Source organism: Streptomyces sp. NPDC043812, assembly GCF_056436245.1.
Map to the genome: position 1 here is coordinate 57672 of NZ_JBWKCY010000009.1, position 55751 is coordinate 113422.

Here is a 55751-nt window from a genome sequence, read left to right on the forward strand (position 1 = left end):
GGCCACGGCGACCAGAGCGGCGATCCGCCAGCGCAGTGCCATGTCAGCGCCGCAGTTTGTAGCCGAAGCCGCGGACCGTCTCGATCCGTTCGGCGCCTATCTTGGCTCGCAGCCGCTGCACATGGAGATCGACGACGCGGGTGTCGCCGTGCCATGCGTGGTCCCACACCCGGCTGAGCAGCGTACGGCGCTCCAGTACGACACCGGGACTGGCGGCGAATTCGAGCAGCATCCGCAGCTCGGTCGGTGTCAGCGCCAGCGTCCGCCCGTCGCGACGTACTTCCATTCCCCGGGTGTCGATCGTCAGGTCGCCGAAGGTCACCGTGGTGCCGTCGGCGTCCGAGGCCGCGCCGTCCCGTCCGGTGACCGAGTCCGGGGTGAAGGAGGCACGGCGCAGCAGTGAACGGATCCGGGCCACGAGGACGGCACTCTCGCACGGTTTGACGACGTAGTCGTCGGCACCCGCCTCCAGCCCGGACACCACGTCGAGGGTGTCGCCGCGCGCGGACATCATCAGGATCGGGGCGAGGCTGAACTCCCGGACCCGGCGGCACAGTCCGATGCCGTCCAGATCCGGCAGCATCACGTCGAGGAGGAGCAGATCCGGTTCGGTGTCACGGAAGATCTCCAGCCCGGTCAGTCCGTCGGCCGCGGTCGACACCGTGAACCCGTAGCGTTCGAGCAGCATACGGACGGTGTTGCGGATCACCTCGTCGTCCTCGACGAGCAGCAGTCGGGCCTCGGCCGGCGCGCCGGGCGCGGAGAACCGGTGGTGTGTCATCGGGGCGTCCTCGTCTGTGGTGCGGCACTGTGCCCTGCTGCGGGGCCGGCCGGATCGTCGTGCGGTGCGACGGCTGCCATGACCGTGCCGTTCCAGCGGTAGCGCGTGGTGAACCGGCCGTCCTGCCCGGTGGAGGTGATCACCAGATCGTGACCGAACGTCTCGCCGGTGATCCCGAGCTGGCCCCACGTGATCAGTATCGGGCGCACCGTGCCGCCCGACGCCCGGTAGACCTGAACCAGCGTCAACGAGGCGCTCGGCTCGTCGAACGCGACCACGAGCTCGTCCCGTCCGTCACCGGTCAGCTCGCGGTACACGGGATTGCGCAGTCCGCACTGCTCTCCGGGGCAGTCCGTCAGCGCGGCCTTGACCAGTTTCGGAACATTGGGGTCGTTGTCCAGCAGATCGGGCACGGCCACCCCGCGCAGACCGTCCGCCGGCACGGAGACGGAGGGCACGGCCTCGTACTGCCGGTACGCGGGACTGGCCTCACCCGCCGACGGCGGCACGGGCGGCTGGTACTGCGGCCACAGCGGCTCGGCACGCACCGGTGGAGACAGACTCGGCGCGGGGCCACCGTCCCGCACCCCCGCGTGCGACGTGCACGACACGAGCACCGCCGCGGCCGTGACGGCGGCCAGAGCAGGGGCCGCCGTGCGGCCGGTGCGGGGGAGGCCGGTGCGGGGGAAGCGGGGCATAGGCGCCTCAGCCTAACCGTGCGTTCTCTGCTCCCGAACGGTGGTTCGGGTGTGAGGCGCGCAATTCTCCGCTTCGGCCGCCGACTTGACCGGTGTCCGGCCGACGCCGGTGTGCGGGTGCTGCCGGACCGCCCGCCGAACACGCCCGTCACAGCGGGCTGGCAGGATCTGCGAGGAGAACGGTACGGCGACGGGGGCGGCATGGACGGTCGGGACCAACGGCGGGGGAAGTGGCCGCGCAGACTGCTGTGGGCGGCGATCGCGCTGCCTGTGCTCGCCTTCTCGGCAGTGGTCGTTCTGTTCGCCTGGACGGTGATCGCCATGGTGGTCAGCGACGATCCCCTCGGGGCACACGCGGAGATCAGCTGCGCCGAGGCAATGGAGTTCGCGCACGGCACCCTTCCCGAGGGAGCCACGGACGAGGACTGTTCGATGAGCCGGGGGCTGGATGACGCGGCGCACGGGACGTTCCGCATGCCACGCGCGGACGTGGCGGCATGGCTGAAGGACACCTACCCCGACGCGCCGCCGGAGGAGCACTGCGCCGAGGACATCTGCATCGACATCGACGGGGCCGGCTCCCCGGCGGAGCCGATGCCGTCCGTCGGCCCCACCGGCGCCGCGGGCGCTGCCGTCGTCCGGGTGAACGTGAGCTACGAGAACGACACCACCGCGCTCGTCACCCTCGAGGCATTCGATGTCTGAATCCGGCCGCGGGGCCGGTCTCCTCGCGCGTCTGCGGGCGGCGACCACCCCACGGCAGGATGCCGGCCGATGGCGACGCGGAGGTGTCACCACGGCCTGCGCCGCGGCCGTCGCGTTCCTGCTGGCCTTCCCCTCCGCCGTTCCCAACTCCGGTCGGCGGCTCGGGAGTCTGCTGGAGACGTTACTGCCGTGGCTCGGGCTCGCCGTACCCGTCCTGCTCACCGCCGCGCTCCTGCGCCGCTCGGCGACGGCGCTCGTCGTGCTGCTGATTCCCGTCGCCGTCTGGCTCGGCCGGTTCGGACCGCTGCTCGTACCGGCCGGTGACGTGGCGCACGACCTGGTGGCCGTGCAGCACAACGTCAGCGATGTGAACGCCCGTCCGGCGGACACGGCAAGGGCGCTGTCACGCGAGAAACCTCAGATCATCGCCCTGGAGGAGCTGACCCCCGCGGCTCTGCCGGTGTACGAGAAGGCCCTCGCGGCAGGTCATCCGCACCACGCGGTCGTGGGCAGCGTCGGCGTGTGGTCCGTGTACCCGCTGGCGGACGTCCGGCCCGTGGACATCAAACCGCGGGGCATCGGGCCCGGTTGGAACCGCGGGCTGCGCGCCACGATGAGGACGCCTGCGGGCGACGTCGCTGTGTACGTCGCCCATCTGCCGTCGATACGTGTCGGTGTGCCGGACGGTCTGCGGTCCGCATGGCGCGACGAGAGCGCGGCACTGCTGGGCAGGGCGATCGCGGCCGACGACGTGGACCGGCTGGTCCTGCTCGGCGACCTCAACGCCACGGTCGACGACCGCGGACTCGGCCCGGTCGCCGCGGAGGTCCGGGTGGCCGGCCGTGGGCTCGCGTTCAGCTGGCCGGCGGCCTTCCCTCTGGCGCGGATCGACCAGATCATGACCCGGTCCGCGACCGTGACGGACGTCCGCACACTGCCCGCGACGGGCAGCGACCACCTGCCGTTGGCCGCACGGATCAGATTCTGACCCCTACGCAGTCGCCGGCCGGCGCGGCACCCGGGCGTAGCGTGTGTTCGGTGTGCGGTCCGCTGTGTGGTCGGGGATATCGTGGCCGCTGGAGGTGATCCGCGTGCCCGAAGAGCAGGCAGAGCTGTTCGCAGCCGTTGACGCGCTGCTGGAACAGACCGCGGCCCAGGACCCGCTGCCCGAGCCCGTGGAACGCAAACGTCTGCGGGAGGCCGCGGGGGTCAGCCAGGAGCAGGTCGCGCGGGCGCTCCAGGTACGGCGCGAGACGGTGACGAGCTGGGAATCGGGCCGGACGGATCCCCGGCCGCCCAAGCGCGCGGCGTATGCGCGGCTGCTCGAAGGTCTGGCCGCCCAGCATCCCGCGCCGCCCACCCCGCCCGATCCGTCGCCCGCCACGCATGCCACGCCCGCGCCGCACACCACGCCCGCGCCCCCCGCCACGCCAGCGCCGCGCGCCACCCCCGTGCCGCATGCCACCCCGGTCGTCCCGGCTCCGGCTCCGGCGCCCGGACCTGCCTCCATGCCCTCAGCACCCGCCGCCCCCGACCCGGGGCACACGTCGGATGCCGCCGCGCAGGCCCGCCCCTCCGCCTCGCCGGGGCCCCGCCGCGCCGTGGCCGGGCGCCCTGCCTCCCGCGCCGACAGCCGGTCCGCGCCGGCCGCCGGGGCAGCCGCGTCCGACCCCCGGTTCGTCGACGGACCGCTCGCCGTCCTCGACGGCGACGGCCGTGCCCACTGCACCGGCGGCCTGATCCTCGACTGTCCCGCCGGTGACATCCCCGCCTTGCTCGACTGGGCCCTGACCGAGGCCCGCCTCGGCGCGCCACGGCTGAACCGCAACGGCAAGGACGCCGACCCGCTCGTCGTGCTCACCGAGGCGGCCGCACTCCGCCTCGGTCTCCCCGCGGAGCTCGAGGACCGCCGCGGCCTGCGGCTGCCCGACAACCACCCCGTCGTCCGCCGACTGGCCCGCGCCGGGTGGCAGCTCACCAAACGGGGATTCGGTCCCTGGCCGCGCATCTACCGCCCCGCAGAGTCCGGGCAGCGCCGGTGTGTCCAGCTCGCCGTCCTGCCCTGGGGCGCGCTCGATCCCCGGACATGGGGTGATGCCGCGGCACTGCCGCCCCCCGAACTCGCCCGTGTGCTGTGCACGTACGCCGCCAGGGTACTGACCCCGCGCGGCTCCGCCGCCGTCTCGGGGCTGGAGCTGATGACCGCACTGCGGCCGCCGACCCGGGCGGTCCAGGACGCCGACAGCGGCTCGTGGGTGTCCGGACCGGTGCCGGGGTCGCTCACCGAGGCCGTGGACCCCGCGCCTCCGGAGGCCCCCGACGAGCACCCCGTCGTCGCCGCCGTGCATCCGCGCGGCCACCGGCGCACCCCCGAAGAGGTCCTCGACGAGGAGGCCTTCGAGTGGACGCGGGACGCCCAACTGCTCACCGACGGCGAGTGCGTGCGGGCGTACGCGGTGGGCATCGACGTGAACACCGCGTTCCTCGCGGCAGCCAACCGGCTCGTCGTCGGGCTCGGCGAGCCCGTCCATGTGACGTCACCCGTCTTCGACAAGGCGGTCCCCGGCTGCTGGCTGATCGACCTGTCCGGTATCGAGATCGACCCGCGCCTGCCGAACCCGTTCACCCCCGGCGGCGTTCGCCCGCAAGGGCCGGCCTGGTACGCGACCCCGACAGTCGCCTACGCGCAGGAACTCGTCGACACCTACCGGCTGCCCGTCGCGCTCGCACCGGTCGAGGCCTGGATCCGCACCCGGAGCGGGCCGTACCTCGACCCCTGGTACAAGCAGCTCAGCGACGCGTACAAGGCGACGATGGCCGACCTCGGCGTGGAACCCGGCCTGAGCGGGACCGACTTCCTCGCCGCCATGGAACGCCACAAGGCGAACGACCCCGCTCTCGCCTCCGTCCTCGCGGCGATCAAGGCGACGGTGAAGGGCGGCATCGGCAAACTCCGTGAGCGGCCGCAGGGCACGTCGTACCGGCCGGGGGAGCCGTGGCCCGCGCTGGCCCGGCCCACCTGGCGGCCAGACATCCGCGCCGCCGTCATCGCGACCGCCCGCGTCAACATGCACCGCAAGCTGGTCAGAACGGCCCTCGCCACCCAGCACGCCCCCGCGCCGTCGGGGCATCTGCGTCTCGGCGAGGACGCGCTCTGCCCGGTCGCCCTGCTCTCCGACGGCGCCGTCTACCTGTCGGACGGTCCGAGTCCGCTCGACTTCCTGCCGTGCACCCCCGAAGGCCGCCCCGCTCCCGGAACGTTCCGGCTCGGGGTGAGTCCAGGGATGGTCAAGCACGAAGGGACGCAGTCGATGATGTGGGCGGTGCAACTGCTCGACCAGGGCCTCAACCCGGCCCGCCACATCAAGGGTTCGGACACCGCGGGCGACGGAGAGTAGGAGTACGCCATGGGCCACATCGGCGACAGCCTGGACCGCGCCGCGCAGAACACCTCCACCCGGCCGATCCCGGTGGGCGCGCAGGCGCGGGTGAGATTCCTCGTCAGGAGTGCCGGAGGCTCGACGCGTGCTGTCGCCGAACAACTCGGCGTCTCCCAGCGCACCGTCGAGCGCTATCTGAAGGGCGAGTTCAAGAAGCCCCGCAAGGAGCTCGCCGACCGGATGGCGGCAGAGGTGCGCCGCCTGTGGCAGCCCCGGGTGAAACAGCGCGCCCGCAGACAGGCCGCGACGGCGGGCGGCCTCGTCATCGAGACCCGCGCCCGCTTCGGTTTCACGGCGGCTCCCGGCAGCACCGACGACAGCCGCATCCGGCGCATCACCCAGCATCTGCCCCCGGACTACGCGGCTCGCCTGTTCGCCGCCCAGGACGCCGGTGCGAGCGAACAGCAACTCCAGCAGATCGCGGCCGAGGGCCTCCAAGAGATCTACTTCAAGGACCACGGACGGCGCGCGGACGGTCTGCATGTCGACTTCACGGACATCGACTACGTGGAGATCGACTACAGCTGACGACAGTCGCGGCCGGGCAGTTCGCGGCCGGTCGCGCGACTGACCTCTCCACCCGACGGCTGAGCACGTCCGCCCATGCGAGGCCCTCGACGGCGAAGGCCGGTGAACGCCGCGCCGTTCGCGGACGTACTTCCCGGCAGCCGCCGCTCCCCGAGGAGGTCCGCGCGATGAAAGACCGTCGCCGCCATGCACCGGCCGGTGCCGCCGCCGTACTGGCCGGTGCCGTACCGCTCGTGCTCATGACCCTGGCCGCCCCGAGCGCTCAGGCGCACGGAGCGCCGACCGACCCGGTCAGCAGGGTCGCCGCCTGCGGGCCCGAGGGCGCGGCGCTGCGCGCATCCGCCGCCTGCAGGGCGGCCGTTGCCGCGAACGGGGGAGCCGGCTTCCGGGCGTGGGACAACCTCCGGCTGCCCGGCGTGCAAGGCCGGGACCGGCAGGTGATCCCGGACGGAGAGTTGTGCAGTGCCGGGCTCGACGCCTACCGGGGGCTCGACACCGCCCGTGCCGACTGGCCGGCCACCCCCATGGAGGAGGGTGCGCCGTTCACCCTCACCTACCGGTCGACCATTCCGCACCGGGGCACGTTCGAGCTGTATCTCACCGAACAGGGGCATGATCCGGCAGGGCCGCTGCGCTGGTCCGATCTGGCTTCGGAGCCGTTCGCCACCGCCACCGACCCCCAACTCATCGACGGCGCCTACCGGATCAGCGGGCGCCTCCCCGACGGGCTGACCGGCCGTCATGTGCTGTACACGGTGTGGCGGAACACGGACACTCCCGACACCTACTACTCCTGCTCCGATCTCGTCCTCACCCCCTCTGGCGGTGAGGCGCAGCAGGGCGGCACCCACCCCGAGCAGTCGCCGGAGCCGCCCCCGGACCGGGCCGAGGACGCAGCGGCCGGCGGAACGGAGGCCGGCGCGCCCGAGCCGGAGGAGCCCGCCGACGCCGGGGACGCCGAGGGGCAGGCTGCCGCCACCCCGCCCCCCGTGGCTCCCCGCCCTGCTCCCGCTGCGGCGGACCGCGACACGGAGGGCAACCCGGGAATCCTCATCGGCGGCGCGGCAGCCGCCCTTGCCCTCGCCTCGCTCTGCGGCTCCGTGGTGCTCCGCCGCCGGCGGCTGTGATCCGTCGAGCCTGCGCCCCAGGGGGCGCGTACGCCGGAGCGCGACGCGCCGGAAACCGGCCACCTACGCACAACGAACCGGCTGCCGTCCCACCATGAAGGCAACCTCGGCGGGCCGCCGGCCATCTACTCCTAGTGCAAAGCGGGTCGCAACGCCGCGCAGCCCGCCCGCATCACAGTGCATGGAGTGAAATGACAACCGTCCATACCTCGGTCGTCGTGCCGTGCTTCAACGAGAGCGAGGTGATCGAGGCCTTCCACCGGGCCCTCGTCACCGCTCTGGAGGCGACCGGTGCCAGTTTCGAGATCTGCTACGTCGACGACGGCAGCGGCGACCCGACCCGCGTGCAGCTGAAGGAGATCGCCGCCGCGGACCCGCGCGTGCGGTACACCTCCTTCAGCCGGAACTTCGGTAAGGAAGCGGCAATGCTCGCCGGGCTGCGCATGTCGCGGGGAGACGTCGTCGTCCTCATGGACGCCGACCTGCAGCACCCGCCCGAACTGATCCCCCGCATGCTCGAACTGCACCGGCACGGCTACGACCAGGTCGTCGCCCAGCGCGACCGCACCGGCGAAGGCATGGTGCGCACCGTGCTCAGCCAGACGTACTACCGCATGGTGCGCCGCTTCATGGACGTCGAAGTCCTCGACGGCGCCGGTGACTTCCGGCTGCTGTCCCGGCGGGCGGTCGGCGCGATCCTGTCGATGCCGGAGTCCAACCGCTTCTCCAAGGGACTCTTCTCCTGGATCGGCTTCGACACCGTCAGCTTCACGTACACCAATGTGCAGCGAGCAGCCGGCCAGTCCAAGTGGGGCGGCCGGAGGCTGCTCAACTACGGCATCGACGGACTGCTCTCGTTCAACAGCCGCCCGCTGCGCCTGGCCATCCACACCGGGTTGTGGCTGCTGCTGTCGGCATTCGTCTATGCGCTGTGGATCATCGCCAACGCCGTTCTGTACGGCGTCGACACCCCCGGCTACGCGACACTGATCACCGCGATCGTCGGCCTCGGCGGGATACAGCTCGCCACGCTCGGCGTCATCGGCGAGTACGTGGGCCGCATCTACCACGAGGCGAAGCGCCGGCCCCACTATGTGGTCCGCGAGACCGACGAGACGGCCGTGGCACTCCAGCCGGAACAGCCCGAGCAGGCCGAGGGGCAGCCGGTCAGGGAAGCTGCTTTGACCAAGTGACCTTGTCCAGGTGGTAGTAGTCGGCGACACACTGCGCCGGCCACACCCGCTTCCCCTTGCGGCTGAACGGCTCCAGCATCTTCGCGACCGACACCGGCGTGTAGGGGAGCACCTCGGCGCCCTGCGCGGCGCCCTGGCGCAGATACCTGTCCTGACGGTCCCACCGCTCGGCACGTACCTGCATGTCGTGCCCCAGGGAGACGAGCGGGGGGACGAGCCCCACAACGGCCGCGGCACACAGCGCCGCGGCCGTAGCCGTCGCCGCCGTCCGCCCGGCGGCGTGCGGCAGCTGCCGGCGCACCGCCCTGCCGAGGAACGCACCCCCGGCCACCAGCAGCACCACGAACAGCAGCAGATAGTCGTTCCACGTCCGCTCCGTCGTCACCACCCGCGCCCCGAAGACCGGGTAGGTGATGACCGTGCACAGATAGCCGGAGACCAGGAACGCGACGCCACCGAGCGTCAGCAGCGGCACCGGCCGCAGCGGCAGCAGGTCCGCGGGCCGTCCCGGCCCCCGGCGCGCCACGAGCCCCACGAGCACGCCGGCCGCCACCGCACCCAGGTACTGCCACGTCGAGAGCACCGTCCCGAGAATGTCCACGAAGCCGCGCAGCGAACCGAGCAGCGAGTCGGGGGCGAGCATGGACGTGCTCTCGGCGCCGAAGCGTGCACGCCGGTTGCGAGATCCGGGCGATGTCATCAGGATCAGCGTGCCGACTGCGATCGCGGCCATTCCCGCGAGCGACCAGACACGGGCGAACCGCACGGCCCGCCCGGCGAACAGGCGGTGCGCGAACAGCACAACACCCGAGAGCACCACCAGGGCGACGACCGAGGCCTCCTCCGACAGCGTTCCCATGAACACGCCCGCACCCGCCACCGTCACGAGAGCGGCGACCCGCCGTCTGCGGCCTCCGGTGCGCAGCAACGGCAGGGCTGCCGCCAACGCCAGCACCGGCGCCACCGTGTGCGAGACGGACGCGGCCGGCCAGTAGAACGTCTTGTACGTGTTGGGTGTGGCGAACAGGAACACCGCCGAGACCATCGCGGCGACCAGCAGGGGCACACCACGCGGCACCCGCTGTCCGGTCCAGCGCAGCACGCGGGCGACCAGCGCCCACAGCAGCACCAGCATCAGCACCCCGCTGACCAGGCCGAACCACTGGTGCCCGGCGACGGGGAACTTGGCGTACAGTCCGACGAGCAGGCCGTTGCCCACCCGGCCGTTGTCGGTGAAGTAGAAGGTACCGACCAGGCCGGAGATCCCGCGGTCACGGACGATCGGCAGAAAGCACCATTCGTCGGCGCTCGGGCGCACATGCCGGCCGAGCCACGCCGCCATCGCCAGCAGCCCCAGCGGCAGCGCGGCCAGGGCGAAGGGCCACACGGCCCGCAACGACGTCACCAGGCGGCTGCTGCCGCTCCGTCGCTCCGGTGCGTCTGCTTCGCCCGGTCCTCGCGCGACGGTGACGCTCGATGCGTCGACGGCCATTTCACCACTGCCTTTCGGGGAGCTGTCTGTCCAGCGACGAAGATGTGAATCCTCGGCGCGCCGTTCCATTCTCCGTCGGACGGGATCATGTTCCCGACCGGCCCCGCCCGTGGTGTCGCCGCGCCCACTCCGACAGCCCGTCGGACCCGATCCGCCGCCCCGGCCTCCGTATACCTCCGCACGTGGCGGCCGGTGGCGTGCCGGAGCCCCGCCCGGAGCACATTCAAGAGGCGCGGCTGTTCGGGGCGTTATGTCGGGGAGTGCGGGCGTCAACTACCCGTGTGTCTTCAGTTCTTGAATCGTCGTCGGCGAACCGTGCCGGGAGCTCGGAAGCTTGTGCACAACCCTTGACGTGGACGTAACGCCGGAGAAGTATCCCTGTACCTGGGAGAGCGCTCTCTCACCTCCTCTGCCGAGCGCTTCCGCCCGCACGTCGCCGACCGAGGGTGCGCCCCACCCTTGCCCCGGCCGACGGTGCGCCCCTTCCCCCTTCCCGGCCGAGGGTGCGCCCCGCCGCTCGATCCCGGCCCTGCTCACCGGCAGGCGTACACGAACGACCCCGACGCCATGTGCCGCGAGGGCGACACGATCCGCAGCTCGGCCCGCGCCTGGTAGACCCCCTGCCCGCGCAAGGTCCACAACAGATGCAGCCGCGCCTGCTCCTGGCCCCGTGTCACCTTCTCCCGCAGGACCGGCGAGGAGGTGCCGTCGCTGCGCACCCAGCGGTAGGCGATCGTGCCGGGCCGCCCATCGGTCCGCACGACACCCACCACATCGGCGGTCCCGTCGCAGCCGGGCGATTCGGCCGGGGCTTCCACCCGCACGTCGCGCACCGAGACCTCCGGTCCGTAACGCTGCCAAGCGAGATACGCCAGCACGGCGAGCAGCACCGCACCGGCCAGGGCATAGCGTCGCGCACCGCGACGTCTGCGACGCGCCGGCGGACCGTCGCCCGAGGGCTGACCGGCGAGTGTGCCGTGCCACACGTCGACGGCCGTGGCGGCATTCCCGCGCTGCCTGACGATCTCCGTCACTCCCGGTCCGAACCGCAGGACCTCGCCCTCCACGCGGTCGGGGGCGGCACCCGCCGCGGGGGCGTGCACCGGGCCGTGCGCGCCCACCGCGTCCTGGGGCTCCGGATGTTCGAACCAGTGGCTGCCGAGTGCGGTGGCGCTGTAGTCGTCCGCGCCGAGGCCGTGCTGCTCGCCGCCGGCAGAAGGGAAGCGGGAATCGCTCACAGGACCGGGCACCCCCTTCTGGTGAGCAGCTGCTGCGTGGAACTGCCGTTCGCGGCACCGGGATCCGTGGATGCCTGGACACCCCAGTAGCAGCCCGTGCCCGCGAACGCGTGCGTCAGCGCAAGCGTGTACTGCGTCGCGCCGCTGCGCTGGAAGGTCTCCGAGCCGTCCGGCGCGCCGAGCGCTCCCTTCGCGTTGCCGGTGAACCAGGAGACGACGATCGTCACCGGGCCGGTGCCGTCCGTGGCGACAACGACGGACGCGGCCCCGGTCGCGCTGCCGGTCTGGCGGAAACTCGTGACCTCGACCGATTTCACCCGGAGCGGGGTGACGGTCGGCGCCGGGGTCGTGGGATCGGTCGACGGCTCACCGGTCGGCACCGTCGGAGCGGACACCGTGGGGGAGAGGACCGGTGACGGAACGGCGGTCGCGCTGCCGGAGGGTTCGGCGGAGGGAGCCGAGGACGACGGGGAGGGTGAACCGGTCGTCTCTCCGGGAGAGGGCGACGGGCTCGCGGAGCCGTCCGGGCCGGTGCCCGGCGTGTCGGCCCCGTCCGGCACGGCGCTCGTGGTGGCCACGGCCTCGGCAGTCGTCCGCCCGGTGCTCTCGCCGGCCTGCGCCGTGACCGCGACCGCTGCGGCCACCACCGCGGCCACCACACCCGCAACGATCCTGCGGAGCCCCGGAGTCAGCCACCCACCGGGTCCGTGGCCCGTGGCCAGCACGGTCGTTGCCGCGTCGGTCGTCCCCGCCGCCTTGCCCGCCGCGGACGGGAACAGCAACGGGAGCAGCGCGGCGAGCGCTGCCAGCCGGCGCTGACCGCGTTCCTCCCAGTCGGGGCCGTAGGCCGCGGCGGCGATCTCCTCCAGCTCGGCGACGAACGCCGCCGCGTCCGCCGGGCGGTCCTCGGGCGCTTTGGCGAGCCCGCGCCGGATCAGCGGCCGGACCGGCTCGGGCGTGTCTTCGTCGGGGACCGGCGCGCCGATGTGCTGGAGCGCGAGCTCCGCGAAGTTCTCGCCGGTGAACGGTTTGTGCCCGGTCAGGCACTCGTAGAAGGTCGCCGTCGCCGCGTACACATCGGCCGCGGGGGAGGCGGGCTCGCCGTTCCACTGCTCCGGGGCCATGTACGAGGGGGTGCCCGCCACCCCCGGAGTGCTGCCGTGTCGGGCCGCGATCCCGAAGTCCACCAGCTTGGACGAACCGTCGGCCGCGACCAGAACGTTCTCCGGCTTGTAGTCGCGGTGAACCACCCCCCGGCCGTGCGCGGCGGCGAGCCCGAGCAGTGAACCCTTCAGCACGGCGAGCGCCGCCTCGGGCCCGGTCGCCCCTTCCCGCAGGAGCAGGGCGCGCAGGGCGATCCCGTCGACCAGCTCCATCACGATCGCGGCGCCGTGCGGGGACTCGACGTATTCGTAGAGCCGCACGACGTGTGCCGATTCCAGTCCGCCGAGCAGCTGCGCCTCGGCTCGGAACTCCCGTACGAAGGCGGCGTCGCCCCGCAGCCTTTCGCCGAGGTACTTCACGGCCACCGGCACGCCGGTGGCGTCATGGACGGCCAGTACGACACGCCCACCCGCTCCGGATCCCAGCTCCCGGGATTCGGTGTACCCCGGCACCGACCACACGCTCATCACGTTCCCCCACACCAGGTCGCCGCCGCGCCATGGGCGACTCACGGGCTGTCCTCAGCAGGGACACATTTTCCTCACGACCGGTTCCCGCGGGGATCGGGGGGCGCACGCAATGGTGCGCTTGGCATGGACCTGCCTGGCGGCTTGGGATACGCTCCCGCCGGGCGCAACCTGAGAGCGCTCTCAGGTCGGCCTGTTCCATCCCCCACATTGCTGGAACAACCGAAAGGTCAACGCCTTGAGACCTACGACAGCAATACGCACCGGGTTGTCCGCGCTTCTCCTCGTCGGTGCCTTCATGTCCTCCGGTGCCGGCCCGGTGGCCGCCGCCGTGCCCGACCCCGCAGCCGCGCCGGCATCCGACGGCCTGCTCGCCGCGATGCAGAAGGACCTCGGGCTCACCGAACAGCAGGCGCGGGAGCGTCTGGTGGCCGAGAAGGAGGCCATCGGCATCGAGGCCGAGGCGCGGCGCGCCGCCGGGCCCGCTTTCGGAGGCGCCTGGTTCGACGCCGCCGTTGGCAAACTGACCGTGGCCGTGACCGACAAGCACGCGGCCGGAGCCGTGCGGGCCACAGGGGCGTCGGCCCGGATCGTGGAGCACAGCGCCCGGCGGCTCGACGCCGTCAAGCGAGCGGTCGACACCATGTCCGCACCGGCCGGTGTGAGCAGTTGGCACGTCGATCCGAAGGCGAATCGCCTCGTGGTGAACGTCGTCGCTGCCGAGCGTCACGACAACGATGTCGAGAACTTCCTCGACCGCGCCCGCGCAGCCGGACCGGTCCAGGTGCGGCAGACCGGTGCCGCACCCCGGACCTTCGCAGCCGGAACCGTCGGAGGCGACCCGTACTACACCGGCAACGTCCGCTGCTCCATCGGCTTCTCCGTGCACGGCGGCTTCGTCACCGCAGGCCACTGCGGCGGAGCGGGCGCGGCGGTGCGGGGCTGGGACGGCTCGCACATCGGCACCTTCCAGGGCTCCTCGTTCCCTGGCAACGACTACGCCTGGGTGAGCGTCGGCAGCGGCTGGTGGACGGTCCCGGTCGTCCTCGGCTGGGGAACGGTCCCCGACCAACTGGTCCGCGGCTCGGCCGAGGCACCCGTCGGGGCCTCGGTGTGCCGTTCGGGATCGACGACGCACTGGCACTGCGGCAACGTCCTGGCCAAGAACGAGACCGTCAACTACAGCCAGGGCGCAGTCCACCAGATGACCAAGACGAGCGTGTGCGCCGAACCGGGCGACTCGGGCGGCTCGTTCATCAGCGGTGACCAGGCGCAGGGCGTCACGTCCGGTGGGTGGGGCAACTGCAGCGGCGGCGGCGAGACCTGGCACCAGCCGATCAACGAGATCCTGGGCCGCTACGGCCTGACACTGCACACGGCCTGACGCCCGACGATTGTCGGCTGACGGCTGACGGCAGACGGTCAGGGCGGTCCGGCGGCACCGGCCCCGCCACGGGGCCGGTGCCGCATTCCCGGACGCCCCGGCCCCCCCGCCGGGGCGGCGCTCAACCGTCCGCGGCGACCGACGCCTCGAACGCGTCGAGGATGCGATGCATCACCGCCACCGGCAAGGCCGGATTGCACACCGCGTCCATCACCGTGTCGGCATCCCGCAGCAGCCGAACCAGCACCTTCCCGGGCAGACGCGGGTGGCGCGCCGCGAAGGCGCGCACACTGTTGTGCGGGTCGTCGAGCAGGCGCACGGCCGACGCGGCCGTCAGCCGCGGATCCTCCGCAGCATGCCGCCGCACCTCCTCATCCGCATCACGGCTGAACCGTTCGACCAGTTCCGGCGTGGACGCGGGATCGTCCAGGGCCAGCCTGCGCATCCGGGGACTGGTGTCGTCGGCGTACTTCAGCAATCCGTCGCGCGGGAAGTTCGGATGCGTACGCGGGCGTCCAGGACTGGAGAGGCTGCCCGTCCACCACTGCCACACCTCCAGCAGCATGTCCGCGGGCGCGTCGTCGCAGGACTCGGCGAGGAAGAGACGTACGACGCGGTCCTCGTCGTGTGCCAGACGTTCGACGACGTCCGCCGGCAGCCGACGGGCGCGGGCGGCGCCGCTGCGCAGCAGCAGATGGGACGAGGCGGCACAGCGCCGCATGGCGTCCGGGTCGTCGTGCGCCGCCTCGACCCAGTCGACAGGGCGCCGCATGACGTCCGGGTCGATGTCGACCCGGACCGCGGACCGCTGTTCCTCGGTGAGTTCCGGCCGCAGGGACACCTGGAGCCGCACCTTGTCGTCCTCGTCCTCGGCCAGGACGGCGACCAGGTCGGGGTCGAGGTGAGGGTTTCGCGTGAGGGCGAGGCGAACGGCCGGATCGGGATCGGCCACGAGATCCCCGGCCAGATCGCGGGCGAACCGGCATGTCCGCAGTGTCTCTTCGCCGCGCAGGGTGTCGAAGAGTTCGCGCGGCATCGGATGGTCCTCATGGTGGCGTAGCAGCGCCCGTGTGCGCACCCCGGCGGCGGGATCCGTGAGCAGTGCCCGGCGCGCGGAGTCGTCCAGGTGCGGCCATGCAGCCGTGCACGCCGCCTGACGTACGGCGGGCTCGGCGTCGGTGGCCAGCGCGACGAGCAGCGGCGCGGGCACGTTGGACAGGCGGCCCGCGTGCGCGCGGACGCGGGCGTCGGGGTGGCCCGCGAGCCGTTCGTAGCCGGCCGCGGTCAGTTCCGCCCCCCAGGCTGCTGCACGCTCGGCGAGGACACGACGGCGCCGCGGGTCGCTCTCGCCGACCAGAAGCCTTGTCCACTGCTCGGGCGTCAGGCTCACCTGCCGTTCCATCAGCCTGCCCCGGACCTGCCACTGCGGATGGTCGACGGCCGCGTCGACGACTGCCGCCGGCAGGTCGCGCCGGAAGAGGAACCCGCTGTCGATGTCGAGCAGCCGGATCAGCACGTCGTCGGGCGCCGCGGGGTTGAAACCGACCCACTGTGCCCGTTCGCCGAGCAGCCGCAGCGACGGCCTGGGCCCCTGGAACAGCGACTCCCAGGCGGCTTCGCGCTCCTTCTCGGTCTCACGGGCGGCCGCCTCGGCGGCCCTGTCCAGCCGCTCCCGTACGGTGTCGACGACGGTCAGCCGGACTTCGTCGCCCTCGCAGGTCACACCCAGGACGGTGTCCCCGTCGGGCGAGAGCGTCACGAACTCCGGTTGCCCCGGCCTGTCCCCGAGCACCCCGGCGAGGTCCCAGACGTCGGCCGGCTGCACCCGCGTCCACTCTTGCGGGCCGCTGCCCGTGCGCATCCCGGCGACATCGATGAGGAAGTCCCCGTCCGCACCGATCACCCCGTGCCGGACCGCCAGCCGGTGCCAATGCGCGTTGATGTCGGCGACCGCGCCGGGCCGGTCCGAGCGCACGGCCACGACCGGCCGCAAGCCTCCCTCGACCACCTGTCGCCACGCCGCCTGCGGCGGCAGCAGCTCCTCGGCCCGCCAGTGCTCCGTCATTTCGAGCCCCGCGCGCTGCAACAGCTGCGCGAGCTCGTCTCTCCCACCCCTCATGGGGGCTCATCCTGCCTCACCGAATCCGGCGCCCCGGTCATGCGCCCCGGTGCGATCGGAGCGCGGGCGGGCCGGACAAGGGACGGGAATCGGCGGTGCCGGACGGGACGGTCAGGTACGGAAGATCCCGGCAAGGTGCGTGGACAGCTCGTCGGCGGCGCCCGGTCCCATCCGCAGACCGACGTAACCGTCCGGGCGGACCAGGAATCCCGTCGGTCCCTCCACGCCGTACACCCGGCGGAAGTCCTGGCGGCTGTCGCGCCAGACCGGCAGGCCGCAGACCGCAGGCGCCTCACTGCCGAGCACCGCGAGGGATTCCACCTGGCCGTGCGTCAGGCGCCGGGCGACGGAGGCGATTTCCTCGAGGCCGGGCAGTTCGCTCTCGTCGTCCGCGTACAGCAGCAGCGTGTGGTCCCGCTCGCGGAGCAGGTCGAACAGCCGGACGGGGAACGTGGCGAGGGGGCCGACGAGTCCGCCGCAGTCCGGTGCGCGGTCGCCGCAGTCCGGCCCGTCGGTGCGCACACCGGTGCGGGGCCCCACGATCGGGCTCTCCGGATACGCGACCAGCAGCTGCGCCTCGCGCAGCATGATGGTGGTCGGGTCGTCCGGGTCGGACTGGACGCCGCCCGCGGTCGCATGCCGCACGGTCCTGCCCACCACCTCCTCACCCACCGGCCGGCGTTCGGCGTCGTAGCTCTCTAGCAGTCCGGGATGTGCACCGCCCGCCACGGCGAGCGCCAGTTTCCACGCGAGGTTGTACGCGTCCTGGATGCCGGTGTTCATGCCCTGCGCGCCGGTCGGGGGATGGATGTGCGCGGCGTCGCCCGCGACGAAGACCCGGCCGCTCGCGTAGCGGTCGACCATCCGGTGGCTGATGCGGAACACGGACGACCAGCGCATCCGAGAAGCCGTGGTCGGCTCCGGAGCCAGCCGGTCGAGGACCGCCTGGATGTGTTCCAGGCCGGGGGAGCGGCCGCTCTCCAGGCCGTGCGCGACGTCGCCCACGCCCGGCTGCCGCTGCTGCCCCTGGGCGGACAGCTCCGGCGGGACCAGCATGGACATCCGATAGCGGCAGTTGCCGGGCAGGGGGATGCAGACCAGGATGTCGTCCGTCTCGCCGTCGTTCATGTGCATGGCGCGCAGTCCGTAACCGGGCGGCAGGCTCCAGTCGACCTCGACGTCCGCGAGCATGTACTCCTCGGGGAACGCGCCCCCCTCGAAGGAGAGCCCGAGCGTCTTGCGGACGATGCTGTGCGCACCGTCGCAGCCGACGAGGAAACGGGACCTGACCTCCTCCTCGCCGCCCGCCGCTGTGGCGAGCCGGCTCCACACACCGTCCTCGTCCTGGGCGAACGACACCAGCTCCGTGTCCCGCTCGATCCGCGTGTCCCAGCGGGCGAGATGTTCCTCGATGATGCGCTCGGTCTCGTACTGCGGCAGCGCGGCAAAGCCGTACGGGACGTCGGGCGGCAGCTTCATGTCGATGCGCATCCGCTCCGCGCCGTTGACGTACATCAGCTGGCCACGCATCGGGACGGCTGTATCCAGGGCCGCTCGCGCCAGCCCCATCCGGTCCCAGACCTCCAGGGTCCGGGGCTGGATCCCCACGGCCTTCGCGAACGGCAGGCGGGCCGGCAGCCTGTCGACGATCCGGCAGGTGACGCCACACCGCCGGAGCTCTGCAGCGGCCGTCAGCCCGACCGGGCCCGCGCCCACGACCAGCACGTCGGTGTACACCACTGGCATCTCCCGTCGAAGAGACCCCCTGCGCGCCGACCGGCGGCACCCCCGCTCCCCTCATCGTCACCCGATCGCCGGCGCGCGGCGACTCCTGCCCCGCGCGCCGGGCAGGAGCCCTCTTCGTGACCGCGGCCTCCTGTGGGAGCCCGGCTTCCTTACGGTGGTCGTCGAGAGCCGAACCGAGAGCCGAGGAGTGCCGTGGGCGTCAGCCTCAAGGACGTCGCGCAGCGGGCGGGCGTGTCCATCAAGACCGTGTCCAACGTGGTGAACAACTATCAGCACGTCACCCCCCACATGCGTGCCAAGGTGCAGAAGGCCATCGACGAACTCGGCTACCGCCCCAACCTCACCGCGCGCCATCTGCGCAAGGGCCGCACCGGCATCATCGCCCTGGCCGTGCCCGAGTTCGGCAACCCCTACTTCGCCGAGCTCGCGGGTGCCGTCGTCGATGCCGCCGCCCGTCACGACTACACCGTCCTGGTCGACCACACCGGCGGCGAACGGGACAAGGAGCTGCTGGTCAGCCAGGGATTCCGGTCCCACGTGATCGACGGGCTCATCCTCAGCCCCATCCACCTGGAGACCGAGGACCTGACGGCCCGCACCGACACCGCCCCGCTCGTCCTCCTCGGCGAGCGGGAGTACGAGGCGCCGTACGACCACATCGCCATCGACAACGTCGCCGCCGCCCGCGAGGCCGTACGCCACCTCATCGGCCTCGGGCACCGGCGGATCGCCTTCCTCGGCTCGCGTACGGGACGCGAACGCCAGCCCGCCCATCTGCGGCTGCGCGGCTGGCGCGAGGAGCACGCGGCCGCCGGACTGGAGGCCGACGAGGCCCTCGTGGTCGTCACCGACGGCTACGGCCGCGAGGACGGCGCCGCCGCGATGGCCGCTCTCCTCGACCGCGGCGAGAGCCCCGACGCCGTCTTCGCCTACAACGACCTCATCGCCATCGGCGCCATGCGCACCCTCACCGAACGCGGACTGAACGTGCCCGACGAGGTCGCCGTCGTCGGCTTCGACGACATCGAAGAGAGTCGGTACGGCGCCACGACGCTCACCACCGTCTCCCCGGACAAAGAGGCCATCGCAAGGCTGGCCGTCGACAGCCTGGTCGAGCGGCTCTCCGGCGCAGACGTGCCCGAGCCGCGCCGCGAACGCCCCGGATACCGGCTGATCGTGCGCGAGTCGACCGCGCGGCGCGCTCCGGCACCGACCACCACCTCCTGACGCCCAGGGTCTGCTGCGGAGATCCACCTGGCGTCCCGGCAGCGCGCCCCGCAGGCCGTAAGGGTCGCCGACACGCTCGCGGCGCCCTTGGAGTCCTGCATTTCTCAAGGAGTCGTCACCGACGGCCCGTTGATGCCCGGCACCACCCGATCCGCGCCACTCACGGCCAGGTTCGGCACACACCGCTTGGCCATCGGCGTCCACCGCCGGTTACGGTGCGGGGGTGGTGATCACAGGGGAGAACTCGACGCCGGGTACCGCGCTGCTGCTGGCAGCGGCTCCGGCCGGCAAGGGCCGTCTCATGGACGCGGCCTCCGTGCTGCCCTCGCTCGCCGCCGTTCCGGGCCCCGTACTGATCGGTTCGACGGCCTCCGCGGCGATGGTCGTCGAGCTTGCCGACCCGCTCGATCAGCAGACCGTGCTCACCCGCATCCGCGCGGCAGCGGCCGCTCCGGGTCCGCTGTTCCTGTACCTCGCCGGACAGTTGCACGTCGACCGCAGGCAGCGGCTGCTGCACTTCGCCCTTGCACGGACGACACCGGCCACCGTGCGCTACACCGCATTGCCGTGGCACTGGCTGGCCGGTGAACTCGGTGCCCGGCGTCCGGGAACGACGACCGTGGTCGTCGACCTGATCGCCGAGGCCGAGGCATGGCAGCAGGTGTCCGAGGGCCGGGCCGCCCTCGGCGGCGGCGTGACGCTGTACGGCAGGATCGCCCCGGCGCCGGGGCGCCGCACGGTCGCCCCGCCGGCGTATCTGAAGGCCATGGCGGCGATCTGGCGCAGCGGCGCCCGCCCGTCGTTCGCCCAGTTGCACGAGCAGGCGGTCGCCGGGTCGGGACCGGCCGACGGCGCGATCCTCTTCCCGGCCGGGGCACCGCACACGCCGTCGGTGCAGCAAGCGCCGAACACGCATTCCGTGCCGGCACCGGCACCGGCACCGGCGCCGTACGCCCTCCCCGAACCCGTCCCCGTACCCGCCCTCGCCCCGGCGCCACTGCCGGGACCCACCGCGTCCACGGACCACCGGGACGCCGGCCGGCCTCTCGCCCCGCCCGCCGAGGACCCGCACCCCGCGATCCTGGAGGCCGCCCGCGCCGGGCGTCACACCGAGGCCGCCGCTGCCGCCGCGGCCCGCGAGGGCGAAGCGCTGCGCACTCATGGCTCCGGCTCGGTACAGGCGCTGCACTGGCTCGAGGTACGGGCGGACCTCGCACGGCTGGCCGGTGACCCGGCCCGCAGCTGCGAACTGTGGATGTCCGCGGCCGAGGCACGGCTGCGCCGACAGCAGACCGCCGACGATCCCGACGTCGAAGGCGCTGTCGACCGCGCGCACCACCAGTGGGAACAGATCAGCGATGCGGCGCGGGCATGCCGCCTCGCCCCCGAACTGGTGCAGTTGCGCCGCCGCGTCCCCGGTCGGCAGCGCGGCGCACTGCAGCTGCTCCAGCGCCGGCTGGAACAACTGCAGTCGGGACCGTCGGTCACGCCCGGGACATGACGGGTGGTCAGGCTGTCAGGGCGAGCCTTCTTGGGGCCGGCCACGGCTGCGGCCGGGTTGGCCTGGAACAAGCCGCGTTCGTAGTCCTCCCCTGACGGCAGACGCCAATGCCCCGCAGTTCAACGCGAGTTCGCGGTGCGCCCTTCACGCCGCGTCCGCACCTGGCGGGCCGAGCGACTGGCATCCGGACGGGTCGCCACGAGCGTGTCCAGGCCCTCGAAGGTGGGGACTCCGGGCGCAGGATTCGCGTTCGAATCTCGTCAGCTCCTTCAGGACGGGCGAGGTGCCACTGCATCTCGCCATCGCAGCATCGCCTCCGTGCCAATGCGGACTGTCTGCCGACGTCACCCGGGCGCCGCGCGTGGCTGGTGCGGCGAGCCGGCACAGCCGACGCTGGACGGAATTGCCGTCGAGCCGGGAGAAGCCATGGAACGCCAGGTCAACCGATGCGCTGCTGCTTGGGTGGCCGTCATGCTCGGCTGGGCCGGACTGACCGGCTGCTCGTCGGACGAGCCCTCGACCTCCCCCGCGTCCTCGGCGGCCTCTGCGGTGAAGTCGGAGGCGTCCGCACTCGCTTCCTCGGCCAGCAGTGCCGCATCGTCGGCTGCGGGTTCTGCGGTCGCTGCAGCCGAGAAGAAGGCTGCGGCCGCTCTGGCCAAGGTGAAGGGGGGACTGGACGCCAAGGCGGACGTCAGCCTCGGCAGCGTCGCGACCGGCTCCAACGGCCGGGCAGAGGTCCCGGTGAACGTCACCAACCACGACTCGAAGCCCAGGCGCTACACCCTCGTGGTCAACTTCAAGGACCAGTCGGGCAACCTGCTCGACGTGGTGGTCCTCGAGGTCCCCGAGGTTGCCGCCGGCGGCACGGCCCAGGCCACTGCACAAAGCAACCGGGACCTGACCGGCACGGTGACCGCCGAGGTCCGCAACGCATTGCGGTATTGATGCCGTTGCCGACCGCCACATGATGAATGGGCGTCGTGGCTGTCAAGGTCAAGTAGACCTCGAGGGTCGAGCCTTTGGTGGTGAAGACATCGAGGCAGCCGGGAGCCGTGGTCCTGCCCCTGCCGGCTTACGGCTGCGGCGTGGCAGGGACAGTCACGGCCGAGGGGGCCAGTACCCACAGCAGAGCCCGGCCGGTCAGCGGCGTCGTGGCTATCAAGGTCAGGTAGACCTCGAGGGTCGAGCCTTTGGTGGTGAAGACATCGAGGCCGCCGGACACGTGCGACAACAGGTAGAGGACGGCGTCGACGATGAGCCAGGAGGCGAGGTTGGCCCCGATCCACCAGGCCCAGCGGCTGGTGACCTTGCGGAGCACCAGCGACTGCGACAAGCCGAGCAGCGGCCCGAGGGCCAGGGACTGGCTGGCAGCCAGCAGATAGGCAGTTGACGCGTCCTTCTGGGAGTTCTGGGCGTCGATCACGGCAGGCATGATCACGAGCAGCCACGCCAGCAACGACGGCCCGACGTTGGCCGTGATCCACGCCTTGCGGGGGACAGGCACCCGCTCACGGACGACGAGCCACTGCAGCACTCCCAGGACGACGCCGAACAGCAGCGCCCCGGCTGTAGCGATCAGCAGGGCCTCGAGAGCGTGGTTGTTGGCAAGAGTCAGATGAAGCACGTCATTGCCCAGCCACCCCAGCACAAAGCCAACGGTCAGGACCGTGACAAAGGCAATCGAGTTGTACAGGATCCACAGCCAGTACAGGCGGGCATTCCATCCGCTCCGAGAGACCGCCGCACGACCGGAACCGGATGCGACCATCGTCCAATCCTCCGGTGTTGTCAGCCTGTCCAGAGCGGGTGCCTTCAGTGTGATTCGGGGCGGGCAACGTGTCCACGCGGCTGCCCCTTGCCCTCCGTCGCAGAACAGCGGGTGCCGCTGGGTCATCGAAGGCCCTCCTGCCTGGCCCTGCGGCCGTCGGGACGTCCGGCGCAGGGCACAGCGGGCCGCGCCGGCAGATCCCGCCCGGCTCAGCGCAGACGTCGCGGGCCGCTGTGCCGTTTCCCGGCGCCTTCCGGCGCGTCCTGGGCCTCGCGCAGGTCGGGGGCGGCGACCTTCGCGTCGTCGTACCAGTTCCCGTAGCGGTCGGCGAAGTACGGGGCCGACATGCCGTGCAGCAAGATGCTGAGGCCGATGGTGGCCGCGACCACCTGGCCCAGCAGCTCGATCCCGGGCACATGGTCCTCCACCACGAGGAGTCCGAAGACCACGGAGGCCAGGCCACGGGGTCCGAACCAACCGACGTAGGCCACAGTCGGCAGCCGCGTGCCGGTGCCGGCCAGCGCGAGGGCCACCGGAAGCATTCTGACCACCGCCAAGCTGAGCACCGCGTACGTGATGATCCGCCAGTTCAGATGCTCCAGCGTCGGGCCGAGCAGGACCGCGCCGAAGACCAGGAAGCTCAGGGTCGCCAGCAGCCCGCCCATGTACTCGGCCAGGTCGGCGGGCCGCTCCTTGGCTGGCCCCCCGCCCGCCGGTTCGCCCTTGCGCAGTGCGACGCCGAACGCGAAGCCTCCCATCCAGGTGGCGATGAAGCCGCTTCCGTCCACGGCCGTCGCCACGCTGTAAGCGCAGAAAGCCACCGCGAGAACGAGGACCTGCTGCCATTCGCCCGTCGCCCAGCCCCGGGCCCGCGAGAGGGTCAACAGCCTTCCGCCGAGCCCTCCGAAGACCAGGCCCACCACGGTGCTGACCACCAGTGCCCGCCAGAACACTCCTCCCGCGCCCTCCTCGGAGGCGACCGTGCCGGGGATCGCGGCGAGGAAGACGAGGAAGAACGGCAGCACCAGGCCGTCGTTCAGGCCGCTCTCGACGTTGAGGCCGTGGCGCACGAGAGCCGGGACACGCGGGCTTGAGCTGGCGGTCTTGCCGAGCGCCGCATCGGTGGGGGCGAGAACAGCACCGAGCAGCGCGAACTCCCAGAGCGTCAGGCCCGGAAGCAAGGGCCACGCCAACAGCCACCCCGCTCCGATGGTCAACGGCAGGCCGATGGCCAGCAGACGCAGGGGCAGGAAGCCGCCCGTGCGCAGGTGCCGTCGGCGTACCGTCATCGCGTCGGTGAAGAGCACGAGGGCCAACGCGGCCTCGACCAGCGTCAGCACCGGGCCTGCGTCATGGCCCAGGTCGAGAACGTCCAGCCCGACCGGCCCGATGAGCACTCCGAAGCCGGTGAAGACCATTTGAGACGACACGGGCGTCGAGGCGAGGCGGCGCGAGAACAGCGCATAGCCGGCGGTAACGGCCGCAACCGCAGCTCCGGTCCATGCGCTGCCACCACTCATGACGCCCCACTCCTCCTGTCGCAGCGCCCGAAGCCGTGACCGTGGAACGGGAGAAAGCGCGCTGTGCGGACCGCTTGCCGCGCACCTGCTCCTGACAGGGGCATCGGAGCATCGGGCGGCAGCCCTGGGTCCCGACCGCCGCCGATCGTGCGGCAGCCGAGGCCGCACCCTGCCGGGCTCCGCGACGGCGGCCGATCAGAGATCAGTGTGGCGCGCGGCCCGACCCCGAGTACGGCACCGACACGCGTACGCCATCAGATCGGCCACCACCTCGGGCCGCCGCAAACATCATTGAGCGCGCACCCGCTTTCCTCGGGGAACCGGAACGGCAGACGAGCCTGCCTACGCCAACGCACATCGCGGCGGATGCGGATGCTCCATGAGACGCGCAGCATGATGGCGTGGGTGATCGGCACATGTTCGGCACATGTTCGGCGCGTGGCCCGGTCGTGGATTAGGCACCCAGTGGCGCGGGTTCGTGCCGGTTCCCAGAGTGTGCCGGCGCCTCAACTCCCTTTCGGGCAGGCGTAGACAGTGTTACGATCCGTTTCGGAACGAAACGTAATCGGGGAGGCTGTCGTGCGAGTCAAGGATTTCGACCATCTCGTGTTGAACGTGCAGGACGTCGAGCGCGCGCTGGAGTTCTACTGCGGCCCCCTCGGCCTCGAACCGGTGAGAGTGGAGGAGTGGAGGGCGGGCAAGGCACCGTTCCCGTCGGTTCGGATCAGTCCCACGACGATCATCGATCTTCTGAGCCGGCCCCGTGGCCAGTCGAATGTCGACCACATATGCCTGGTCGTCGACCCGCTCGACTGGCAGGAGGTGATCGACTCCGGCACGTTCACCGTGCTGGAAGGCCCGGTCGGCCGCTACGGGGCACGGGGTGACGCGCAGTCGATCTACGTCCAGGACCCGGACGGCAACACCGTCGAGCTGCGCTGGTACCCACAGGACGTCACCGGGTGAAGCCCGCAACGACGGGGCGACCCCGTGATCCCGCGATCGATGCCGCGGTCCTGACCGCGACCCTCGACGTCCTGCGCGAGCAGGGCTACGCCGGCTTCACGCTGGAGGCTGTCGCGGCAAGGGCCGGCACCACGAAACCGTCGATCAGGCGGCGATGGCCCGTCCGGCAGAACCTGGTCATCGACGCCCTCGCCGCTGTGCTCGTCGCGCCGCCGACCCCGGACAACGGCTGCACCCGGTGCGATCTGACGCAGAGCGTGCGGCTGCTGGCGGAAGCGCTCCACGACCGGCTTCCCCCCGGCGTGCTCGCCCCGCTCGTCGCGGACTGCGCGCACGATCCGTCGCTGCATCGGCGACTCGTCGAGACCGTGGTGCAGCCAAGTCGGCTGGCAGCGACGGAGGCTGTGCTGCGCGCCGTCGACCGGGGCGATCTGCACCCCGATGTGGAACCGGAGTTGCTGGTCGACCTGCTGGCATCGGCCGTCTACCAGCGCGCGTTGCTCGGGGAGGGACCCAACGGGCCGATCGCCGCGGGCCCGTTGGTCGATCTGCTGCTGCGGGGCGTGGCCGTCGACTTCGACCGGCTGGTGTGGATCAGCCGACAGCCGGCGGAATCGCGCCACCGCCACCGCGACTGACGCCGGATCAGGCCACCGGAGTCACTGCGCCACCCGTGGACGGACTTCCTCCGCGACGAAGCGTACGAAGCCTTCCGGGTCCGGATCGTCGCCCGTTGGCTGGAGCACGACCGTGTCGGCCCCTGCATCGGCGAGCCGCTGCACCGCCCCCGCCACCGCCTCCGCGTCCCCGGCGACGCCGAGATCCGCCGTGGATCCCCCTCCGGAGCGCTCCAGTTCGGCGCGCAGCCGGTCTGCGGCGTCGGGGCCGGTCGCCGTGTGGAGATAGACGACGACGCGGTGTGGCCCGGTGCGCCCGGCGGCCGCACGCCCCTCGTCGACGAGGCTCAGGGCCCGCCGCACACCCTCGGCGGACACGCTCGCGTCGAGCAGCGTCCCGTCGGCAGCCTCGCCCGTCAGCCGAAGCGATCTGGGGCCCAGCGCCCCGGCCAACAGCGCGGGCGCGCCGGCCGGCGGCCAGTCGAGCGCCACGTCGTCGAGCCGCACGTAGCGGCCTTTCATCGTCACCCGCTCGCCCCCCAACAGGGCCCGCATCGCGAGCAGATGCTCGCGCAGCAGTGTGACGGGGGATGCGACGCGAGCGCCGACCTGGCCCATCCAGTCCTGCACGCCGTGACCGACAGCGAGCTCGATGCGCCCGGGGAACAGGCGCAGCAGGGTCGCGGCTTCCATCGCGGTCAGCGCGACGTTCCGCAGGGGCACGGGCAGCAGGCCGACGCCCACGTGCAGCCGTTCCGTCCACGCGAGCGCGGCCGAAGCGGTCGCGATGCCGCTCTCCAGGAAGCAGTCCTCCCAGAGCCAGAGCTCCTCCAGCCCCGCAGCGTCGGCCGCACGGGCGAGGTCACGAAGCCGTTCGGGAGGCAACTGGGGCCGGAACACCGCGCCGAGAGTGGTCATGCGCCCATTCCAACGCGGATGCCGGGGCATGGACAAGACCGTATGCCGTGCCCTCGGCGGCTCACGGCGCGGTGGTGTTGCCACTCGCCGGCAACCGGCCGGCCGCACGGGCGATGTTGCGTGCCATACCTCCGAACACGACCGCATGGAAGGGGGCGACGCTCCACCAGTAGGCGTGCCCCGCCAGCCCACGCGGATGGAACAGCGCACGCTGCCGGTACCGGGTGCGGCCGCGTCCGTCCGGTTCGACGTGCATCTCCAGCCACGCAAGGCCCGGAAGCCGCATCTCGGCACGAAGCCGCAGCAGCCTGCCGGGCTCGATCTCCTCCACTCGCCAGAAGTCCAGCGAATCGCCCACCCGCAGCCGCTCCGCGTCCCGCCGCCCGCGACGCAGCCCCACACCTCCGACGAAGCGGTCCAGCCAGCCCCGCAGGGCCCAGGCCAGAGGGAACGAGTACCACCCGTTGTCCCCTCCGATCCTCTCGATCACCCGCCACAGGGCCGCGGGACCCGCCTCGACCGTCACCGTGCGCTCGTCCTCGTAGAGACTGCCTCCCGCCCAGTCGGGGTCGGTCGGCAGCGGGTCGCTCGGCGCGCCGGGCACCGAGGCCGACGACCATCGGGTCGTGACCTGGGCATCCTGTACCCGCTGCAGCGCGAGGGACAGTGCTGCGTCGAGCGGCAGCGGCTGGTCCGGGCCGTCGGGCAGGTGGATCGCGATGTCGTGTTCGCGGCACACCACTTCGTGCCGCAGGGATTCGGTGAGCGGACGGGCGATCGAGTTCGGCACCGGGGTGACGAGCCCCACCCAGTGGCTCGAAAGACGCGGCGTGAGCACGGGCAGGGGCAGGATCAACCGCCGTGGCAGCCCGGCGACTTCGGCGTATCGCCGCATCATGTCCCGGTAGGTGACCACGTCGGGACCTCCGATGTCGAAGGCGCGGTCGACGTTCGGCGGCATCACCGCGGCACCGGCCAGATACCGCAGAACGTCCCGTACCCCGATCGGCTGGATGCGTGTGCGCACCCAGCTCGGCGTGATCATGACCGGCAGCCGCTCGGTGAGGTACCGCAGCATCTCGAACGAGGCCGAGCCGGAACCGATGATCACTGCCGCCCGCAGCACCGTGGCGGGCACGTCCGCGTCGAGGAAGATCCGACCGACCTCGGCGCGTGAACGCAGATGCGGCGAGAGGTCCTTCTCCGCCACCCCTGCCGGGGTGAGGCCGCCCAGGTAGACGATGCGGCGCACCCCGGCCGCATGCGCCCCATCGGCGAAGATCTCGGCGGCTCGCCGGTCGGTGTCCTCGAACCGTGCACCGGTTCCCAAGGCATGCACCAGGTAGTACGCGACATCGATACCGCGCAGGGCGTCGGCCACTGATGCCGCGTCGGTGACATCGCCCTTGACCACCTCGGTGTCCGCCACCCATGGATGGTCGCGGAGCCGTTCGGGGGAGCGGGCAAGACACCGCACTCGGTGGCCGGCGGCGAGGAGTTCGGGCACGAGCCGTCCGCCGATGTAGCCGGTGGCGCCGGTCACCAGGCATCGCAAGGGGACGTCGGTCGTTGTCCGCCTGTCGTCGCCGCTCATGTCCGCCTCCGTCCCGCTGTCCCCGTCGGCCGCCGCCCCACCCACCGCGGGTGCACGTCCCCCGGAGGCAACACTCGGTGCGGATGACCCGGTTCGCAACGCGCGCGGTGCGAACCGGGTCCGGAGGCGGGAGCCGTCCGGCGCGGCGCCTGGCTCGCAAGGGACGGCGGCAGGACGCATGCCGGAAAAAATGATGGGCAACACGCCCCGGAACATGCTTGATTTCGCCTGACATGCGAGGTATGCGGCGTCGTGCGAGGCTGAACGCGCCCACACACCCAGCTCGAAGGAGAGACTGATGGGTATCAAGGACCAGTTCCAGGACAAGGCCGAGCAGCTGAAGAACGAGGCGCAGAAGCGCAAGGGCGACGCCAAGGAGCGTGGACAGCAGCGCGGCCGGCCGCAGTCCGACGAGCGTGGCCGGCAGGAGCATGAGCCCCGCCAGGAGATGCTCGAAGAGGACCGGGACCGCTACTAGAGCTGATCCGGCCTGTCACATGATGATGAAGGGGCGCACCCGCGCGGTGCGCCCCTTCACCACGTACGGTGCCCGGTCAGCAGGTGCGCCCGGTGTAGAACGCACCGTCGATCTTCCCGGCCGAGCCGAGCCACGTCCCTCCGGGGCCCACACAGCGCTCGTAGTTCGGCCCGAAGACCTCCACCTGGATGACCACACGCGAGCCGTCGCCCGTGCAGTGGTTGTAGAACGCGTCGGCGGACGTCTCGTAGAACCCGCAGGGGTTCATCGCGGCGGCACCGGGAGCGGACGGTGCGGCGACGGCCGAAGCCGCGCCGGACATCCCGAGGACAAGGGTGACGGCGCCGAGGGCGGCCGAAAGGGAGCGGCGAACGCTCATGTGGATCTCCTGGTTCGAAGACGCGACGCCCTGGGGGCAGGGCTCGTGCACGAGGAGCATCCATGATCGTCACCGCCCGGCCACCCGCATTGCGTCACGCGGCGTAAGGAGTTCACACGGATGGACCTGCCGTGTGCCCGGCGCCCGACGTGCGGGTTCCCGGCACGTCTCACGGCCCCGGGCGTCACCCGAACCCCTCTGCCGACGTGCCCCCGCCGCCGGACAGGAATTCAATGCTGGGTGACCCCTGTGCTCTCCCGCACCTGCGGTGGACGGTTTTCCGGCTCCTGCCCCGCAGGCGCCCCACCCCTCCAGGAGCCCCATGTCGTCGTCGGCGCCCTCCCCACCCGACCGGTCGGCCACTGCCCCGAGAAAGGGCCTCCTGCGCCGCATCGGTGAAGGCTGCGCCCGGCACTTCGTCGTCGTCCTCGTGCTCTGGCTGGCCGCAGTTGCCGCCGTCCAGGTACTCGACCGCGTCTACGGCGGCGACTACTCGGACAACTTCGCGCTCCCCGGCACCCAGTCACAGGACGGACTCGACGTACTCAAGGCCCATGAACCGGCGGCGGGCGGTTACAGCGCCCAGATCGTGCTCCACGATACGGACAAGCCCCTCACCGACTTCTCGGACCAGGTCGGGACCACGGTCACCGATCTGGAGAAGCTGCCGCACGTCCTGTCCGCGCAGAGCCCCCTGCCCCCGCCCGGGACCCCGCCGCCGGCGCAACCCTCGGGCACCCCCGATGTGGGGCCGCTGTCCACGGACGAGAAGACCGCGTACATCACGGTCCGGTTCGACGCCCAGCCCTCCACACTCGGCGTCGACTACCTGGACGGCGTCGACTCGGCCGTCGAGCCGCTGCGTTCGGCCGGAGTCACCGTCGAGTACGGCGGCACGCTGGGCGAACTGGCCAGACCCGAGCCCGACGACCGCACCAGTGAGGCCATCGGCTTCGCCGTGGCGATCCTCGTCCTCCTCATCGGCTTCGGCAGCATTCTCGCCGCCGTCCTGCCCCTGGTGACCGCGCTGATCGCGGTGGTCTGCGGACTGGGTCTGCTGGGCCTGCTTGCCGCCGCGACCTCCTTCGCCACCGTCTCGCCCACCCTGGCCACGATGATCGGCCTCGGCGTCGGCATCGACTACGCCCTGTTCCTCATCACCCGTCACCGCCAGAACATCATGGACGGGCATGACGCCGTCAAAGCCGTCGGGCTGGCGACGGCCACCAGCGGGCGCGCCGTCCTCGTCTCCGGCTGCACCGTCATCATCGCCCTGTCCGGCCTGTGGGTTTCGGGCATCTCGTTCATCGGCAAACTCGGCCTCGCGGCCGCCGTCACGGTGGTCACCGCCGTACTCGGCGCGCTCACGCTCGTACCTGCCATGCTCGGTCTCATCGGCCGCCGCATCGACCGCTACCACGTGCGCAAGCCCGTTGCCGAGACCGACGCGGCTCCCGGCGAGGAGGTGCAGGGCACCTGGCACCGGTACGCACAGCGGGTGGAGCGCCGGCCGTGGTGGTACCTGACGGGGGGAGTCGTCGTCCTCGCTGTGCTCTCCATCCCCCTGTTCTCGATCCAGCTCGGGCACATCGGCGACGGCGCCGACCCGAAGTCGTTCACCGACCGGCGCGCGTTCGACCTGATGTCGTCCGCCTTCGGCCCGGGATCCAACGGGCCGTTGACCCTTGTCATCGACCAGAGCGGCGTGCCCCAGTCGGACCGTTCCGCACTCGCCGGCCAGGCCCAGGACACGCTGAAGAACGTGCCCGACGCGGCCACCATCACCCAACTGACACCGACGTCAGACGGCGACGTCCTCATCGCCACCGCCTACTCCGTCGCCGCGCCCCAGGACGAACGGACCACCCGACTCGCCAACCACCTCGCCGACGACGTACTGCCGCAGGCCGTCTCCGGCACCGACGCCGGCACCTACGTCACCGGCACCACCGCCGCACAGGTCGACTTCCTCGACATCGTCTCCAGCCGACTGCCCTTGATCATCGCCGTTGTCGTCGGGCTGGCATTCCTCGTCATCCTGGTCGTGTTCCGCGGTGTGCTCGTCGCCCTCAAGGCGGCGGTGCTCAACGTCCTCTCGATCGCCGCCTCCTACGGAGTCGTCGTCGCCGTCTTCCAATGGGGCTGGGGCGGACCGGCGCTCGGCGTCTCCGGCGACGTGCCGATCGAGAGCTATGTGCCGATGATGATGTTCGCCATCGTCTTCGGACTGAGCATGGACTACGAGATCTTCCTGCTCTCCCGCGTCCACGAGGCCTGGTTGCGCACAGGGGACGCGAAGGCGAGCGTCGCCCACGCGCTGGAGATCACGGCCCGCGTCATCACCTGCGCGGCGCTCATCATGGTCAGCGTCTTCGCCGCGTTCATCATCAGCGACAACATCGTGATCAAGATGCTTGGGCTCGGCCTGGCGGCGAGTGTGCTCATCGACGCCACCGTGGTCCGGCTCCTGCTCGTGCCCGCGGCCATGACCCTCATGGGCAAGTCGGCCTGGTGGACGCCGAAATGGCTCGACCGGCTGCTGCCCCACATCGACACCGAGGGCGAGGCCGCTGCCGCGGAAGGGCGCGCGCGTGGCGACATCGACGGGAGTGCGCCCCGCCGGTCGTGACGCCGGAGATGCCCGACTGAAGTCGGAGGCAATCCCCAGGAGTATCCGGCCTTGATCCGCCGAAACGCCCCGCGCACCCCCGGAGTTGTCCTTGACCCCGCAGCTGACCGCTCGGACGTGCCGGGCAGCCGCGGGAGCTCGCAGGTGCCGTGGCCTGGCTGCTGTCGGCCGACGCCTCTTTCACCACGGGGGGTGCTGCGTGTCGCGGGCGCCATGCAGCCGTCGGTCCAACAGCCCGTCGGCCACGGCGCACGCATGGCCGCCGTTACAGGGGGTAGCCGCTCAGCGTCCCGGACACCCCCGAGCGGAGGCTGACCCCATGCGCAGAACTGCCGTGGAGACGACACGAGACAAGGGTGCCGCCGACGGGGCCGCACACCGACCCCTGTCCCCGTTCTTGCGCATCTCCGCCATGCTGGCGGCGTTTGCCGGAACGGTGGCGTTCAGCGTGATCCTGGCGAGACTGACGCTGGAGCCCTCGGTGGCCTCCGAAGCGCTGACGCACAGCAATGTGCGGCCCGGCGACTCCATACGTGACTATCTGTCACAACCCGCGCTGCGCGACACCGTCAAGCAACTCGGCGGGAACATCCTGCTCGGAGTCCCCTTCGGCGTGCTGCTGCCGGTGCTTGTACCCCGCGCCCGTGGCCTGTTGCGGGTGGCTGCCGTGACGGCCGTGGTGATGGTTCTCGTCGAACTCACGCAGGGGGCGGTGATCACCGGGCGGGCCTTCGACATCGACGACGTCATCCTCAACACGACCGGTGCACTGCTCGGCTACCTGCTGATCGGCCGGCGACTCGGTCGCGCGGTGCATCCGCGGCGAAACCACTGGTGGCACAGGTGGACCAAGGCCGCGCACTGAAGTCTCAGGACGCCGGTGCCTTTGTCGGGGCCTTGGCCAGCACGCCGATCTTGTCGATGCGATGCTCCGGGTTGCCCCGGTCGTCGCGCCAGAAGTTCCCCGCGGCATCGTCCTCGGGGGTGGCGCAGGTCGAGATCGTGATCATCGCCTTGGTGGGCTTCTCGCCCGGGTGACCGGGGACCGCCGCCCGCTGCTCGGCCAGCGACTGCTCGGAACGGAAGGACGTCTGCCGCGTTTCCGTGATCCTGTACTCGTAGACGAGGCCGCCGGCGGTCACGTACACCGGATCGCCCTTGTCGAGCAACGGCAGGTCGCGCAGCGGACCACCTGCGGAGAGGCGATGCGCCGTGACGAGGTAGTTGCCGATCTCGCCGGGGCCGACGCCGCCGTCCTCGCCGTACGGGCTGGCGCCGACGCCGCGGTTCTGGATCCGGGTGCCCGGCCAGTCGTCCGTCGTGCCCTCGTACGGGACGACCTTGAGGGCGTTCAGACCGATCGCCGGTATCGACAGCACGGCCGTTTCGGTCCGGGGGTCGGGCTTGTGCGGGCTCGGTGCGGCGGCAGTCGTGCCGGGCGGGGTCTCCGGCGGAGCGGCCGCCGACGATACCGCGGCAGGAGTGGACGCGCCTCCTGCGTCAGGCGTGATCGTCGCGCTGCCGGAGGCGGTCGTGCCACACCCCGCGAGCACAGCCGAGAGCGCGCCCGCAAGCGCGAGGGGGACAACTCGGGGGATGGTCCGGGAAGCTTTCATGGTGGTCCGGGTCGGTAGCCGGGTCGTACGACAGGCGCCGCCACGGCACGCATCGCCGAGCACACCCATCACCTCGAACAAGACAACGACCACACTCGATCGAATGTTCCCCCTGTCGTCCCGGGCCGGGTCGCCAGGGTCACGGCGCTCCCGGTCCGGCGGCGTGTTTCCGCAGGTGGGCGGGGGTGTCTCTGTCACGTGCCGGCAGGGGCACGTCCGGCTGGCCGGGACACGCAGACTGCCTGTCACCGAGCGCCCGCGTGACCGGTGTGTCGGACACGGCGCGGCACTCATCCCGGGTGTTGCGCCATGTGTGGGTCGACCGCTCCCCGGGGTGGGAGCCGTCCGGGGGAGTCTCCCCCCATGAACGGCAATTCCTAGGACAATCCCGACGGCTCGCCGCCTACGGTGACAAGGCGCGGAAATCCCTCTCCGAGGAGCACGTGATGATCAAGGGACTCGCCATCTCCACCGTCTGGGTGCTCGACCAGGACCGGGCCAAGGAGTTCTACACCGAGAAGCTCGGCCTGGAAGTGCGGACCGACATGACGATGGGTGAAGGCGGCATGCGCTGGCTGACCGTGGGCGCCAAGGGCCAGCCCGACGTCCAGCTCACCTTGATGGTGCCCGGCGCGCCCGTGATGGACCCCGAGTCGGCCGAGGCCATGAAGAAGCTGGTCTCCAAGGGCGTCCTCGGCGCGGGAGTGCTGGCCACGGACGACATCCACGGCGATTACGAGAAGCTCAAGGCGCGCGGGGTGCAGTTCCTCCAGGAGCCGCAGGAACGTCCCTACGGCACCGAAGCGATCTTTCGGGACGACTCGGGCAACTGGTTCTCCTTCACGCAGGCGCGTGAGGGCGATCTCGACCTGGACAAGGACTGGACCTGCTGACGACAGCGCATTCGCAGGGGAGGGGGCGGACCCTGCACCGGTACGACGACCCTTCCTCGAAAGCGAGCCCGCTCATGCACCAGAACCGCCCTCTGTCCGCCCCCGGCAACCGTCGGACGCGCCCGGCCGCCGCGCTCGTCGGGGCTCTTGCCGCGACCATGCTGCTCAGCGGCTTCACCACGTCTCGGGATCCCGGTCCTGCGAGCGTGACTCCGCCCCCGGCTCCTGCTCCTGCTCCCGCGGGCGTGACTCCGCCCGCGGCTCCTGCTCCTGCTCCCGCGGGTGCGACTCCGCCCACGGCTCCGGCGCCTGCTCCCACGGGCGTCGCCGCGCCCCCGGCTCCTGCTCCCGCGGGTGCGACTCCGCCCACGGCTCCGGCGCCTGCTCCCACGGGCGTCGCCGCGCCCCCCGCTCCTGCTCCTGCTCCCGCGGGCGTGACCCCGCCCCCGGCGCCCGCTCCCTCGGGTGCGACCCCGGCTCCTGCTCCTTCTCCCTCGGGTGCGACCCCGGCTCCTGCTCCTTCTCCCTCGGGCGTGACCCCGCCCCCGGCGCCCGCTCCCACGGGCGTCGCCCCGGCTCCTGCTCCTTCCGGATCCATCCCGCCCCCGGCCATCGAGGCCACTGAGGATGACTTCGCTCGCCGCATCGTCGCCCTGGTGAACGAGAAGCGGGCGGGCGTCGGGTGCCCCCCGCTGCGTGTCGACAACCGGCTGAGCGAGGCCGCCCAGGCGCACGCCGACGACATGGCGGCCCGCGGCTACTACGAGCACGACACCCCCGAAGGCCGCGATGCCGGGGACCGCATCTCGGCCGAGGGCTACGGCTGGAGGCGCTGGGCCGAGAACATCCACCGCGGACCGGGTGATCCGGCCGTCGCGTTCTCCGACTGGATGGCCAGTGCGGCGCACAGCCGCAGCGTCACGGACTGCCGGCTCACGGAAACCGGCGTCGGAGTCAGCCTGCGGGGCAACGGGCCCTGGTGGGTACAGGACTTCGCCGTCCGCCGCTGACATCGGGTGCGGGCAGCCCACCGGGGGAGGCGGGTGGCTGCGGACTCACACGGGGTGTCCCGAGAGCGGCACCGTCGCCCAGACGGTCTTGCCGCGCGGGGGGGTCGGGCACCACGACCAGGTGTCGCTCAGCGCGGTGACCAGGGCGAGGCCCCTGCCGCCCACCGCCCCGTCCGCGGCCGTCCGCGGGCGGGGCGGTTCGGAACTGGGGTCCGCGACCGCACAGACCACATGGCGTGGATGCCGGAACAGGCCCAGCCAGACGGGGTATTCGGCGCCGGCCATCGCGGGCGCGAGCCCATGACGAACCGCGTTGGTGACGAGCTCGCTGACGAGCAGTTGCATGTCGTCCGTGAGCGCGGGCAGGTCCCAGTTGTCGAGGGTCGACGTGACGAAGCGCCGGGCCTGACCCGCGTTGCGCAGATCGCCGTCCAGCCCGCAGGCCGCGAATCCGCCGGGCACCAACTCTGCGACCGAACCACATTCAGGCTCATCGGTGCAGAACTCCAGGGATGCCCCAGGCGGCGATTTCACGCCGGATCCGGCGTGACGAATCGTCTCTCCATGCACGGTTGCGGTGCCCGAGAAGGCCGACAGGTGAGTCGTCACTGGTCATGTCTCCCTGCAGGATTCGCTGTTCGACAGCCCACGCAGAACGAGTATTGTCGACCGAGGCCCCAGGATGCAATTGCACATGAGATTGCACGGAGGCTTCACGGTAACGGACGCAGGAGTCAAGAGGGGCTGGTGCAAGTGGAGTTCGTGAACGGCATGGGGGCCGGAGAGCTGATCGCCGCGACGTGGATCAAGAGCAGCCACAGCAACGCCACAGGCAACTGTGTGGAGATGGCGGAGCTCCCGGGCGGAGGGGTGGCCGTCCGCAATTCCCGTGATCCGCAGGGGCCGGCGCTCGTCTACACCCGTGACGAGATCGCCGCGTTCGTGGCAGGGGCGCGCGACGGGGACTTCGATTCCATGGTTGGCTGAAAAGCGACCCATGCGGAGTGTCCGGCCCATTGGTCTGCGCAGGCATGTGCTGGGATACTGACGCCTTCCCTTAGTCTCCGCAGGAGTGTGCGATGACTGCCGCCGACCCGCGTTCGTCGTTGTTCGTTCGGCCGCTGGGTGCGGTCGAGAGCAACCCGACGGCTCTGAAGCTCATCCTGGGTGGCAAACTGCGCGAACTGCGCACGAGTGCGGGGCTCGACCCTGCCGACGTCGACAGCAAGCTCGGCTTCTCACGGTCCAAGACCAGCCGGATCGAACTCGGCCGGCACGGCTGCAAGCCGTCCGACGCGCTCGCGCTGCTGAGTCTGTACGGCGTCCGGGGCGAGGAGCGGATCGCCGAGTTCATGCGACTGGTCCAGCAGTCCCGGCAGCCGGACTGGTGGCGCTCGTTCAGTGATGTGCTCTCCGACTTCTTCACCCCGCTCGTCGCCCTCGAAGGTGCCGCGGCCACCATCCGTACCTACGAGCCGTTCTACATCCCCGGACTGCTCCAGACGCCCGCCTACACCCGTGCCGTGATCCAGTCGGGGCCGGGACATCTGCTGACCCACGACGTCCAGCGCCGGGTCGAGCTGAGGCAGGAGCGCCAGCGGCAGCTCGACCAGCCCGACGCGCCGCGTCTGTGGGCGGTCATCGACGAGTCGGTGCTGATGCGTTCCGTCGGCGGGCGGGAGGTGATGCGCGATCAGCTGCGGCACCTCATCGGGATGATGGGGCGTTCCCATGTCACCCTGCAGATCGCCCCGCTGGATGTGACGGCCGCCGTCGGGGTGGGCACGGGCGTCAGCTATCTGCGCTTCGCGCTGGGCGACCTGAAGGACGCCGTCTACATCGAGCACCTGACGGACAGCACCTTCACCCAGAAGCCGGGCACCGTGGAGCAGTACCGCGACATGCTCGACCGCCTCGGCGCCTGCGCGCTGACTCCCAAGCAGTCGCTGGAGAAGCTCCAGGAGTGCCTGGCGGCGCTCTGAACCCCGAAGCGTCCGTGCGACGTCACCGGCGCGGCCGGTCACCGGCCATGGCAGCGGTCCCGTACAGCAGTCCGGCCCGGTGGGCCGCCCCTCGGGGCATTCCACCGGGCCGGTCCGTCTGTGCCCGCTCCGTGAGGAGACAGGACTACCGGGCGATGCGGGCCACGCCGCCCCACTCGATCCACTCGTCCGTCTGCTGGACGGGCGAGAGGTCGCTGTCGGGGCGCCAGGTGGAGACCTCCACCAGACCGGGCTCCAGGATCTCCAGGCCGTCGAAGTACTGGGTCACCTCGGCCTCTTCACGAACCCTGCCCCAGTTGCCGCCGGTCGCCTCGGCCATGAAGTCCGTGACGAAGGTGCGGATTTCGGGACGGTCGCTCACCAGCTGACACACCACCAGGAAGCTGCCCGGCGCCAGCCGCTCGGCCACCCGGCGCACCAGCGCGCCCGGGTCGTCCTTGTCGGGGATGCAGTGCATCACCGACACGAACAGGGCCGCGACGGGCCGGCTGAAGTCGATCAGCCGTGTGGTCTCCTCGTGGCCGAAGATGCCTTCCGTGTCGCGCATGTCGGCCTGGATCACGGCCGTGCGGTCGTTCTCGTCGAGCAGGGCCCGGCCGTGCGCGAGCACGATCGGGTCGATGTCGACGTAGACCACCCGCGACTCGGGGTCGACGGCCTGTGCCACCTGGTGGACGTTGTCCTGGGTGGGCAGGCCGGAGCCGTGGTCGATGAACTGGCGGATGCCGTACTCGCTTGCCAGCAGACGCACCACGCGCTGCAGGAACCTGCGGTTGTTGACGGCCAGGGTCTTCGTGCTCGGCACCTGCTTCAGCAGTTCCGCGCACGCATCGCGGTCCGACTGGTAGTTGTCGTCGCCCCCCAGGAAGTAGTCGTACATGCGTGCCACGCTGGGCACCTTGGTGTCGATGGCGTCCGGGCGCCACGACTCGCGTTGCATCCAGTCCTCACCCGCGTCAGTGGAGAATCAGGCAGTGGGACGAACATGCTAGGGAGCGCGCGGGCACCGGTACAGGTGAATGGCCGACCGGCGAATACTTCACGACTTGTTTCGGCCACGGTCTGTCCTCAGGACGTACCCTGCCGGACGCCTGACAGATCCTCAGCGCGTGACGTTGACGTCCAGCTCCACGCAGGCTTCCCGCGCGTTGTTGTCGCCCGTGACGTAGATGCGCACCTGGAGCGTTTCACCGGCAAGGGCGGGACTGGGCGTCATCCGGTGCGCCACCGTCTGCCGCTTCCCGGCGGTCATGGGCCCGAGGCTGCCGCGCGACAGCGCGAACTCACCGAAGGCGCCAGTGGTCCGTACATGCAACTGGGTGGTCCCGTGCGAGCGTGCGGGCCGGAAGTCCAACTCGAACGTGGTGGTCGTGTCCGTCCGCAGACTCACGGGACCCGTCCCCTTGTGTCCTTCGATGCGCAGCGCGGTGGCCTGCCCGGTCCCGCCGCACTCCTCTGCGGGGCCGAGCGGACCCGCGTGGGCGGGGGCCGCGGTGAGGGTGGCGAGGGCGAGCGCGCAGGCGGCGATGGTGTAAGTGATCCTTTTCACGTCCGCCCCAACGACCCCACCGCGCGGGGGTCACCGCCCGTTGCGCCGTATGACGTCCGGCTCCACCCGTACGGCCGCACCGCCCCTGTACTGCACGAACGGCAGGCCGACGCACCCCGCTCGGGGTGCGGGAGTACCCGGGGGCCGCCGGTCGGGCGCTGCCGGAGCACCCCGTACACTCGGCCCCTGTTTCCGGCAGAACCGCATCACGCTCGTGGCGTCCCGCGAACGGGCGATCGAACGAAGGGACCTATCGTGAGCTCCGCAGTCAGGGCTGACGCACCGATCTACGACAGCCTGGTCGAGGAGCGGGGCGATGTCCCCGCGGACGTCCGTCGGACGGCCGAGGAGACCCTTCGCGAGGTGGAGCGCACCATGGACTTCGAACTGCAGCGTTCGGCCGCGTTCCGCTAGACCGCTACGTGGCGGCCGGACCGGATCAGGGCATGGCGGCGTCCGTCACCCACGCGTTCGGCGTCGCGTTGCCGGACGGCGTCGAAGCCGGGTCGCCGAGGGCGCTCGGTTGCCACCGGCGCGCCGTGTCCGGGGGAACAGCCGTGGCGGAAACCCGACAGTGACCCGTGCCCTACGGGATGCCCGCGCTCGACTCACAGTCGAGCGCGGTGTCGCCAGTGCCCGCCTGCCCGTCGCAGGCGTCGGTGTTCGCGCCGCCGTCGAGCAGGTCGTCGGCGGGTCCGGCGAAGAGGGAGTCGTCGCCGGCCTGGCCACGCAACACGTCCCGCCCGCCCGCCGTGCCCGCGGTCGCGTCCGCGTCGAAGTCCGTGTTGTCACCGAACGCGGTGTCGCTGCCGCCCCCGCCGTAGATCCGGTCGTTGCCGGCCGCGGTCACGGACGCGTCCGCGACCGAGCTGTCGCCGATGATGATCTCTGCCCGGCCGACTGGCTCGCTCTGTCCCTCGTACGTGTGCCCCGCCGCGGCATGCCGCAGCGCGCCGCCGGGAAGGCGGCGGCCATCGGGCTGAGCAGCAGGCCGAGGAGGCCGAGGGCCTGGGAGGCGGGGCCTCTCGTTCGGATCCCGCCTTGCCCGCGTGCCCGCTCACCTCGCCGGCCCGATCCGAACAACCCGGCAAGCCCCTGCGTGCTCAGCCGCCTTCGACGTACCGCACCGAGCGCCACGTGTGCTGCGCCCACTTCAGGTCCTCGGGCGCGTCCCACATGCAGGCGAGGCCGACCGCGCTGCCGCCCGCATGGACGGTGAAGCCGTACAGCTCGTGCTGCTCGCGGCCTTCGTGGTGCGAGGTGAGCCAGAAGGCGTGCCGGATCCCGTCAGCCACGCTTTCCGTGAGCTGCTGCTCCGGAGGCACAGCCGGTGCCCCCGCGACGAGTGATGCCAGGACGGCGTCCGGGGTCTGTCCCGAAGCGTCGTGGAACAAGTCGGCGTGCACGGTGCGTCCGGGCCCCGCGAATTGCGAGGTGCCGTCCACGACACGCGCCATGAGGCCCGGCGTGCGCTCGATGCTCCAGTGGTCGTCCAGCGGAGTCCGCACGCCGACGGGCAGGGCATGGCCGAAGCACCGCAGGACTTCGTCACGGTCCCACGTCCCGCCCAGCACCCGGCCCAGGAGCGGATGAGGCGTCTGTGCGGCGTACGGGATCTCGTCCTCGTTGCGGACCTCGACGGTGAGCGGGGCGCCGAGCAGCTCGTCGCCCCACGGGCGGACGGCGTTGGCGAGGGTGCCACGGAGACGCAGGTCCGCGTAGGCCGGGGCCTCCCAGACGGCGTGGGCGCGCGCGAGATCCGTGTCGTCGATCCGCAGCCAGGTGCCCAGGACGAGCTCGATCCCATCGGTGAGCTGCACGGGCAGCAGGCACCGTACGAAGGAGCCGGCGCCGTCCACGCGCAGCAGCCCGCCCGTGCCTACGGGGTGGCGACTCTCCTGTGGGAGGGCGAGCGCGGCGTCCGGCAGCCCGAAGCGCACATCGATGCGGTCCTCGTCGGGAGTGGGAGTGCCGCAGCAGGCACACGAGGGTGCGGGGTTCTCGATCACGCCCGCAGCGTATGCGCCCTGCTGGTCACGCCCTGCGTCGGGGTGCGGACGGTAGTGCCCGATGTCTGTCGCGGCTTCGGTTTTCATGCTCCACTTGAGGCACGGGAGCGGCCGATGGACGCATACGACAGACGCATACGGGGGCGGGGCGACATGGTGGTCGCCGCGCTGACCGCCGCCGCCCTCGCACTCGGACTCTTCGGCTGCACCGACTCCGAACCGACCGGCCGGCCCCCGTCCGCCGAGCAGCGGACCTCTTACTTCACCGGCCTGCCCGGGCGTCCCGGCCCCGTTCTCGCCGTCAAGATCGACAACGTTCGTCCCGCCCGCCCGCACACCGGGCTCGCCGCCGCCGACATCGTCTACGTCGAGCAGGTCGAATCGGGACTCAGCCGGCTGCTCGCCGTCTTCTCCTCCGAGCTGCCGCCTCGCATCGGCCCGGTGCGCAGCGCACGCGAATCCGACATCGAGCTCCTGCGCCAGTTCGGCCGCCCGGCCCTCGCCTACTCCGGCGCCCAGTCCGCGCTCCTGCCCCTGATCGAGGCGGCGCCCCTGGCCGCACTGCCGCCCGGCCGGGCACCCGGCGCGTATCTGCGCGCGGACGACCGTCCGGCACCGCACAACCTGTATCTCCGCCCCGAACAGGCACTGGACGCTGCCGACGGCGTGAGCGATGCCTCCGACATCGGCTTGCGTTTCGGCCCCGCGCCCGAGGGCGGCACCCCGCTCGACGAGTACACCGTGCGCTATCCGGCGGCCCGGTTCACGTTCACCTGGTCCCCGGGCCGGAAGGCGTGGCGGGTGGCCATGGACGGCACGCCCGCCGTCACCACCGACGACGGACAGCCGGCTGCGGCAACCGTGGTCGTGCAGTACACCGAGGTGCGGCCCTCGCGCTTCCGCGACCGCGGGGGCAGCGTGACTCCGTACACCGAGACGATCGGCTCGGGCCGCGCACTGGTACTGCGCGACGGGCGCAGTTTCGACGCCCGTTGGGAGCGGGACACGGCGGAGGGCGACACGGTGTTCACCACCGTGGCGGGGAAGCGGTTCTCCTTCGCCCGCGGCCAGACGTGGGTGGTCCTCACCGCCCGCTGACCGGGCCGGCGTTCACCGGTCGAGCCCCTTGTGCGCGCTCTCCGGCAGTCGCAGATACACCGCCGACGACACGAGGCACAGCACGGCGACGTACCAGGGGAACAGGTCCGGGTGGTCCATCTCCTTGAAGAGCGTGCCGACATAGGGCGCGGTGCCGCCGAAGACGGCCACTGTCAGGGAATAGGGGAAGCCGATGCCCGCCGCTCTGACCCGCGCGGGGAACACCTCCGCGTTCACCGCCGCGGAGATGGACGTGAAACCTGTCAGCAGCACCATGCCCGCGCACTGCACGAACAGCAGCGAGAGGAACGAGCCGTTCACGGCCTGCAGCAGCGGCACGCTCAGCAGTGCGAACCCCAGCCCGAAGAACAGCAGCGACGGCTTGCGGCCGAAACGGTCGGACATCAGTCCGCCGACCGGTTGCAGCAGGGTGAAGAACGCCAGCGACACGGTGCCCGCGAGCAGTGCGTCGCCCTTGTCCATACCTGTGTTCAGCTCCGCGTACGTCGGCAGGTAGGACGTCCAGGTGTAGTACGCGAGCGTGCCGCCGGCCGTGATCCCGCAGATCAGCAGTGACTCACGCGGATGGTGGCGCAGGGCGTCGAACAGCCCCGGGCGCTCGCCCCGTCGCTGTTCGGCGCTGCGCGTCTCGTGTGCGCTGCGCCGGATCCAGAAACCGACAAGGCTGAGCACGGCGCCCAGCACGAACGGCAGGCGCCACCCCCAGCCGTCCATCTGGGGCTCGCTGAGCACGCTCACCAGCAGGGCCGCGAGACCGGACGCCGCGAGCTGCCCCACGGACGTGGACACGTACTGGAAGGACGAGAACAGCCCTCGCCGCCCCGGGCCCGCCGACTCCACCAGGAACGTCGTCGAGGCAGCGAATTCGCCTCCTACGGAAAGGCCCTGGAGCAGCCGGGCCGCCACCAGGACCGTCGGCGCGAGGACTCCCCCGGACGCGTATGTGGGAGTGAGCCCGACCAGCAGACTGCTGCCGCCCATCAGCAGAATCGTGACGGTCAGCGCGGCCCGTCTGCCGTGCCGGTCCGCGACCGCCCCCATGAGCAGCCCGCCCACGGGACGCATGAAGAAGCCGACGGCGAAGACCGCGAAGGTGGACAGCAGCGGGACCAGTGAGCTGTCCGCGCTGCAGGGGAAGACCTGGTCGGCGATGTAGGCGGCGAGGAACGTGTACGCGTACCAGTCGTACCACTCCACCGCGTTGCCGACGGACGCTGCCAGCAGCTGTCTCACCGGACGCCGGGAGGGCGGTGCGACCGTGAGGACCGGGGTGGGATCTGTCATGATCGCGACCATCCCCAACTCCGTGCAGGCGTACACCTCCTGGTCGGGAACCGTGCGGCGCCCCCAGACCGTGACAGGTGTGACGGGTAGGTCGACGCAAGGGGATGCCACAGTGGGTGCCGGTTCGGTGCGGATCGAGGGCAACAGTCTGCTGCTGGGCGACGGGGCGTGCGTCCGCTTCATCAGGACACTGCGCCTGCCGGAGACGGGTACCCACCCGCTGCCGCCCGGGCTCGGCGAATTCCCGCTGCGGCGGGTCGCCGACCACGCGGATTCCGTGCCCGCTTCGATGCGCGAGCGCGGGGGCGTGATGCTGCCGATGTATCTGCGCGAGGCCATGTGGCTGAGCTTCGCCGGCAGCCGTGAGCCCACCGCGCTCCAGGTCGGCGTCGGCAAGGTGTGCGCCGTGTCCGGCGAGCGCTGGACCGGACGGCTCTCGCGCCGTCCGCAGAACTACGTGGTGCTGCCCCGTCAGCCGTGGCTGGACGGCATCAACTCCGGTACGGGGACAGTGCGCCAGTTCGTCGCGGTGCCGCTGGGTCTCGGGGCCACTGTGGAGGGTCAGGTCACCGGCGAGGAGACCTGGGGCGGAGTGCAGCTGCAGGCCTTCCCGCTCGCGCCGCAGGCCCTCGCTGCCTGGCGCGAGCAGGAACGGATCCGGGCGGAGCGTGCGCGCGAGGCGGCGGCACGCATGCGCGGCGCGGGAGCGGTGGGGTACGGCGCCGCACAGGGTGGCTTCGCCGGTGCGCCACCCGCTCCGGCCGCTGCCCCCCGGTCCCCGGCCGCCGCGCCCGCCATGGGTCTGGGCGCCGGCGGAACGATGCGTCAGGAGGTGTACCGGGACGACCGCGTGCTGTCCGACTGGGCGGACGAGCCGTCCAGCCGGCTCTTCGTCCACCTGGTCACCCCTCCGCAGTGGCGCGCCATCACCGGCGAGGAGCCGCCCCCGTCGCCGGTCGACCGCGTCGCCTACACCCGGGCGGGACTGCCCTGGTTCGAGTACGGCGACGAGGGCGCCACAGATCTGGCGCCCGCCGGTCCCCTCGGCGACGTCAAGCCGGTCGGCGACTGGCTCGGGGACGACCACTCGCCGTGGCAGGCGCCCGGCAGCCATCAGATCCATCCGCTGGGGGACGCCCCTAAACCGGGAAAGCCGGTCGCCGACGGCGACTGGTGACGCCCGGCCGGGCGCGTGCCCGCCCGGCCTCCGGTCCCCGCCGCCTGGCCCCCGGTCCGCGTCCGCTGCGTCGCGGCCGTGCCCGGTACATGGCCTACGGCCCTGCGTCGCTGCCCGCCCCGCACCCGATTCGCTGATGTGATGGCGTTCGGATGCGGGGCGGTTGCACGGAGGTGACCTTGTCGGAGAGACGCGATCGGCTCGGGCGGGTCCGGGAACGACTGGAGTCGGCCGAACGTGCACTGGAGGCCATCGGCACCACCCTCGACGAGCAGACCGTGTGCCTGGAGCTGGCCGGCTTCCTGTGTCCCTCCCTGTGCGACGCGGTCGCGGTGGACGTCCTGTCCGAGGACGTTCCTTCCGATCGAGCGCACCCGCACGGCCCGTTGCAACGCACCGCGGTACGCGGACGCCAGGAGCTGCTGGACGCCCGAGACGACGCCGAAGTGCACGCCGTCAGCGCGCTCGACGAAGGGCACGCCATCAGCACCGCCACGTCGCTGACCGGCGGACTCCCGGTCACGCACCTCCACATGCCCCTGCTCGCCCACGGTCGCGCCTACGGTGTGCTGCTCGCCGCCCGCACCGGGGAGAGCTTCACCGACGACGAGACCGCCACCCTCCACTACGCCGCCCGTTTCGCCGCCGTCCTCATCGGGCACGCCCGCTCCCACGCCTCCGTACGCGACGCCGCGCTCAACCTCCAGCGTGCCCTGCTCGCCGAACCGGGCAGACCGCACCCCAACCTGGAGATCGCCACCCGCTATCTGCCGGCCGGAGGCAGCAGCCTCGTCGGCGGGGACTGGTTCGAGACGGTGCGCCTCCACTACGGGCGCACGCTCCTCGTCGTCGGCGACGTGATGGGCCACGGCCTGGACGCCGCGGTCGACATGAACGCCTACCGCTCCGCCCTGCGTTACGTCGCCTCCGCCGACCTGCCGCCGCACCGGGTACTCCGCCAGCTCGACGCGACCGTCGCGTCCGATCCGAGTCGCCGCCCCGCCACCTGCCTGCTCATCCGTGTGGACCCCGCCCGCAAGGTGGCTGCCTTCGCCAGCGCGGGCCATCTGCCGCCCGTGCTGTTCGCCGGCGACACCGCCGAGGTCGTCCCCGTACCGGTCGGCCCGCCCCTGGGCACCGGAGTGGGCGGATACGAACTCATCACCCGCACGATCACCGCGTCCGAGACCCTGCTGCTGTTCACCGACGGTCTGGTCGAGCGCAGGAACGAGGACATCGACCAGTCCTTGGCCCGGCTCACCGGGCGCTGGCTGCCGCCGGGCGCCGGGATCGAGCAGCTCCTCGATGCGGTCGTCGACCGGTTCGACGCCCATCACGCCGAGGACGACGTGGCGATCCTCGCCGCCCGTATCCGCAGACGCACCACCGGACATGTCCCTCCGACCGACGCACCGTAGGAGCTCCGGCACGAAGGGGGATGAGGGGGAGTGGGCACCCATCCACCGGGGCCTGTCCGACGAATCATGTCGGGGATGTGGCTCAGCCTGGCGCACAGGGGCAACCGCCGGCCCGCACCACCCCGCCCCGCCCCGAGGCGAACCTATGGGGCATCGGGAATGGATCTCGATTTCCCGTGGCTGTCGTACCTGGATCACGCCGGGTGGCGATCTCGGCACTCGGCTTCGCATGTACGGTTCTGAGGGAGTATCAGCAGCATGTCCGTTACACAGCCCGCCGTCGAACGTGTGCGCATCTCCGCGGAGCCCGACTGGTACGAGTCGGCCGGTATCTCGCTCGGCATCCGGGTCGGGAACTTGGTCTTCACCTCGGGACAGGCCCCGATGGACGCCCAGGGGGCCACGGTCGGCGCCGGGGATTTCGAGGCGCAAGCCCGTCAGGCGCTCGCGAATCTGTCGACGGTGCTGACGAACGCGGGCTCCAGTCTCGCCGACACCGTGAAGGCGACCGTGTTCGTCACCGACATCGCGCAACAGGACGTCTTCGCCAAGCTGCGCGCGGAACACTTCCCGGACAAGCCCCACCTCGCGGAGTCGTTCGTGGAGGTCTCCTCACTTGCCGACCCCGAGTGGATGATCGAGATCGAGGCAATCGGGCTCATTCGGTGAGGCTGGGCACCACAGGCTCTCGGGTGGGTCAGGAGCTCATCCGAGAGATCACCCCCCACTGACGGGAACAAGCTGCGCGTCAAGCGGTCACACGACCCGTCGGACAGGCCCTAAGCCCTGGGCAGTTTCCGCACCGACGGGAGCGCCAGCAGCACGCCCAGCACCAGTGTGCCGATGACCGCTCCGCCCAATAGCACCTGCCGTGCCCCCAGCAGTTCGGCCGCCGGGCCCGCCAGTGCCCGCCCGGCAGCCAGCATCAGCAGCGATCCGGCCACGTCGTACGCGTGCAGGCGGTTCAGCGCCTCCTGCGGTACGTGTGTCTGGACCGATGTCGACCACATGACCAGCCAGTACGCGAACGCGGCCCCGACCACGAACTGCCCCACACCCAGCACGGCCACGGACGAGTCGGCGGCCAGCAGGAGGAGGTTCACCGGCACCCCGATCAGCGCCACCGCGCCCGCGGTGAGCGGGCGCGCCGGCCGCGTGCGCAGGGCGAGGAGCCCACCCGCCGCGCTGCCCGCGCCGTTGACCGCCATCAGCAGGCCGTACGACGTGGAGCCGTGCCGGTCCGTCACCAGTGCTGCCGTGAGCGGCAGCATCGGGCCGAGCACGGTCAGTCCGTACACCGTCCAGACCGCGATCACCTGCCACAGCCAGCTGCGCGCCCTGAACTCCCGCCAGCCGTCCGCCAGTTCCGTCAGCATCGAACCGCGCTGCACATCGTCGCCCGGTACGGGGGCCAGCCGCATCAGGGCGAGACATACCGCGCTGACGCCGAACGTCGCCGCGTTCGCCCCGAACACCGCACCGGCGCCGGAGAGTCCGACGACCAGGCCGGCGAAGGCGGGCCCGGCCATCGCCATCAGGGCCTCGCAGACGCGGAGTACGGCATTGGAACGCTGGACGTCCACGGATATGCGCGGCACCGTGCTCGCCACGCCCGGCTGGAACAGCGCCGCGCCGACGCCGCTGACCGCGCTCAGCACGTACACGGACCACAGCGGCGGACTGCCGAGGGCGAACAGCACGGCCAGCGCCGAGGCTCCGACGAGGCGCAGCACATCCGCGATGATCATCATGCGCCGGGCGGTGAACCGGTCGGCCAGTACTCCGCCGAACAGCACCAGCAGCGCGAAGGGCCCCATCCACGAGCCGAGCGCATAGCCCACCGACGACGCGGGCCGGCCGGCGTCCAGCAGGCCCGCGGCAAGGGCGACGGGCACCATGCCGTCGCCGAACACGGCGACCGCGCGTGCCACGAAGAACAGCCGGAAGTTGCGGTTCCACAGTCCGGGCGGCCCGGGCTCCGCTCCGGGACGTCCGCCGGTGTACGTGATCCCTGGGGAGGCAGGGCCGCGCGGGCCCGCCGGTGTCTTGTCTCTCACGGAGGTGAGATGTATCAGCCAAGAGGTCTGGACCACTAGTGGTTTATCCCTCGGCGGCTGCGTTCGCGGGAAAGGGACACCAGGCAACGGCACGGCCGTGTCCTCGAAGCCCCTCGGCAGTTGAAACGGGCATGAAGAAGCGCAGCATCCTCGCCGTCATGTCTCTCGCCACCGGTGCCGCGATCGCCGCGGTCAGCCCCCCGCCCGCAGCACAGGCGGGCACCCTCGACGGTCTCAACAGCCACGATGTCCTCAGTCGTGTCGACGCCGTCGCCGCGGACACCGACACCGACGCCCTCGCGGCCGTGAATCCCGGGACCACCGACCGGAACTGACGCTCCCCGACGACTCGCCGGCCGCGCCCGCCTCCCGGAGGAGGCGGGCGTGGCCGACCGCTGTGAACGGCCCTGTTGTCCGTCGGTCAGCCCGCGTCGGTCCTGCGCGCCGTGACCAGCAGATACTCCCAGTCCATGGCCAGTGCGCCGGTGTCGGTCGCACTGGCGTGGCGACGGGCGAGGTCGGCGAGTTCATCGTCGAGTGCCGCGGTACGGTCCGGATCGTCGGCGATGTTGCGGTACGTCGCGATCGTGGGCCCGTAGTTCGCCTTGAAGTAGTCCCGGAACGCCTCCGGCGTCGCGAACCTGTCCACACGCACCGTCTGCCGCCTGGCGTCGACATCCCTCACCCGGTCGGCGAACAGCGCGCGCACATGCTCCTCCTTGCCCCACATAGGCGGCGGCTGCGCGCCGGGCGGCGGCGTTGGGGCGTACGGCTTCATCGTCGCGAACATGCGGCCGATGAAGCCCTCCGGTGTCCAGTTGATCAGTCCGATCGTCCCGCCCGGCCGGCACACCCGCAGCAGCTCGTCGGCGGTGGCCTGGTGGTGCGGCGCGAACATGACACCCACGCACGACATCACCGTGTCGAACTCCCCGTCGCCGAACGGCAGGGACTCGGCGTCCGCCTCACGCCACTCCAACTCCGCACCGTGCTTCTCCGCCAGTTGCCGGCCCGCATCCAGCAGCTCGGGCGTGAGGTCGGAGGCCACCACATCGGCACCGGCCAGCGCCGCCGGGATCGCGGCATTGCCCGAGCCGGCCGCGACGTCGAGTACGCGCCGGCCGCTCTGCACCGCACACGCCTGTACGAGCAGGGGACCGAGGTCCGGAATGAGTTGGGCCGCCATGGCCGGATAGTCGCCCAGCGCCCACATCTTGCGATGCTTCGTCTTCAGGGCGCGGTCGGCGTCGGCCGCTCCGTTCGCGTCGGTCATGACGGAATCTCCTCGGGAGCCTGCGGCCCGGCCGCTCTGGGAGGCCGGTCCGGCATCGTCGCGTCCTCACCATCATCCGCCGATGCCCCCGCCTTCGCCGCCCGGCCGCTTCGCCGGCCGGGCGGCGGCCCCCACCGAGCCCCGGCTCAGCCGAGGGCCGTCTCCCGCGTCATCGGGGGCAGGTCGGGTGTCTGCGGCACCGGCCCGAAGAGCACCGCACGCGCCACCTTCGGGGCGAACAGCGCGGTGAGCGGCGAGGACAGGGTCAGCACCGAACGAAACGCCGGGCCCACGACCGGGTCACCCGGATACCGCTGCTGGACACGTGCGAGGTACCAGTCCGCCGCCCGGTCCGCGGCCCGTGAGGTGACACCGTTGCCCCGGGCGCCCGGCATCTTCTTGTCCGCGCCCGCAGAAATGTCCCACGCCTGCCGTGACGCCTCGAACAGGGCCTGCTGCACCCGCCGGGTCGTCGGCTTACGACGCGGATCGGTGAGAGCGTCACGCAGCGCGACCGCGCTCTGCGCCGCCACCGCCATGCCCTGCCCGTAGATCGGGTTGAACGTGCACAGCGCGTCGCCCGTCGCGAGGAAGCCGGCGGGCCTGCGGCCCGGCCGGTCGTAGCGACGGCGCAGGTTCGAGGTCTGCCGGAATCCGAAGGGCGGCGCGTCCGGCTCGGCCTCGCGCAGCCAGTCGTGAATGAAGGGGTGGGGGAAGCGGGCGGCGAACGCGGTGAATCCCTCGTCGTCCGTGGGCGGTTCGTCACCCCTGAGCCCCGACAGAATGACCAGATAGCGGCCGTCCTCCAGGGGCAGCACCCCGCCCCCGTACACCTGCGTCGGATTGGGGAAAACGTAGTAACCGAGGGAATCCGAGCCGAGGTTGTCGCTCTTGTTGTGATAGACGCGGGAGGCATACGCGAGCCCCGTGTCGATGGACTCCTCCTCGGGTGCCTCGGCGTCGATCGCCGACAGCCACTGCGAGGCACGCGAACCGCGCCCCGACGCGTCCACCACCAGGTCCGCGTCGAGCGGCCGTGGCTCCCGGCCGCTGTCGCGCCCGTCCCCGCGCTCGCGCACCAGGACGCCCCGCACACGCGACGCGTCACCGAGCAGACCCACCGCCTCCGTGGATGTGACGGTACGGATCACGGGGTTGGCCAGCACGCGTTCACGGACCAGATGCTCGACCTGGCCACGGGATCCGGTGTAGATGTGCGTGGTCGCCGGAGTGCGCCGGAACCAGCTACCGCTCTGCCACTGCACCATGTCCGACGGCATGCCGATCCGAGGGGCACCCGCGGCTCTCAACTCGGCCGTGAAACCGGGCAGAAGCGCGTCCAGCGAGCGCTGACCGCCCTCGAGGAGCACATGGCCGTGCCGCCCCTGCGGCACTCCGGGACGAGGCTCGGGGCCGGCGGGGAAGCGATCGCGCTCCACGATGGTCACCTCGTCCGCGTGGTCGGCGAGTACATGCGCAGCCAGGAGCCCCGCGATGCTGCCTCCGACGACAACGGCACGGCGCCCGCCCGTGCTCTGCCGCCAACTGCCCTGCCCCTGCGTGTTGTCCACCATGCAACTGCCTCTCGTGGTCAGCGAGCCGGTCTCGGTCCGGCCAGTATCCCGGTCACGGGACACGGAGATCACCATCACCGTCCGTGATGCTCGGTCGCGGCAGACGCTGCAGTGCCGGGATCACCCCACCAGGGTGGCGGACGGCGAAGAGCGTTGACGGCGAACGGCGTTGAGGAGCGCGGCGGAAGTCCTGCCTGCCGCCGTGTCGGCACCGTTCGCCGAGCGCGCAGCCGCCCGGCGCGCGGTGCTCGGACGCAGGGCAGCGGCGCGGACGGCAGCCGTGCGCGCGGCGCGGCGGGGCCCGCGGAGGGCGTAACTGCGGCATCCGCCCCATTGGGACCGTGCGATGCCGGCGCGCTGCCCGCCATGAGTGATCAGCGTGTTGACGGGCGTCAGCGGATCCGTGCCCACCGCCCTGGCCAGCAGCGCACCCACCACCAGGGGCAACAGGACGCCGGCGAGGGCGGTACCGGTGGTGGCGACATGCTGGATGCGGGGCCGGGCGGGCGCGTCGGAGGTCATGAACGACATTCGACCAGCGGCGCCGCCGCAGGCCATGGGCAGATGTACTCAGACGCCTCGGTCGCGGGTACTCATCCTCGGCCCCCGCCCGGCGGCGGCTTTCGCCTGCTCGACGCACGATGCGATGCCGTCGGTCACGAAACGGACGCTGCCGGGCGCGTGCTCGTGGGCGCGTGATGCGTCGGGACGAAGATCGGCACGCCGGCGTGATGGTCGCCGCCCCAGTAGATCGGGCATGTACATCACGAGTTGCGATATGCGCTCTTCCCGTACCGGGTCGCCTTCGGATGTCCCTGCGGGACACCTCCACTCATGCCTCTGAGACCGTCCAGGGTCCACGAACTCATCCCTCGCCGTACCGGCTGCCCGCGGGCGTACGGCAGTGACGACGCAGACCAGGACTGTTCCATGGGTGAACAGGTCCTCGGCGGCGCAGCGGTGCAGCACCCACTCCTGCCGATGGCGTGGGCGTCCCTGCGGCACGCGGGCAGCAGGTGGCGGGCCCTGTACTGCCGGCCTGCGCACCTGTGGCGGCGCCGCCTGTCCGATCTTGTGGAGCTGGTGGCGAGCGTCGGCTGAGGACGGGTCGGGAGGCGCACCGCCGCCCGCGGGCCGGACGCGCACCGAGCGGGTCCTCGTCCGCCGGAAATATAATGAGCGCGGGCTGTACGAGCCCAGCTGTGCCAGGTCCACCGAGCGGCAAACCGAGTGGCCGGGCCAGTCGGCCTACGGACGCACTTCGGAGCCGTCCATGACCCGGCGTCGTCCCTCCCGATCGGCGACCGCAGACGATCTGCTGACCACTCTCGGACGGCTCACCGACCGCGTACGGCAGGGGGCGGAGCGGCAGAAGGCGCGCGTCGAACTGGCCGAGGCACTGCAGCGTTCGATGCTGCCCACCGACCTCCCCTCGCTGCCGGGCCTGTGCGTCGCGGCCCGCTACGCACCCGCCCGCAACGGCCTCGACATCGGCGGCGACTGGTACGACGGCTTCGTCCTGCCCGACGGCTCCCTCGCCCTGTCGATCGGGGACGTGCAGGGGCACGACGTGGAGGCCGCCGCGTTCATGGGACAGGTGCGTATCGGACTGCGCGCCGTCGCCACGGCGACCACCGATCCCGGCGAAGTGCTGCGCCGGGCCAACGAGCTCGTGCTCTCGGTGGACCACGGACTCTTCGCCACGTGCAGTTTCCTCCGCTTCGATCCGGCCACCGGGGACCTGGAGAGCGCCCGCGCCGGTCATGTGCCGGGCGTATGGGCGACTGCGGACGGGCCGGGCGGCGTCGTCGAGGACGAGGCCGGCGTGCCGCTGGGCATCCTGCCCGGCGAGGTGTACCCGGTGACGCGGCGCCGGCTCACTCCCGGCGGTGCATTCGTCCTGGTCACCGACGGCGTCGTGGAGGGGCCGTCGTACTCGATCGAGGAGGGCCTCGACGCGGTGGCGGAACTCGTCCACTCCGCGGTGCGGGCAGGCACCGGGGCAGGGGGCCTGGCCTCGCAGGTGATGGGGGTGGCCGCGCTCACCGACCACGAGGACGACGCCGCCGTACTGGTCCTGCTCCACGAGCGGGAGGGTGTCGCGGGGGCGGGCGGGCCGACGGCCGGAGACAAGTAGAACGAGACGCCGGCAGCGCGTGTCAGGGCGACGCGGGGCCGATGACGATGTGTGATGACAGACGTGGTCCGCAGTGAGAGCCTCCGACGTCCCGCCGCAGCCCTGTTGCGGATCCTCGCCGTCACGGCCGCCTACTGGGTGGGCGGGCAGATCGGCCTCCTCGAGCAGGTGGTCGTCGAGGGGGCGGTGGTCACCCCGCTGTGGCCGCCCACCGGCATCGCCCTGGCCTGTCTGCTGTCGTGGGGGGTCCGGGTGTGGCCCGGCATCACCCTGGGTGTGCTGTTCACCATCCTCACCATCTCCACGCTGAACTGGGCATCCATCGGCATCATCGCCGGGAACACCATCGCTCCTGTGGCGGCGTGCCTGATGCTCAGGCGGATCGACTTCCGCCCGGAGCTCGACCGGCTGCGGGACGGACTGGGCCTGGTGTTCCTCGGTGCGCTGGGCGGCATGCTGATCAGCGCGGCCTTCGGCGTCGGCATGCTCGTCCTCGGCGGGTCGCTGTCGCCCGACGAGGTCTGGCCGGTGTTCGCGGCCTGGTGGGCGGGCGACGCCATGGGGGTACTGGTGATCACACCGCTGCTGCTCGTCCTGCGCAACGCCCGCCTGCCGCGCGACACGCGCCCCTGGTGGTGGACGGAGGCCGCTGTCCTGTGTCTGGCGACGGTGCTCATCACGTTGCTGGTCACGCACGTCGAGCTGTCGCTGCTCTTCCTCGTGTTCCCGGTCCTGATCTGGGCGGCGCTGCGGTTCCAGCTCCCCGGGTCCGCGCCGTGTGCCCTGCTGATCTCGGTTCTGGCGATCATGGCGTCGACGGACGGCGCAGGCCCTTTCGAGGGCCGCACCATCCTGGAGGGGATGGTCGTCCTGCAGGCGCTCAACGGGTGCGCCGCTCTGACCGCCCTGCTGCTTGCCGCGATCGTCACGGAGCAGATCGGTACCCGCCGCCGGATCGAACAGGCCTGTGCGGCCCTTGCGGAGGTCGTCGACGAGCTGGCTCCGGGGGAGACGGCCCATCTGTGGCCCGTACGCGACGCGTCGAGGGGGACGGAGTAGGAGCCGGGCCCCTCGACGCGTCGCGTCCGGGTCCCTTCGCCGGGCACCCGCGGCCCGACGGCAGCCAGGCGGAGGACGATCCGGAGGTGTATGCAGGTTTCATGCCTTTTCGACGCCTCCGCGGCAGCGCAGGCTCTTCGTGGGAGCCGGGTCGCGGACTGTTGGCCGTTCCGCTCGCCCTGATCGCGGTGGTCACGGTGGTGGACGTGCTGGCGCCGCCGGAGGTGCACCTCGGCCCCTTCCTGGTCGCCGCTCCGGCCGTGACGGCTTCCTTCGCGGGACCCTGGACGACCGGCTTCATCGGTGCGGTGGCCGTGCTGGCCCAGTCGGTGGTCGCGATCGCCCGCACCAGCCTCACCGACCTGAACCACACGTTCCAGATCATCGCGCTGGTCCTCATCTCGGTGATCGTCACGTTCTTCGCCCATCTGCGGGAACGGCACGAGCGGCAACTGGTCCAGCTGCGCTCGGTCGCCGAGGCGGCCCAGGAAGTCGTGCTGCGGCCGCTGCCGCACCGGATCGGTTCGCTGCGTATCGCCTCGGTGTATCTCGCGGCGGAGGCCGAGGCGCAGATCGGCGGCGACCTGTACGCCGCGGCCCGCACGGCCATGGGGACCCGCCTGATGATCGGTGACGTGCGGGGCAAGGGGCTCGAGGCGGTCGGCGACGCCGCTCTCGTGCTCGGCGCGTTCCGTGCCGCCGCCCACCGCCAGGCCGATCTGCCGGCGCTGGTGGCCTATCTGGAAGGCACCGTCTCCTCCGATCTGGACGACCCGGCGCCCGGCGTGCCCGGGGAGCCGAGCGAGTCGTTCGTGACCGCCGCCGTACTCGACCTCCCCGACGACGAGTCGGCCCTGAAGCTGATCAACTGCGGGCACCCGCCGCCGCTGCTGGTGCGCGCGGGCCGGGTCACGTCGCTGGAGGTCCGCCAACCTGCGCCACCGCTGGGCCTCACGGAGTTCGAGGAGTCCGGCTTCGCCGCGGAGACCTTCCCCTTCCTGGCCGGGGACATCGTCCTGCTCTACACCGACGGCGTGATCGAGGCGCGGGACGGTACGGGAACGTTCTATCCGCTGACCGAGCGGATGGCCGCCTGGGGCGGTGACGGCCCCCAGACGCTCCTGGACCACCTCTGCCGCGACCTGGTGGACCACGCCGGCGGGCATCTCGGCGACGACGCGGCCATGGTGGCCATCCAGCGGGTGCCGTCCCCTCATTGACCGAGGTCCAGTCATCACCGAGGTCCGGTTGTCGAACGCCACCGGGAGCCCGTACGCGCCGGAGCGCGTATCGGGCGTCCGCGGGCCCGCGCTCGTACCTCCGGGTGTGATCAGTCGCCGCGCTTGCCGCCCCCGCCGGCCACCTCGCCGAACGTGAGGCCGGTGCCGGTGAGATCGGCCCGTACGCCGGAACGTTCCACGACGATGTCGCGCAGCCGCACGTCCCCGGCCGTCCGGGGCAGTTCGAAGGAGAGGGACAACCGGTCCGAGAGCTCGGGCGGCCGCAGTTCGAGCAGCGCGCCGACCAGGTGCGTGTCGATGCCCGCCTTCTCCAGCAGCCAGGGATGGTCGATCACGAGGTCGACCAGGTTGACCTTCATCAACTGCTCGACGAACCGGGGCGAACCCGTGAGGCGGCTCAGTTCCCTCTCGCTCCTGAGCGCGCGGTCGATCTGGTCCCGGGGTATGCCGAGCCGTTCCACGACGGCCGGCAGATCGAGCAGCGCCTTCGCGCGCGCCGCCTCGGAGGTGATGCGGCGGACGGCCTCCGGGTGCAGCCGCAGCCCGGAGTTCGCCGGATCCTTGCCCGGCCGGTAGGTGAACAGCCCCGGGACGTCGAGGCGCATGGCGTCCACGGTGGTGGACACCGCCCGGTCACCGTCGCGCTTCAGGTG

At 71.5% G+C, this 55751-nt stretch carries 54 protein-coding genes and 1 pseudogene (2 of these 55 cut by a window edge); 30 read left to right on the forward strand and 25 right to left on the reverse strand.

Going from position 1 to position 55751, the window contains the following annotated elements; all coding sequences use genetic code 11:
- The 3 genes in view from AC067Z_RS15400 to AC067Z_RS15410 are tightly spaced (at most 1 nt apart) and all read right to left on the reverse strand, a layout consistent with a single transcriptional unit that may run on beyond the window.
- Nucleotides 1–42: the 5' portion of a sensor histidine kinase gene (locus AC067Z_RS15400; protein ID WP_478790000.1), read on the reverse strand. 1242 nt of this gene lie to the left of the window's left edge; only the first 42 of its 1284 coding nucleotides appear in the window; it begins with the start codon at nt 40–42; its stop codon lies off the left edge, out of view.
- Between the two features lies 1 nt (nt 43).
- Nucleotides 44–781 (reverse strand): two-component system response regulator CseB, encoded by a 738-nt coding sequence (gene cseB / locus AC067Z_RS15405; RefSeq protein ID WP_478790001.1) that lies wholly within the window; start codon nt 779–781, stop codon nt 44–46.
- Nucleotides 778–1479, reverse strand: coding sequence for a hypothetical protein (locus AC067Z_RS15410; RefSeq protein ID WP_478790002.1), 702 nt, complete (start codon nt 1477–1479; stop codon nt 778–780). Before AC067Z_RS15410 ends, cseB begins: the two co-directional genes overlap by 4 nt.
- Before the next feature lie 51 nt (nt 1480–1530).
- Between AC067Z_RS15410 and AC067Z_RS15415 the strand changes: the two genes are divergently transcribed.
- The 6 genes from AC067Z_RS15415 (at nt 1531) to AC067Z_RS15440 (ending at nt 8472) form a co-directional block, all read left to right on the forward strand.
- Nucleotides 1531–2184: a hypothetical protein gene (locus AC067Z_RS15415; RefSeq protein WP_478790003.1), complete on the forward strand. Its 654-nt coding sequence runs from the start codon at nt 1531–1533 to the stop codon at nt 2182–2184.
- Complete coding sequence (locus tag AC067Z_RS15420; protein WP_478790004.1) at nt 2177–3172, forward strand: endonuclease/exonuclease/phosphatase family protein; 996 nt, start codon at nt 2177–2179, stop codon at nt 3170–3172. The genes AC067Z_RS15415 and AC067Z_RS15420 overlap by 8 nt, the downstream gene beginning before the upstream one ends.
- A 103-nt stretch (nt 3173–3275) precedes the next feature.
- A complete protein-coding gene (tap, locus tag AC067Z_RS15425) occupies nt 3276–5582 on the forward strand; it encodes a telomere-associated protein Tap (RefSeq protein WP_478790005.1) in 2307 nt (768 codons plus the stop codon).
- A gap of 9 nt (nt 5583–5591) precedes the next feature.
- Nucleotides 5592–6152, forward strand: coding sequence for a telomere-protecting terminal protein Tpg (tpg, locus tag AC067Z_RS15430; protein WP_478790006.1), 561 nt, complete (start codon nt 5592–5594; stop codon nt 6150–6152).
- A gap of 167 nt (nt 6153–6319) precedes the next feature.
- Complete coding sequence (locus tag AC067Z_RS15435; RefSeq protein WP_478790007.1) at nt 6320–7279, forward strand: lytic polysaccharide monooxygenase auxiliary activity family 9 protein; 960 nt, start codon at nt 6320–6322, stop codon at nt 7277–7279.
- Nucleotides 7280–7470: 191 nt separating this feature from the next.
- Entirely contained in the window at nt 7471–8472 is a 1002-nt protein-coding gene (locus AC067Z_RS15440; protein WP_478790008.1) for a glycosyltransferase family 2 protein, read from the forward strand.
- Here the strand turns inward: AC067Z_RS15440 and AC067Z_RS15445 are convergent.
- From AC067Z_RS15445 to AC067Z_RS15455, 3 genes are all read right to left on the reverse strand, one after another.
- Nucleotides 8447–9964, reverse strand: a complete 1518-nt coding sequence (locus AC067Z_RS15445) for a DUF6056 family protein (protein WP_478790009.1) — start codon at nt 9962–9964, stop codon at nt 8447–8449. The two genes, AC067Z_RS15440 and AC067Z_RS15445, sit on opposite strands and share 26 nt — an antisense overlap.
- Before the next feature lie 533 nt (nt 9965–10497).
- Nucleotides 10498–11202 carry a hypothetical protein gene (locus tag AC067Z_RS15450; protein ID WP_478790010.1) on the reverse strand — a complete coding sequence of 235 codons (705 nt, stop codon included), beginning with the start codon at nt 11200–11202 and terminating at the stop codon, nt 10498–10500.
- The gene (locus AC067Z_RS15455; protein WP_478790183.1) at nt 11199–12833 is read right to left on the reverse strand and encodes a serine/threonine-protein kinase; all 1635 of its coding nucleotides are present in this window, start codon (nt 12831–12833) and stop codon (nt 11199–11201) included. The genes AC067Z_RS15450 and AC067Z_RS15455 overlap by 4 nt, the downstream gene beginning before the upstream one ends.
- A 298-nt stretch (nt 12834–13131) precedes the next feature.
- Here AC067Z_RS15455 and AC067Z_RS15460 point away from each other — a divergent pair, with 298 nt between their 5' ends.
- Entirely contained in the window at nt 13132–14217 is a 1086-nt protein-coding gene (locus AC067Z_RS15460) for a S1 family peptidase (RefSeq protein ID WP_478790184.1), read from the forward strand.
- A 121-nt stretch (nt 14218–14338) separates the two neighbouring features.
- On the opposite strand, the gene AC067Z_RS15465 is transcribed toward AC067Z_RS15460, so the two are convergent.
- Both AC067Z_RS15465 and AC067Z_RS15470 read right to left on the reverse strand, forming a co-directional pair.
- Nucleotides 14339–16336, reverse strand: a complete 1998-nt coding sequence (locus AC067Z_RS15465; protein ID WP_478790011.1) for a PE-PGRS family protein — start codon at nt 16334–16336, stop codon at nt 14339–14341.
- A 111-nt stretch (nt 16337–16447) separates the two neighbouring features.
- Complete coding sequence (locus AC067Z_RS15470; RefSeq protein ID WP_478790012.1) at nt 16448–18076, reverse strand: FAD-dependent monooxygenase; 1629 nt, start codon at nt 18074–18076, stop codon at nt 16448–16450.
- A 198-nt stretch (nt 18077–18274) separates the two neighbouring features.
- Here AC067Z_RS15470 and AC067Z_RS15475 point away from each other — a divergent pair, with 198 nt between their 5' ends.
- The 3 genes from AC067Z_RS15475 to AC067Z_RS15485 all read left to right on the forward strand — a co-directional run bounded on the left by AC067Z_RS15475 (nt 18275) and on the right by AC067Z_RS15485 (nt 21755).
- Nucleotides 18275–19309 (forward strand): LacI family DNA-binding transcriptional regulator, encoded by a 1035-nt coding sequence (locus AC067Z_RS15475; RefSeq protein ID WP_478790013.1) that lies wholly within the window; start codon nt 18275–18277, stop codon nt 19307–19309.
- A gap of 223 nt (nt 19310–19532) precedes the next feature.
- Complete coding sequence (locus tag AC067Z_RS15480; RefSeq protein ID WP_478790014.1) at nt 19533–20810, forward strand: hypothetical protein; 1278 nt, start codon at nt 19533–19535, stop codon at nt 20808–20810.
- A gap of 426 nt (nt 20811–21236) precedes the next feature.
- Nucleotides 21237–21755, forward strand: a complete 519-nt coding sequence (locus AC067Z_RS15485) for a hypothetical protein (RefSeq protein ID WP_478790015.1) — start codon at nt 21237–21239, stop codon at nt 21753–21755.
- Between the two features lie 127 nt (nt 21756–21882).
- On the opposite strand, the gene AC067Z_RS15490 is transcribed toward AC067Z_RS15485, so the two are convergent.
- Both AC067Z_RS15490 and AC067Z_RS15495 read right to left on the reverse strand, forming a co-directional pair.
- Complete coding sequence (locus AC067Z_RS15490) at nt 21883–22458, reverse strand: hypothetical protein (protein WP_478790016.1); 576 nt, start codon at nt 22456–22458, stop codon at nt 21883–21885.
- 329 nt (nt 22459–22787) lie between these two features.
- Complete coding sequence (locus AC067Z_RS15495; RefSeq protein ID WP_478790017.1) at nt 22788–24098, reverse strand: cation:proton antiporter; 1311 nt, start codon at nt 24096–24098, stop codon at nt 22788–22790.
- 579 nt (nt 24099–24677) lie between these two features.
- On the opposite strand from AC067Z_RS15495, the gene AC067Z_RS15500 reads away from it, so the two are divergent.
- Complete coding sequence (locus AC067Z_RS15500; protein WP_478790018.1) at nt 24678–25064, forward strand: VOC family protein; 387 nt, start codon at nt 24678–24680, stop codon at nt 25062–25064.
- On the forward strand, nt 25061–25702 hold the full coding sequence (locus AC067Z_RS15505; protein ID WP_478790019.1) for a TetR/AcrR family transcriptional regulator: 642 nt from the start codon (nt 25061–25063) through the stop codon (nt 25700–25702). The genes AC067Z_RS15500 and AC067Z_RS15505 overlap by 4 nt, the downstream gene beginning before the upstream one ends.
- A 21-nt stretch (nt 25703–25723) precedes the next feature.
- On the opposite strand, the gene AC067Z_RS15510 is transcribed toward AC067Z_RS15505, so the two are convergent.
- Both AC067Z_RS15510 and AC067Z_RS15515 read right to left on the reverse strand, forming a co-directional pair.
- Nucleotides 25724–26599, reverse strand: coding sequence for an LLM class flavin-dependent oxidoreductase (locus tag AC067Z_RS15510; RefSeq protein WP_478790020.1), 876 nt, complete (start codon nt 26597–26599; stop codon nt 25724–25726).
- A gap of 61 nt (nt 26600–26660) precedes the next feature.
- The gene (locus AC067Z_RS15515) at nt 26661–28193 is read right to left on the reverse strand and encodes an SDR family oxidoreductase (RefSeq protein ID WP_478790021.1); all 1533 of its coding nucleotides are present in this window, start codon (nt 28191–28193) and stop codon (nt 26661–26663) included.
- A gap of 298 nt (nt 28194–28491) precedes the next feature.
- On the opposite strand from AC067Z_RS15515, the gene AC067Z_RS15520 reads away from it, so the two are divergent.
- Nucleotides 28492–28671 (forward strand): hypothetical protein, encoded by a 180-nt coding sequence (locus tag AC067Z_RS15520; RefSeq protein ID WP_478790022.1) that lies wholly within the window; start codon nt 28492–28494, stop codon nt 28669–28671.
- Between the two features lie 76 nt (nt 28672–28747).
- Here AC067Z_RS15520 and AC067Z_RS15525 read toward each other — a convergent pair whose 3' ends face one another.
- A complete protein-coding gene (locus AC067Z_RS15525) occupies nt 28748–29050 on the reverse strand; it encodes a DUF6355 family natural product biosynthesis protein (RefSeq protein WP_478790023.1) in 303 nt (100 codons plus the stop codon).
- A gap of 322 nt (nt 29051–29372) precedes the next feature.
- Between AC067Z_RS15525 and AC067Z_RS15530 the strand changes: the two genes are divergently transcribed.
- From AC067Z_RS15530 to AC067Z_RS15540, 3 genes and pseudogenes are all read left to right on the forward strand, one after another.
- Complete coding sequence (locus tag AC067Z_RS15530; protein ID WP_478790024.1) at nt 29373–31679, forward strand: MMPL family transporter; 2307 nt, start codon at nt 29373–29375, stop codon at nt 31677–31679.
- A gap of 107 nt (nt 31680–31786) precedes the next feature.
- Nucleotides 31787–31889: pseudogene (locus AC067Z_RS15535) on the forward strand (SDR family oxidoreductase); the annotation flags it as partial.
- Between the two features lie 109 nt (nt 31890–31998).
- Nucleotides 31999–32544 carry a VanZ family protein gene (locus tag AC067Z_RS15540; protein ID WP_478790025.1) on the forward strand — a complete coding sequence of 182 codons (546 nt, stop codon included), beginning with the start codon at nt 31999–32001 and terminating at the stop codon, nt 32542–32544.
- Nucleotides 32545–32548: 4 nt separating this feature from the next.
- On the opposite strand, the gene AC067Z_RS15545 is transcribed toward AC067Z_RS15540, so the two are convergent.
- Nucleotides 32549–33295, reverse strand: a complete 747-nt coding sequence (locus AC067Z_RS15545) for a class E sortase (RefSeq protein ID WP_478790026.1) — start codon at nt 33293–33295, stop codon at nt 32549–32551.
- A gap of 446 nt (nt 33296–33741) precedes the next feature.
- Here AC067Z_RS15545 and AC067Z_RS15550 point away from each other — a divergent pair, with 446 nt between their 5' ends.
- Complete coding sequence (locus AC067Z_RS15550; RefSeq protein WP_478790027.1) at nt 33742–34188, forward strand: VOC family protein; 447 nt, start codon at nt 33742–33744, stop codon at nt 34186–34188.
- Between the two features lie 656 nt (nt 34189–34844).
- Nucleotides 34845–35198 carry a CAP domain-containing protein gene (locus tag AC067Z_RS15555; protein ID WP_478790028.1) on the forward strand — a complete coding sequence of 118 codons (354 nt, stop codon included), beginning with the start codon at nt 34845–34847 and terminating at the stop codon, nt 35196–35198.
- Between the two features lie 45 nt (nt 35199–35243).
- On the opposite strand, the gene AC067Z_RS15560 is transcribed toward AC067Z_RS15555, so the two are convergent.
- Nucleotides 35244–35660 (reverse strand): ATP-binding protein, encoded by a 417-nt coding sequence (locus AC067Z_RS15560; RefSeq protein WP_478790185.1) that lies wholly within the window; start codon nt 35658–35660, stop codon nt 35244–35246.
- A 309-nt stretch (nt 35661–35969) separates the two neighbouring features.
- Here AC067Z_RS15560 and AC067Z_RS15565 point away from each other — a divergent pair, with 309 nt between their 5' ends.
- Together AC067Z_RS15565 and AC067Z_RS15570 are read left to right on the forward strand one after the other, a co-directional pair.
- The gene (locus AC067Z_RS15565) at nt 35970–36185 is read left to right on the forward strand and encodes a DUF397 domain-containing protein (protein ID WP_478790186.1); all 216 of its coding nucleotides are present in this window, start codon (nt 35970–35972) and stop codon (nt 36183–36185) included.
- 92 nt (nt 36186–36277) lie between these two features.
- Nucleotides 36278–37180: a helix-turn-helix domain-containing protein gene (locus AC067Z_RS15570; RefSeq protein WP_478790029.1), complete on the forward strand. Its 903-nt coding sequence runs from the start codon at nt 36278–36280 to the stop codon at nt 37178–37180.
- Nucleotides 37181–37325: 145 nt separating this feature from the next.
- On the opposite strand, the gene AC067Z_RS15575 is transcribed toward AC067Z_RS15570, so the two are convergent.
- Together AC067Z_RS15575 and AC067Z_RS15580 are read right to left on the reverse strand one after the other, a co-directional pair.
- Nucleotides 37326–38141, reverse strand: coding sequence for an SAM-dependent methyltransferase (locus AC067Z_RS15575; RefSeq protein ID WP_478790030.1), 816 nt, complete (start codon nt 38139–38141; stop codon nt 37326–37328).
- A 162-nt stretch (nt 38142–38303) separates the two neighbouring features.
- Nucleotides 38304–38750 carry an ML domain-containing protein gene (locus AC067Z_RS15580; protein ID WP_478790031.1) on the reverse strand — a complete coding sequence of 149 codons (447 nt, stop codon included), beginning with the start codon at nt 38748–38750 and terminating at the stop codon, nt 38304–38306.
- Nucleotides 38751–39005: 255 nt separating this feature from the next.
- Here AC067Z_RS15580 and AC067Z_RS15585 point away from each other — a divergent pair, with 255 nt between their 5' ends.
- Nucleotides 39006–39164, forward strand: a complete 159-nt coding sequence (locus AC067Z_RS15585; RefSeq protein ID WP_478790032.1) for a hypothetical protein — start codon at nt 39006–39008, stop codon at nt 39162–39164.
- A 172-nt stretch (nt 39165–39336) separates the two neighbouring features.
- Here the strand turns inward: AC067Z_RS15585 and AC067Z_RS15590 are convergent, their stop codons facing one another.
- Nucleotides 39337–39600: a hypothetical protein gene (locus tag AC067Z_RS15590; RefSeq protein WP_478790033.1), complete on the reverse strand. Its 264-nt coding sequence runs from the start codon at nt 39598–39600 to the stop codon at nt 39337–39339.
- 253 nt (nt 39601–39853) lie between these two features.
- Nucleotides 39854–40759: a DUF2199 domain-containing protein gene (locus tag AC067Z_RS15595; RefSeq protein ID WP_478790034.1), complete on the reverse strand. Its 906-nt coding sequence runs from the start codon at nt 40757–40759 to the stop codon at nt 39854–39856.
- A 114-nt stretch (nt 40760–40873) separates the two neighbouring features.
- On the opposite strand from AC067Z_RS15595, the gene AC067Z_RS15600 reads away from it, so the two are divergent.
- Nucleotides 40874–41857: a DUF3048 domain-containing protein gene (locus AC067Z_RS15600; RefSeq protein ID WP_478790035.1), complete on the forward strand. Its 984-nt coding sequence runs from the start codon at nt 40874–40876 to the stop codon at nt 41855–41857.
- 12 nt (nt 41858–41869) lie between these two features.
- On the opposite strand, the gene AC067Z_RS15605 is transcribed toward AC067Z_RS15600, so the two are convergent.
- Entirely contained in the window at nt 41870–43162 is a 1293-nt protein-coding gene (locus AC067Z_RS15605; RefSeq protein ID WP_478790036.1) for an MFS transporter, read from the reverse strand.
- Between the two features lie 112 nt (nt 43163–43274).
- Between AC067Z_RS15605 and AC067Z_RS15610 the strand changes: the two genes are divergently transcribed.
- The 3 genes from AC067Z_RS15610 (at nt 43275) to AC067Z_RS15620 (ending at nt 46426) form a co-directional block, all read left to right on the forward strand.
- Nucleotides 43275–44339 carry a hypothetical protein gene (locus AC067Z_RS15610; RefSeq protein ID WP_478790187.1) on the forward strand — a complete coding sequence of 355 codons (1065 nt, stop codon included), beginning with the start codon at nt 43275–43277 and terminating at the stop codon, nt 44337–44339.
- A gap of 179 nt (nt 44340–44518) precedes the next feature.
- Nucleotides 44519–45757, forward strand: a complete 1239-nt coding sequence (locus AC067Z_RS15615) for a PP2C family protein-serine/threonine phosphatase (protein WP_478790037.1) — start codon at nt 44519–44521, stop codon at nt 45755–45757.
- A 258-nt stretch (nt 45758–46015) separates the two neighbouring features.
- A complete protein-coding gene (locus AC067Z_RS15620; RefSeq protein ID WP_478790038.1) occupies nt 46016–46426 on the forward strand; it encodes a RidA family protein in 411 nt (136 codons plus the stop codon).
- Nucleotides 46427–46536: 110 nt separating this feature from the next.
- On the opposite strand, the gene AC067Z_RS15625 is transcribed toward AC067Z_RS15620, so the two are convergent.
- Nucleotides 46537–47814 carry an MFS transporter gene (locus tag AC067Z_RS15625; protein WP_478790039.1) on the reverse strand — a complete coding sequence of 426 codons (1278 nt, stop codon included), beginning with the start codon at nt 47812–47814 and terminating at the stop codon, nt 46537–46539.
- A 131-nt stretch (nt 47815–47945) separates the two neighbouring features.
- On the opposite strand from AC067Z_RS15625, the gene AC067Z_RS15630 reads away from it, so the two are divergent.
- On the forward strand, nt 47946–48149 hold the full coding sequence (locus tag AC067Z_RS15630; RefSeq protein WP_478790040.1) for a hypothetical protein: 204 nt from the start codon (nt 47946–47948) through the stop codon (nt 48147–48149).
- 86 nt (nt 48150–48235) lie between these two features.
- Here the strand turns inward: AC067Z_RS15630 and AC067Z_RS15635 are convergent, their stop codons facing one another.
- From AC067Z_RS15635 to AC067Z_RS15645, 3 genes are all read right to left on the reverse strand, one after another.
- Nucleotides 48236–49087 carry a class I SAM-dependent methyltransferase gene (locus AC067Z_RS15635; RefSeq protein WP_478790041.1) on the reverse strand — a complete coding sequence of 284 codons (852 nt, stop codon included), beginning with the start codon at nt 49085–49087 and terminating at the stop codon, nt 48236–48238.
- Between the two features lie 146 nt (nt 49088–49233).
- Nucleotides 49234–50661, reverse strand: coding sequence for an FAD-dependent oxidoreductase (locus tag AC067Z_RS15640; RefSeq protein WP_478790042.1), 1428 nt, complete (start codon nt 50659–50661; stop codon nt 49234–49236).
- Nucleotides 50662–50781: 120 nt separating this feature from the next.
- Nucleotides 50782–51183: a hypothetical protein gene (locus AC067Z_RS15645; RefSeq protein ID WP_478790043.1), complete on the reverse strand. Its 402-nt coding sequence runs from the start codon at nt 51181–51183 to the stop codon at nt 50782–50784.
- Between the two features lie 408 nt (nt 51184–51591).
- On the opposite strand from AC067Z_RS15645, the gene AC067Z_RS15650 reads away from it, so the two are divergent.
- From AC067Z_RS15650 to AC067Z_RS15665, 4 genes are all read left to right on the forward strand, one after another.
- Entirely contained in the window at nt 51592–51762 is a 171-nt protein-coding gene (locus tag AC067Z_RS15650) for a hypothetical protein (protein WP_478790044.1), read from the forward strand.
- Between the two features lie 172 nt (nt 51763–51934).
- Nucleotides 51935–52798, forward strand: a complete 864-nt coding sequence (locus AC067Z_RS15655; protein WP_478790045.1) for a PP2C family protein-serine/threonine phosphatase — start codon at nt 51935–51937, stop codon at nt 52796–52798.
- 63 nt (nt 52799–52861) lie between these two features.
- Complete coding sequence (locus AC067Z_RS15660; protein WP_478790188.1) at nt 52862–53857, forward strand: MASE1 domain-containing protein; 996 nt, start codon at nt 52862–52864, stop codon at nt 53855–53857.
- A gap of 101 nt (nt 53858–53958) precedes the next feature.
- The gene (locus AC067Z_RS15665; RefSeq protein WP_478790046.1) at nt 53959–55077 is read left to right on the forward strand and encodes a PP2C family protein-serine/threonine phosphatase; all 1119 of its coding nucleotides are present in this window, start codon (nt 53959–53961) and stop codon (nt 55075–55077) included.
- Nucleotides 55078–55187: 110 nt separating this feature from the next.
- Here the strand turns inward: AC067Z_RS15665 and AC067Z_RS15670 are convergent, their stop codons facing one another.
- A protein-coding gene (locus tag AC067Z_RS15670; RefSeq protein WP_478790047.1) for an LmeA family phospholipid-binding protein crosses the window boundary here: on the reverse strand, nt 55188–55751 show its end. Its footprint extends 684 nt past the window's final position; the window shows 564 of its 1248 coding nt (coding positions 685–1248); its start codon lies beyond the right edge, outside the window; its stop codon occupies nt 55188–55190.

What these genes read in the sequence shown, in the direction of transcription:
- AC067Z_RS15605 (WP_478790036.1), bottom strand. Translation starts at nt 43,162, where the DNA reads ATGACAGATCCCACCCCGGTCCTCACGGTCGCACCGCCCTCCCGGCGT.
- AC067Z_RS15545 (WP_478790026.1), bottom strand. Translation starts at nt 33,295, where the DNA reads ATGAAAGCTTCCCGGACCATCCCCCGAGTTGTCCCCCTCGCGCTTGCG.
- AC067Z_RS15650 (WP_478790044.1), top strand. Translation starts at nt 51,592, where the DNA reads ATGGGTGAACAGGTCCTCGGCGGCGCAGCGGTGCAGCACCCACTCCTG.
- tpg (WP_478790006.1), top strand. Translation starts at nt 5,592, where the DNA reads ATGGGCCACATCGGCGACAGCCTGGACCGCGCCGCGCAGAACACCTCC.
- AC067Z_RS15565 (WP_478790186.1), top strand. Translation starts at nt 35,970, where the DNA reads ATGGGGGCCGGAGAGCTGATCGCCGCGACGTGGATCAAGAGCAGCCAC.
- AC067Z_RS15515 (WP_478790021.1), bottom strand. Translation starts at nt 28,193, where the DNA reads ATGAGCGGCGACGACAGGCGGACAACGACCGACGTCCCCTTGCGATGC.
- AC067Z_RS15665 (WP_478790046.1), top strand. Translation starts at nt 53,959, where the DNA reads ATGCCTTTTCGACGCCTCCGCGGCAGCGCAGGCTCTTCGTGGGAGCCG.
- AC067Z_RS15460 (WP_478790184.1), top strand. Translation starts at nt 13,132, where the DNA reads ATGTCCTCCGGTGCCGGCCCGGTGGCCGCCGCCGTGCCCGACCCCGCA.
- AC067Z_RS15630 (WP_478790040.1), top strand. Translation starts at nt 47,946, where the DNA reads ATGAAGAAGCGCAGCATCCTCGCCGTCATGTCTCTCGCCACCGGTGCC.
- AC067Z_RS15655 (WP_478790045.1), top strand. Translation starts at nt 51,935, where the DNA reads ATGACCCGGCGTCGTCCCTCCCGATCGGCGACCGCAGACGATCTGCTG.
- AC067Z_RS15435 (WP_478790007.1), top strand. Translation starts at nt 6,320, where the DNA reads ATGAAAGACCGTCGCCGCCATGCACCGGCCGGTGCCGCCGCCGTACTG.
- AC067Z_RS15420 (WP_478790004.1), top strand. Translation starts at nt 2,177, where the DNA reads ATGTCTGAATCCGGCCGCGGGGCCGGTCTCCTCGCGCGTCTGCGGGCG.
- AC067Z_RS15445 (WP_478790009.1), bottom strand. Translation starts at nt 9,964, where the DNA reads ATGGCCGTCGACGCATCGAGCGTCACCGTCGCGCGAGGACCGGGCGAA.
- AC067Z_RS15465 (WP_478790011.1), bottom strand. Translation starts at nt 16,336, where the DNA reads ATGAGGGGTGGGAGAGACGAGCTCGCGCAGCTGTTGCAGCGCGCGGGG.
- AC067Z_RS15620 (WP_478790038.1), top strand. Translation starts at nt 46,016, where the DNA reads ATGTCCGTTACACAGCCCGCCGTCGAACGTGTGCGCATCTCCGCGGAG.
- AC067Z_RS15645 (WP_478790043.1), bottom strand. Translation starts at nt 51,183, where the DNA reads ATGACCTCCGACGCGCCCGCCCGGCCCCGCATCCAGCATGTCGCCACC.
- AC067Z_RS15520 (WP_478790022.1), top strand. Translation starts at nt 28,492, where the DNA reads ATGGGTATCAAGGACCAGTTCCAGGACAAGGCCGAGCAGCTGAAGAAC.
- AC067Z_RS15640 (WP_478790042.1), bottom strand. Translation starts at nt 50,661, where the DNA reads ATGGTGGACAACACGCAGGGGCAGGGCAGTTGGCGGCAGAGCACGGGC.
- AC067Z_RS15600 (WP_478790035.1), top strand. Translation starts at nt 40,874, where the DNA reads ATGGACGCATACGACAGACGCATACGGGGGCGGGGCGACATGGTGGTC.
- AC067Z_RS15510 (WP_478790020.1), bottom strand. Translation starts at nt 26,599, where the DNA reads ATGACCACTCTCGGCGCGGTGTTCCGGCCCCAGTTGCCTCCCGAACGG.
- AC067Z_RS15550 (WP_478790027.1), top strand. Translation starts at nt 33,742, where the DNA reads ATGATCAAGGGACTCGCCATCTCCACCGTCTGGGTGCTCGACCAGGAC.
- AC067Z_RS15540 (WP_478790025.1), top strand. Translation starts at nt 31,999, where the DNA reads ATGCGCAGAACTGCCGTGGAGACGACACGAGACAAGGGTGCCGCCGAC.
- AC067Z_RS15575 (WP_478790030.1), bottom strand. Translation starts at nt 38,141, where the DNA reads ATGCAACGCGAGTCGTGGCGCCCGGACGCCATCGACACCAAGGTGCCC.
- AC067Z_RS15635 (WP_478790041.1), bottom strand. Translation starts at nt 49,087, where the DNA reads ATGACCGACGCGAACGGAGCGGCCGACGCCGACCGCGCCCTGAAGACG.
- cseB (WP_478790001.1), bottom strand. Translation starts at nt 781, where the DNA reads ATGACACACCACCGGTTCTCCGCGCCCGGCGCGCCGGCCGAGGCCCGA.
- AC067Z_RS15530 (WP_478790024.1), top strand. Translation starts at nt 29,373, where the DNA reads ATGTCGTCGTCGGCGCCCTCCCCACCCGACCGGTCGGCCACTGCCCCG.
- AC067Z_RS15440 (WP_478790008.1), top strand. Translation starts at nt 7,471, where the DNA reads ATGACAACCGTCCATACCTCGGTCGTCGTGCCGTGCTTCAACGAGAGC.
- AC067Z_RS15525 (WP_478790023.1), bottom strand. Translation starts at nt 29,050, where the DNA reads ATGAGCGTTCGCCGCTCCCTTTCGGCCGCCCTCGGCGCCGTCACCCTT.
- AC067Z_RS15410 (WP_478790002.1), bottom strand. Translation starts at nt 1,479, where the DNA reads ATGCCCCGCTTCCCCCGCACCGGCCTCCCCCGCACCGGCCGCACGGCG.
- AC067Z_RS15570 (WP_478790029.1), top strand. Translation starts at nt 36,278, where the DNA reads ATGACTGCCGCCGACCCGCGTTCGTCGTTGTTCGTTCGGCCGCTGGGT.
- AC067Z_RS15495 (WP_478790017.1), bottom strand. Translation starts at nt 24,098, where the DNA reads ATGAGTGGTGGCAGCGCATGGACCGGAGCTGCGGTTGCGGCCGTTACC.
- AC067Z_RS15455 (WP_478790183.1), bottom strand. Translation starts at nt 12,833, where the DNA reads ATGAGCGTGTGGTCGGTGCCGGGGTACACCGAATCCCGGGAGCTGGGA.
- AC067Z_RS15485 (WP_478790015.1), top strand. Translation starts at nt 21,237, where the DNA reads ATGGAACGCCAGGTCAACCGATGCGCTGCTGCTTGGGTGGCCGTCATG.